This is a genomic window from Neorhizobium sp. R1-B, assembly GCF_004368875.1.
Classification (GTDB): domain Bacteria; phylum Pseudomonadota; class Alphaproteobacteria; order Rhizobiales; family Rhizobiaceae; genus Neorhizobium; species Neorhizobium huautlense.
The window spans coordinates 1-57,015 of record NZ_SOEM01000021.1 but is presented as its reverse complement, the minus strand read 5'-3'; the positions used below and the strand labels follow the sequence as shown (position 1 = coordinate 57,015).

Below are 57,015 nucleotides of genomic sequence, written 5' to 3'. Positions count from 1 at the left end.
TAGAGGCCTACCGATATCGCGATCATGACTAGGAGAGAGGTCACGCCGTTGCCCAGAGTGCGGGCCTCGAGCGGAAGGGCGGGCGCCCATTCCGGCTTCACCATGGAGACGACGAAGACGTAGACGCAGTAGCTCGCGACGATCAGCATCGCCGGATAGAGAGCGCCGACATACATGTCGCCGACCGAACGGCCGAGCTGGTCGGCCATGACGATCAGCACCAGGGACGGCGGCACGATCTGGGCTAGCGTTCCCGATGCCGCAATCGTGCCGGACACAAACGGACGATTGTAGCCGTAACGCAGCATGATAGGCAGGGAAATCAATCCCATCGCCATGACGGAGGCGGCCACGACGCCTGTGGTGGCGCCCAGCAGCGCGCCCACCAGGATGACCGCATAGGCGAGGCCGCCCCGGATCGGGCCGAAAAGCTGGCCGACGGTGTCCAGCAAGTCTTCCGCCATGCGGGACCGCTCGAGAATGATGCCCATGAAGGTGAAGAAGGGGATCGCCAGCAGGGTATCGTTGTACATGATCCCGTAGATGCGTTCCGGGTGGCTCTGTAGGAGCGGCCAGAAAAGCCGGATTTCCGGGGAAATATGCGAGAGTTCGACGCCTACGACAAAGTAGATGAGGCCGCCGGCGGCAAGCGTGAAGGCGACCGGATAACCCAGCAGCAGCATCAGCATTACGCTGGAGAACATCACCAGCGGCAGATTATGCGCAATAAAATCAATCATTTCAGACCTCGGAGGCGGCTGGCGGCATTTCGCCGGCGGTATCTTCGCGCGGATCTTCGATCCGGCCGGTCACAACGGCGAACCGCTTGATGATTTCCGAGAAGGCCTGAAGCAGAAGCAGGGCAAATCCCAGGAGAACGACAAGCTTGGCCGGCCAAATAGTGAGCCCGCCGGCGTTCGAGGATATTTCACCCGAGCGATACGAGAGCCAGAACCAGGGCCAGGCGAGCCAGGTCATCAACCCGGCAAACGGCACGAGAAAGATGGTGTGAAGCACGAGATCGATGATGTCGCGCGTTTTCTTCGACCAGGTCGCGGAAAAGATGTCGATGCGGACGTGCTCGTTTTTGAGCAGAGCATAAGCCGCAGCCAGCATGAAAACCGTGCCAAAAAGATACCACTGAACCTCTAGCCAGGCATTGGACGAGATGTCCATCGCCTTGCGGAGCACGGCGTTACCTGCGCTGATGAGAACAGCGGCCAGAAGTAGCCATGAAACCGATTTGCCGACGGCCGTCGTGACGGCGTCGATCAGTCGGCTGAGTGCAAGCAGTGCAGCCATTTTTCCCCTCCTCTCGGACCAATTTTGGATCGTTGTCCGGTCCTGAGATCTATAGATCAAGATATCGCGGAAAAGCCAATCGTCGGCGCCCGCAGGGCGCGAGCTGTATTCAGTGGCAACGCAAAAATCAATTGTCCAGGAGCCACAGAAGCCTGAAAACCACGGCTATCTCACTTGTTTCTCATGTTTGTCGCAACAAGGCGCGAAGACGCGCGACGCAAGCCCATGGCCGGACAAGAGGTGCCGAGCGTTCCCAATGCTGCGACTTTTATATTTCCGCGTCAGAATTTGTAGAGCACACCTGCCGGAAAGCGGTGTAGAATGTGATGCGAGCGGCGGGAACAATGAAATATTAAAGGGTTTTCCGCACGGTCCCTCGGACGCAAAGGGATGAGCCCGATGAGAGAGATCGAAGCGGAGAGGTTGTCGACGGATGTTTTCCTGTCGTTCGTCGCTTCGCTGTTTGGAAACCGTGGAACACTCTGGACGGGCGTGATCGTCCATGTCCTCTGGTGCCTGTTCGTCTTTTATTTCAACGGCTCCGAGCTCTTTCTCCTGTTTGCCGGCTGTTTCGTTGCGGTTTTTACCTACCGCATGTACTGGTTTTACCGGTTCGATCAGGTGGATAAGCAAACGCTCAAGCATGATGAGATCGTCAGCTGGGAACGTCAATACGTCATCGGCGCTTTTTTGACCGCTCTGCTTCTCGGCCTCGCCAGCGGTTATGCCCTGCTGGTCTTGCAGGACCCGTTCGTCAGCATCGCCTCGGTTGCGATCGCGCTGGGTTCGATGATGTCGGTAATCGGCCGCAACTACGGCTCGCGGGCCGCGGTCGATCTCCAGATGATCGGCTGCTGCGGGCCGATCCTGATCGCCTGCCTGTTCACCGGCGATCTCCATCTTTCGGCGCTGGCCATCCTGCTGGTCCCCTTCGCGCTGACGACGCGGTTCATGGCGAACGGCATCCGGGATTTTCTCTATCAGAACGTCATTTCCTCCCGGACCATGGCTGTCGTCGCCGGACGTTTCGACATCGCGCTCAACACCATCTCCCACGGGCTCGTCATGCTCGACCGGGAAGGGCGGATCCAGGTGGTCAACCGCCGCGCCCGCGACCTGCTCGGTCTCCACCTGCAGCGCGAACTGAAGGACCGGGACTTTGCCGCCGTGCTCTGCGAAGATGCGGGAAACGTACCGGCTGGCATCCTGCGGCAGCTCTATCGGCTTGCGGATGGCTCGCTCGAACGCGCGCTTCTGACATTCAAGGACGACCGCCATCTGGACTTCTCCGTCAGTCGGCGTTCCGATGGCGGGGTGGTGCTGATCTTCGAGGATGTCAGCGCGCGGATCGAAGCCGAGGAGAAGATGCGGCACATGCTGCAGTTCGACGCGCTGACCGGCCTTCCGAACCGCGCCCACTTCGCTGATCTTGCAGTGGAAAAAGTGCGCGATCGCGGGGAAGTACTTGCGGCGCTGGCGGTCTTCGACGTGGACGGTTTCAAGCACGTCAACGACATGCGCGGCCATGTGGTGGGTGATCGCCTGCTCGCCGCGATCGGGGCGCGGTTTGCAGCGCTCGAGACGGACGGTATCGTCACCGGCCGGCTGATCGGCGACGAATTCGTCCTCCTGTTGCTCGGCGCGGATGCCGGTGAACTGGAGCAGCGGATCCGGCAGATCCATGCGCACGCGCAGGGCGACTACAAGGTGGAAGGGCTCCGCCTGCCGGTAACCATGAATGGCGGCTGCGTCATCCTGACGTCCCGCGATTTCGACATGGAGAACTGGCAGATCAAGGCGGATCTCGCGGTCAACCATGCCAAAGCCGCCGGCAACGGTACGCTTGTCTTCTTCCGCCCGGAAATGGATGCGCAATACATCGACGAACAGAAGCTGCGGGGCGATCTCCGGCAGGCGATCCAGAACCGCGCCCTGCACGTGGTTTACCAGCCGCTGTACCTTCCGGACGGTTCGGGAATCGAATGCAGTGAGGCGCTGGTGCGCTGGCGCCATCCGGACCGCGGCGTGGTCGGGCCGAACGTGTTCATTCCGATGGCCGAGGACATGAACCTGATCTCCCAGATCACCTACCAGGTCATCGAGCAGGCCTGCCGCGACTGCGCGACCTGGCCGGAGGGGGTGGCGGTGTCCGTCAACCTGTCGATCCAGGACCTCGGCAACGACGATATCGTGACGTATGTGGCAGAGGTTCTCGACCGGTATGCGCTCTCGCCGTCACGGCTGCGCCTGGAGGTGACGGAAAGCTGCTTCATGGACGAGCCGGTGGCCGTCAGCGCCATTCTCAACCGGTTCCGGGCCACCGGCGTGACCATTGCGATCGATGATTTCGGCACCGGGTTTTCGAGCCTCAGCTATCTGGATACGCTGCCGGTGGATGTCGTGAAGATCGATCGGGCCTTCATCCGCAACATCGGCGAGGACGAACGCAAATTGAAGCTACTGCGCGGCATCGTCAATCTGTCGCGGGAGCTCGGCTTGAAGATCGTGGTCGAGGGCGTCGAGACGACGGAGCAGCTCGCGCTGATCAACCGTCACCGCTTTGCCGATCTCGTCCAAGGGTTCGTTTTCTCCATGCCGGTCGATTCTGCCCAGATTTCCGTCCTTGCTGCTGCGCCCAAGCCCGTAAAGCCTTCAACCGCTCGGCGCGGCGTCAGACAGACGCCGGTCCGCCGGCTGACGACCGCCGAGCGCTGATCCGCCTCTTGCGGCATTTTACCGCCTCCGCAAAGCTGGCGTACCCGGGAGCACTTAGGTGCCATTGCGCTTTCCCACGCCTTTGTGTAAGGCCTGAAGCAACGTCCGGCATGCTTTTCAAAAGGCATGATTCCGGGCAGGGACGAGGATTTTTCCGCACGCGGATGCTTTCATCTGCAAGGCCGTGTGCGGCTTGCTTCAAGGAGACGCGACTGATGGACAATCACCATAGCGGACCGGTGGAAACGGGCGCTTCCATGGACTATGCGGAACATGAAAAGACCTACAGCATGTTCCTCGCCGGCGCCAAATGGGGCTCGATGGTCCTCGTCGTGCTGTTGATTGCCATGGCCGCCGGCTTCTTCGGCGGCGTCGGCTTCCTCGGCAGCCTCATCCTGTTCGTCGTTCTCAACATCGCCGGCGCATTCCTGCTGCGCTGATCTTCACAAGCCGGCTTTTGCCCGTGGCCTGAGGAAGGACGGAGCATTCCGTTCTGTTGCGATACCGACTGGGAGGAGACAGTCTTTGGCAAAGATCATTCATGTAAGTCGCGAAGGCTCGGACGAACCGCGCGTGTCGGCGTCACCGGAGACGGTGAAACGCCTAGCTGGTCTTGGTTTCACCATCGTGGTCGAGAGCGGAGCGGGGATTGCCTCCGGTATCCCGGACGGTGATTTCGAGGCGGCAGGTGCACGCATCGGTGCGGCTTCGGATGCCGGTTCTGCCGACATCGTGCTTCGGGTCAACCGACCGACCGCTGCTGAAGCTGCCTCCTACAAATCCGGCGCGGTCGTCTTTGCGGTCATGGATCCTTACGGCAACGAAGCGGCGCTTGCCGCGATGGCCAAGGCCGGCCTGACGACCTTTGCCATGGAGCTGATGCCGCGCATCACCCGCGCACAATCGATGGACGTGCTGTCCTCCCAGGCAAACCTTGCCGGCTATCGCGCCGTCATCGACGCGTCCCACGAATATGGCCGCGCGATGCCGATGATGATGACGGCGGCCGGCACAGTGCCCGCCGCAAAGGTCTTCGTCATGGGGGCCGGTGTTGCCGGCCTGCAGGCGATCGCCACAGCCCGCCGTCTCGGTGCTGTGGTGTCGGCGACCGACGTTCGCCCGGCTGCAAAGGAACAGGTCGCCTCGCTCGGTGCCAAATTCATCGCCGTCGAGGATGAGGAATTCAAGGCGGCCGAAACGGCGGCCGGTTATGCCAAACCGATGTCGGAAGCCTATCAGGCGAAGCAGGCGGCACTCGTTGCCGAACACATCGCCAAGCAGGATATCGTCATTACCACGGCGTTGATCCCCGGCCGTCCGGCGCCGCAGCTCGTGACGCGTGCCATGCTATCCTCAATGAAGCCTGGTTCGGTTGCCGTCGACCTCGCCGTCGAGCGCGGCGGCAATATCGAAGGCTCGCAAAAGGGCAAGGTGGCAAGTGTCGAAGGCGTTACCGTGATCGGTTATGCCAATGTGGCCGGGCGCATCGCCGCCTCCGCCTCGGCGCTTTATGCCAAAAACCTCTTCGCCTTCATCGAGACCATGGTCGACAAGACCTCCAAGGAGTTCGCGGTCAATCCGGAGGACGAGCTGGTCAAGGCGACCATGCTGACCCATGCCGGCCATGTGGTGCATCCGAATTTCGCAGCGGCTGTCGCAGCTCTCGTCAGGGAGGCGCCGGCCGCGCCTGCCGCCATCGCTGAGCCGGTGCCGGCAAAAGCTGCCCGGCCGCGCAAAAAGGCCGTGGCGGAAAGTGCCGCGAAGGGGGAGGAGCTTTGATGGCCAACGAAATGATGAACAAGGCGCTCGAAGGGCTCGACCAGGCCGTCGCCGCGGTCAAGGCGGCAGCGGAAACGGCGCCGGATGCCGTGGCGCAGGCAGCCCATGGTGTATCGGGCGGGGCGATCGATCCCTTCGTCTTCCGGTTTGCGATCTTCGTGCTGTCGATCTTTGTCGGCTATTACGTTGTGTGGTCGGTGACGCCGGCGCTGCACACCCCGCTGATGGCCGTCACCAACGCCATTTCTTCGGTCATTGTCGTCGGCGCGCTTCTGGCGGTCGGCGTCGCAGCCAGCGGTTTTGCCACCGGCTTCGGCTTCATCGCGCTGGTGCTCGTCTCGGTGAACATCTTCGGCGGCTTCCTGGTGACCAGCCGAATGCTCGCCATGTACAAGAAAAAAGATCGCTGAGGGGTTCTGGAAACACATGTCGCAGAATTTCGCAGCCTTCCTTTACCTCGTTTCCGGCGTGCTGTTCATCATGGCACTGCGCGGACTTTCCCACCCGACCACCAGCCGCAAGGGCAATGTCTACGGCATGGTCGGCATGGGGATCGCCATCGCCACCACGCTGCTGCTCGCCACGCCGAGTTTCGGCGGCTTCATCCTGATCGTGCTGGCGCTCAGCATCGGCGGTGGGGCAGGTGCCTATATCGCCCGTACCATTCCAATGACGGCGATGCCGCAGCTCGTCGCGGGCTTCCACTCGCTGGTCGGTTTCGCCGCCGTCATGGTGGCCGCTGCCGCCCTTTATGCGCCGGCCTCCTTCGGCATCGGCGAGCCGGGCGCGATCCACGGCCAGGCACTTATCGAACTGGCGCTCGGTGCAGCGATCGGCGCGATCACCTTCACCGGATCGGTCATCGCATTCCTGAAGCTCGACGGGCGCATGTCCGGAAAGCCGATCATGCTGCCCTACCGGCACTTCATCAATGCCGGCCTGCTTCTTCTGGTCGTCATCTTCATGATCGGCCTGGTACAGACCGAAAGCCATGCGGATTTCTGGCTGATCGTCTTCCTGTCGCTGGCGCTCGGCGTGCTGATCATCGTGCCGATCGGCGGTGCAGACATGCCGGTCGTCGTGTCGATGCTGAACTCCTATTCCGGCTGGGCCGCCGCCGGCATCGGCTTCACGCTCGGCAACCTGGCGCTGATCATCACCGGTGCCCTGGTCGGCTCGTCAGGCGCGATCCTCTCATACATCATGTGCAAGGGCATGAACCGGTCCTTCATCTCGGTTATCCTCGGTGGCTTCGGCGGCGAGACGGCGGCAGCCGGCGGCGACGACGGCGTGCAGCGGACGGTGAAGCAGGGCTCCGCGGATGACGCCGCCTTCCTGATGCAGAACGCCGAGAAGGTGATCATCGTGCCGGGTTACGGTATGGCGGTCGCCCAGGCCCAGCATGCGCTGCGCGAATTGGCCGATACGCTGAAGAGCCACGGTGTCGAGGTCAAATACGCAATCCATCCGGTGGCCGGGCGCATGCCGGGGCACATGAACGTGCTGCTCGCGGAAGCCAACGTGCCCTATGACGAGGTCTTCGAGCTGGAAGACATCAATGCGGAGTTCGCGCAAGCGGACGTCGCCTATGTCATCGGCGCCAACGACGTCACCAATCCGGCTGCGCGCGACGACAAGTCCTCACCGATCTATGGGATGCCGATCCTCGACGTCGACAAGGCGAAGACCTGCCTCTTCGTCAAGCGCTCCCTCGGCTCGGGTTACGCCGGCATAGACAACACGCTGTTCTACAAAGATGGTACGATGATGTTGCTCGGCGATGCCAAGAAGATGACGGAAGATATCGTCAAGGCGATGAAGCACTGAGAAGAGCGAACAAATCGCAGCAAAGAGGCCCGGCAATGCCGGGCTTTTTTAATGTGCGGAAAGTGTTAGGATATACATTATTCAAAATGTCTATCCGGAGAGATGCCATGCAAGTTTCCAAGTGGGGCAATAGCCTGGCGGTTCGGTTGCCCGCGACAGTGGTCGAAGCTCTCGAGCTGAAGGAAGGCGACGAGATCCAGATACGGGCGGTTGATGCAAGGGAGTTCGAGGTGGCGCGCAAGCCCACGCGCGAGGAACTTCTTCAGCGGTTGAGAAAATTCCGGGGTCGTCTACCCGAGGACTTCGTGTTCGATCGGAACGAGGCGAATGCCCGGTAATTTCTATGATACCAATATCCTGCTCCATCTTGCTTCAGGTGACGCCACGAAGGCTGCGGCAGCCGAGCGCGTGGTCGATTTGGGTGGGGCGATCAGCATCCAGGTGCTGAACGAATTCGTTCACGTCGCACGGCGCAAGATGGGATTTTCCTGGGAGGATGTTTACTCCTTTATCACGACAATCCGCGCCCTTTTGACGGTCGTGCCCTTAACTATCGACATCCATGACAAAGGCCTTCAATTGGCCGAGCGATATAATTTTTCGATCTATGATGCGATGATCGTTGCCGCAGCGCTTTCCAGCGACTGTGATACCTTGTTTTCCGAAGATCTCCAGGAGGGGATGCAGATCGAAGGTCTTTCGATCGTCAATCCGCTGCAGAACACTTGATGACCATCCCCACCTCTCACCCGTTCGATTTCGATCCGACCTACGGCCTGGGGCTCAAGGAGTTGCGGGCGATTGCGCCGCCGGAGGCGCCGGAGGGTTTCGATGAGTTCTGGGAGCGCCGCTATCGCCGGGCGCTGGGTGTGGATCCGCGGCCAAAACTCCAGAAAAGCAAACTTGCCCATCCGAAATGGCATGTCTTCGACCTTACCTATATGTCGAGCGGCGCCTTTCCGATCGGGGGCTGGCTTCTCCTTCCGCGTCGGGGCGAAGTGCGGCGCGGTCTGGTCGTCGGGCATGGTTACGGCGGGCGCGATGCACCGGATTTCGACATGCCGGTGGACGAAACTGCGCTGCTTTTCCCATGCTTCCGGGGCATGTCGCGGAGCGCCCGGCCGCCGATCTCCTCTGATTCCAGCTGGCACGTGCTGCATGATATCGACAAGCCGGAACGCTACATCATCGGCGACTGCGTCGACGATCTGTGGATCGCGGTCAGCACGCTGCTCCTTCTCTACCCCTGGCTTGCCGGCCGGATCGGCTATAGCGGCGTCAGCTTCGGCGGCGGCATCGGCGGGCTCGGCATTGCCTATGACAGCCGCATCTGCCGCGGGCATCTGTCGCTGCCGACCTTCGGACATCAGGAACTGAGACTGAGGCTGCCGAGCATCGGCAGCGCCGCGGCGGTGCAGGCGTACCAGCAGAAATACGGCAATGCGCTTCCCACGTTGCGCCTGCACGATTCGGCGGTGGCGGCGGGACGCATTACCGTGCCGATGCTGATGAGCGTCGCGCTTTTCGATCCTGCCGTGGCGCCGCCCTGCCAGTTCGCGATCGCCAATGCGCTGCCGCAGCCCCCGGCGCCTTCAAAATTTAATGAAATCTTCATCCTCGACGCCGGGCATTTCGATTATCCTGGTCAGGAGGCGCAACACGCTATCCTCAACGAAAAGGTCAGGTCTTTCTTCGGAGCGTCATGAACCGCGAATATCATCGCTGGTACAGCCCCAGGCTTCACCGGGACATGGAACTCCTGGTGTTCGGCCATGCCGGTGCCAAGGTGCTGATGTTTCCGACGCGGGACGGGCGCTTCTTCGAATATGAAGAGCTCGGCGTCGTCGCGAGCCTCAGCGACAAGATCACTGCCGGCCATCTGCAGCTCTATTGCGTTGACGGGCTGGCAAGGGAGACATTCTACGCCTCGCATTGGCATCCGGCCGATCGCCTGCGCCGCCACGAAGCCTTCGAGGCCTATATCCTCGACGAGGTCCTGCCGCTGATGGCGAGGAACCCGCACGACTGCACCATCGCGCAGGGCTGCAGTCTTGGCGCCTTTCAAGCGGCAAACCTGGTCTTCCGGCACCCGCATCTTTTCCGCAAGCTGGCCGCTTTTTCGGGCCGCTACGATCTCACGCTGAAGGTCGAGTCCTTCGGCGATCTCTTGGACGGCTATTACGACGATAGCGTCTATTTCCACACGCCGTCGCATTTTCTTCCCGGTCTTTCAGGCGATTGGCGGCTCGACAGGTTGAGACAGGTGGAGATTGTCTTGACCATCGGCAATGCCGATCCCTTCCTCGACAACAACCGGCACCTGAGCCAGGTGCTCGCCGAAAAGGGCGTCGGGCACCAGATGCATGTCTGGGATGGACGTGCCCACCGGGCCGGCGCCTGGCGAAGGATGGCCGCTCTCTATATTTGAGCGGTTCTCAGCGCTGCATGGATGTCAGCTGGCGAGGCGCGGCGTACTGACGATCTTCAGGAACAGGGTGTTCATTGCCTTCTCGATGCCTTCGGAGGGGCTCACTTCGAAGAAATAGCCGGGGGAAGCACACTCCTCCATGCGGGTGCCTATCTCGTGCTGGAAAGGCTTGATCCAGTTCTTGTACCAGTCATTTGTTGGCAGCGGCAGGTAGGTCGTATAGAGAACGGCAATCTTGTAACCCTTCTTCTTCAGCACGTCGCAGGCCCTTATATCGATCGGCTCCTGACAGCGGGTTCCCGTGGTCTTCTTCGTGCAACCCGCGCCCTTGGCGCTGTCGTTCACACCATCGGAAACGAAGAACACGATCTTCTCGGGGCTCCCGGCAGAGAGGCCGGTCCCCGCCGGTCCCATCTGAGCTCCCATGTTCTTCAGCGCCCGGTCAAAATCGGTCTGCTGGTCATTGTCGTATCCCTGATAGGGAATGGACATCAGGTCGATCAACGCCGCCTTCTCCTTGGCTTTGACCAGGTCCGAACTGATGGAGCTGATTTCCAGAAGCTTTGTGTCCTCGGCCTTTTGGCCGAATGTATAGACTGCCATTCGGTACTGATTAGAAGCCTTGCGCACCGCCATCGCAGTATCCATCAAGGCTGCCGTGGCTTTGGCCACGACGTTGATGCGGATGGTGACGCCCAACTTCTTTGCAAGATTGTAGTAGCTGTTCTTGTCCTCGACGTCGTTCTTGACGATGTGGCAGGCAAAGGCGCATTGATCGGGAGTATTTGCCACCATCCTATTGATATCCGCGGTCGTGGCGCCCACGCCCATGGATGGCGTATTGTCGAGCAGCAGATAGAAATCGCGGAAGGTCTCGGTCTGGAAGACCGCCGTGGCCTGACCCGCGACCGTGATCTCACTCTTGTTGATGACTTTGAGCAGTGTGGTGGGAAGGGAAGCCGAATAGGTGAAGACGGCCTTGAGCTGATTGTCCTCGCGGACCACCGTGGCCTTGATGTCATTGAGGGTGAATCCACCGCTTCTTGCGAGCTGCGCGCGGAAGATGTTCTCGGCATCCTTGATGGCGGCTTCGATGGAGCCGTTGCCTGTCATCTTCATCGCTTCCGATACGCCGATCGAACTTTCCGCGACGGCGCCGAGCGCCGCCGCGTCGGCGGCGTCCTGAAGTTGCTGCTTGATCGTCAAGGCGTCTGCGAAATCGATCGACAAGCCTGCAACGCCGATAAGCGGCACGAGCATCAGAGCGCTCATGAGGCCAAAGTTGCCGGATCTGTCCCTCAGTAGTTTGCCAAGCATTCCACGCCCCTCGATTTTGAGGGGTCCAGAATATCGTGTAAGCGTAACGCCTTTATTAGAATTTATAGTTTACGCATATTAGAGATAAGCGGGGATGGAGCCGGAGATATTGCGGGCGCACGTCTTTGAGGCACCGGTTGCCCCGGTGCGATCAGTCCGCTTCATCGAGCTTGCTGCGTTGTCGATGTCAGCTCGTCGCACGGGTGCGCGCGGCACCATCCTGGGCCGGCTTGTAGTTGGGATCCAGACGGATGGCATGCGAATAGGACTTATAGGCCCGTGCCTTGTCGCCGCGGCGCTCATAGACCAATGCCTGGTTCGCCCATGATTCGGCGAGCTTGTCGTTAAGCTCGATGGCATGGTTGAAGTCGGCAAACGCGTTGTCGTCGTCGTTCAGGGCCACGTAGGAAATGCCGCGCCCGTTATAGGGTTCGGCCGAATTCGGCGAGAGCGAGATCGCCTTGGCAAAGTCCTCGATCGCCTGGGCATGCTGGCCGCGAAGCTGATAGATCAGGCCGCGATTGTGGTAGGCGCGGCCGTCGGTGGTGTCCAGCTCGATCGCCTTGGAGAAATCGTTGAAGGCTTCGTTGGTGCGGCCCGCCTGCCGGTAGATATTGCCGCGGCCGATATAGGCGACGTCGTAGTTCGGATTGATCTGCAGCGCCCGATTATAGTCGTTGGCGGCTTCCACCGGCTTGCCCATGTTGCGATAGACGAGCGCCCGGTTGGCATAGGCCTGGTAGAATTGCGGATTGAGCTGGAGGGCGCGGTTGAAATCGTTGAGCGCCTTCGAGAATTCGCCGGCCCGCCCGTAGGCCGTTCCACGCACGTTGTAGGCTTCCGGATCGTTCGGGCTGGCGTTGATGACGGTGGACAGGGACGCAATGTTTTCCTGGCTGCCCTGCGCGCGATCCACGGTGATCATGTCCGAGGTGGTATTGGTCGTCGAGCAGCCGGCCAGCGCAAGCGTCAGAAGGGTGGCGGAAAGTGCGGTCTTGCCGCGAATACTTGAAAAGATGGTCAAAGGGCCGGAAATTCGAGTTCCACGATTGAGAACGGCAGTTTTGGCGGCCATCAGACGCTTTTCCTCTTATCGGGCGAAAGGGTAGTTTCCTGCATGCCTTACCCCATTCCGGGCCTGAACATGCAGTCGGTTCAAGACCAAATCAAAAGAGCGGCGGCGCCCATGTCGCCACCGCCCTACAAGCATTAGAAAACGTCGAAATAACGGCCGATCAACGGCTCGGGCGCGGTGCAGCGATCAGGCCTTCACGCTGAGCGCGCTTGCGGGCAAGCTTGCGAACGCGACGAACGGCTTCGGCCTTTTCACGAGCCCGCTTCTGCGAGGGCTTTTCGTAATAGTCGCGCATCTTCATTTCACGGAAAATGCCTTCGCGCTGCATCTTTTTCTTGAGAGCGCGGAGCGCCTGGTCGACGTTGTTGTCGCGGACTAGTACCTGCACGTGAATCCCGTTCCTTTGGTTGTTGCTCGCCGAGATCGGTACGATTCGAGGCGAAAAAATAACGTCCGCCCGGCGTGAGCCTGAGCGATTGGTGAAGGCAGATATCAGAAGAGTCTGCGGAAGTCCAGATGGTCGATATCCTTTATCGATCAAAATCGATTTTGGGAGAGCGGCGCGTCCGGATGTACCGTTCCGGCCGCAAGTGCAAGGTATCACGGGAGGCGCAGAACGCGACCAATCGTCTCGCTCCCCGCTTTGTCGAAACAATCCTCGAATGCGTCGCAAAAGAGCCATTGCGACGGATATTGATTTGCGATGGGTATGGCTCTACCCAGAATGGCCGGTTTGTCGATCCCAGGAGTTTGAGGCGAGATGCGCAAATATTCGATTTTCGCCGTAGCCCGCGAGGCCTTGCGCGCCCACAAGGGCTGGGAGGCTCAGTGGAGCTCTCCGGAGCCCCGGTCAAGCTATGACGTCGTCATCGTCGGTGCAGGCGGGCATGGACTTGGTGCCGCCTATTATCTCGCCAAGGAGCACGGCATCACCAATGTCGCGGTGATCGAAAAGGGCTGGCTCGGGGGTGGCAATACCGGCCGTAACACGACCATCATCCGCTCCAACTATCTCTACGAAGAGAGCATGGACATCTATGAGCATTCCCTGAAGCTGTGGGAAGGCTTGAGCCAGGATCTCAACTACAACGTCATGTATTCGCCGCGCGGCGTGATGATGCTGTCGCACAATGTCCATGACCAGCAGTCGTTCAAGCGGCACATCAATGCCCACAGGCTTTACGGTATCGACAACGAATGGCTGACGCCGGAGCAGGCCAAGGCTTACTGCCCGCCGCTCGATATTTCCAAGACGGCGCGCTATCCGATCAATGGTGCGACCCTGCAGCGGCGCGGCGGCACGGCGCGCCACGATGCCGTCGCCTGGGGTTATGCGCGGGCGGCGTCCGACCGCGGCGTCCACATCATCCAGAACTGTGAGGTGACCGGCATCCGCCGCGGGCCGAACGGCGAGGTGCAGGGCGTGGAAACGACGCGCGGCTTCATCGGTGCGAAGAAGATCGGCGTCTCGGCCGCCGGCCACTCCTCGGTGGTCATGGAAATGGCAGGCGTGCGCGTGCCGCTCCATTCCACGCCGCTGCAGGCGCTGGTTTCCGAACCGCTGAAGCCGATCTTTCCCTGTGTCGTGATGTCGAACACGGTGCATGCCTATATCTCGCAGTCCGATAAGGGCGAGCTTGTGATCGGCGCCGGCACCGACCAGTACAATTCCTATTCCCAGACCGGCGGCCTGCAGATCATCACCCATACGCTCGATGCGATCTGCGAGCTTTTCCCGATTTTCCGCCGCGTGAAAATGATGCGCCAGTGGGGCGGCATAACCGACAACACGCCCGACCGTTCGCCGATCCAGGGCGTGACGCCGGTGCCGGGCCTATTCGTCAATTGCGGCTGGGGCACGGGCGGCTTCAAGGCGACGCCGGGTTCGGCCAACCTCTTAGCGCATCTGATCGCCAAGGGTGAGCCGCACCGTCTGGCGGCAGGGCTGACGCTCGACCGGTTCCGCACCGGCCGGCTGATCGACGAAGCGGCTGCTGCTGCGGTGGCGCATTGATGAGGAGCGGGATGTTTTGCCTTTCGGACCGAAACCTGCCCCTCACCCTAACCACATGGCGGTTGCATAGGGAAAAAGACAGTGCGGCATATCGATCTCCCCCCTTGAGGGGGAGATGCCCGGCAGGGCAGAGGGGGGTAAGCCTCTCGGCATATTCTTCCGACACTGTATTTGCTGCACCGTCGCTACCCCCCTCTATCACCTTCGGTGACATCTCCCCCTCAAGGGGGGAGATCAGCGGGAGTGTGTCTCGCTCGCCTACATCCTTCCAACGCCGGAGCCCCGCATGCTTCTGATCCATTGTCCCTATTGCGAGGAAGATCGCTCGGAACTCGAATTCCGCTGGGCCGGCGAGGCGCATATCGCCCGGCCGGAAAACATCGCGGCGATCACGGATGAAGAATTCGCGGAATATTTCTTCCTGCGCAACAACGAAAAAGGCCTCACCTATGAGCGCTGGCGGCATATCCATGGCTGCGGCCGCTTCTTCAATGCGGCGCGCGATACGGTGAGCGACAAGTTCCTGATGACCTATAAGGCCGGCCTGCCAAAACAGCCGATCCCGACGGCGGAACAAGCCGCAGCGATCGCAGAGGAAAAGACGGTGGAGACCTGGGAAGCGACGGAAGGAGACGCCCGATGAGCGCGTCTTCGAAAGATCTCGGCGCCTTCCGCATCAGGGGCGCCGGCCGGCACACGCCGGCCAGGACCGCGCGCTTCACCTTCGACGGCAAGAGCTACACCGCCATGGAGGGCGACACGGTTGCCTCCGCGCTTCTGGCGCATGGCGTGCATCTGGTCGGCCGCTCGTTCAAATACCACCGGCCGCGCGGCATTCTCTCTGCCGGTCCGGAAGAGCCGAACGCGCTCCTCGACGTTTCCCGGGATGCAGGCCGCCGCCAGCCGAACGTTCGGGCGACCGTGCAGGAAGTGTTCGATGGCGTGAAGATCGCCTCTCAGAACCGCTGGCCGTCGCTGAAATACGATATCGGCGCCTTCAACGACCTGCTGTCGCCCTTCTTCGCCGCCGGCTTCTATTACAAGACCTTTATGTGGCCGAAGGAAGCCTGGCACAAACTCTACGAGCCCTTCATCCGCCGGGCCGCAGGCCTCGGCGAGGCGCCGAAGGAAGAAGATCCGGATCACTATGCCAACCGCTATGCCCATTGCGACGTGCTGATCGCGGGTGCAGGCGTGGCCGGTTTGACCGCGGCCCTTTCGGCCGCCGCAACGGGTGCCAGCGTCTTCCTCGTCGACGAACAGCCGGAAGTCGGCGGTGCGCTGCATTTCGATGCGGCGGCCACCATCGACGGGATGAATGGTTACGAGTGGGCGCAAAAGACGGCGGCCAAGCTGAAGGCCATGCCGAATGTGACGGTGCTGACCCGCACGACCGTGTTCGGTTACTACAACCACGGTTTTGTCGGCCTTGTGGAGCGGGTGACCGACCACGTGGCCCGGCCGGGCAGGGATCTTCCCCGCGAGCGGCTGTGGCAGGTGCGGGCGAAACGCGTGGTGCTGGCGACGGGCTCGATCGAACGGCACATGGTTTTTGCCAACAACGACCGGCCGGGCATCATGCTGGCGTCCGCGGCGCGGACCTTCCTCAACCATCACGGCGTGGCGGTCGGCAAAAAGGTCGGCGTCTACACGGCACACGATTCGGCTTATGAAGCCGCTTTCGACCTCAAGCGGGCCGGCGTCTCGATCGCCGCGATCGTCGATTGCCGCAACCATCCGGGCGATGCGGTTTTGGCGGAGGCACGCGCGCTCGGCATCGACGTGCTGACGGGGCATTCCGTCGTCAACACATCCGGACGGCTGCGGGTCTCGTCCATGAGCGTCGTGCGCAACGGCGGCTCGAATGCCCGCAAGGTCGCGGTCGATTCGCTGATCGTCTCGGCAGGCTGGACGCCGTCCGTCCATCTCTTCTCCCAGTCGCGCGGAAAGCTGCGCTTCGACGAGCAGAACCAACGTTTCCTGCCGGATATCTATGCGCAGGATTGTGTCTCGGTAGGCGCCTGCAGCGGCACCGACAATCTTTCCGACCTGATCGACGAGGCGATTGCAGCCGGCGGCGGCGCGCTGGCGCTTTCCGGCGAAAACCGGTTCGAATGGACCGGCGGCATGATCGGTGCAGCGGAAGGTGCAGGGCCGGATCAAGTGGTCAAGGCTTTCGTGGATTTCCAGCATGACGTGACCGCCAAGGACATCCGCCTTGCGGTTCGCGAAGGCATGCATTCGATCGAGCACATCAAGCGTTTCACCACCAACGGCATGGCCTCCGATCAGGGCAAGCTTTCCAACATGCACGGCCTGGCGATTGCTGCCGAAATGCTGGGACGACCAATCCCGAAGGTCGGGCTCACCACCTTCCGTGCGCCCTATACGCCGGTCACATACGGCACGCTGGTCGGGCATTCACGCGGCGATCTTTTCGACCCGGCGCGCAAGACGCCGATGCACGTCCTGGAAGCGGCTGAAGGCGCCGAGTTCGAGGATGTCGGCAACTGGAAGCGGGCCTGGTATTTTCCGAAGCGCGGCGAAGACATGCATGCTGCCGTCAACCGCGAATGCCGGACCGTGCGCGAAGCGGCGGGCGTGTTCGACGCGTCGACGCTCGGCAAGATCGAGGTTGTCGGTCCGGATGCGGCGCAGTTCCTCAACCTGCTCTACACCAATGCGTGGGACACGCTGAAACCCGGCAAGTGCCGTTACGGCATCATGACTCGCGAGGACGGCTTCGTTTACGACGACGGCGTCGTGGGACGTCTTGCAGAAGACCGCTTCCATGTGACCACCACGACCGGCGGCGCGCCACGGGTGCTGCACCACATGGAAGATTATCTGCAGACCGAATTCCCGCATCTGAAGGTCTGGCTGACGTCGACCACCGAGCAATGGGCCGTGATCGCGGTGCAGGGACCGAAGGCGCGTGAAATCATCCAGCCTTTCGTCGAAGGGCTCGATATTTCGAACGAGGCTTTCCCGCATATGAGCGTTGCCGAGTGCAAAGTCATGGGGGTTCCGGCGCGATTGTTCCGCATGTCGTTTACCGGCGAGCTGGGCTTCGAAGTGAACGTTCCGGCCGATTACGGCCCGGCGGTATGGAAGGCCATCTGGGAACGGGCGGAGGGCATGGGCGCCTGCCTTTACGGCACGGAAACCATGCACGTGCTGCGCGCCGAGAAGGGCTATATAATCGTCGGCCAGGACACGGACGGAACCGTCACGCCGGACGATGCAGGGCTCGGCTGGGCAGTCTCCAAGAAGAAGGCGGATTTCGTCGGCATCCGCGGCCTGAAGAGGCCGGACTTGATCCGCGATGGCCGCAAACAGCTTGTCGGGCTTGTCACCAACAGGCCAAGCGATGTGCTGGAAGAGGGCGCTCAGATCGTCGCCGACCCGAACCAGCCAAAGCCGATGACCATGCTCGGCCATGTAACGTCGTCCTATTGGTCCGAGAATTGCGGCCGTTCCATCGCGATGGCGCTGGTGGCGGACGGCCGGGCGAGGATCGGTCAGACACTCTACGTGCCGATGAGCGACAGGACAATTGCCGTGGAAGTCACCGACATGGTGTTCTTCGACAAGGAAGGGGGCCGCATCCATGGCTGATCTTGCATCTCGCAGCCTGCCTCTCGCAGGCTTTCATGGCGGCTCCGCCACCGTTCGTCTCGAAGCAGCGCCGCCTGCCGAGCGGTTATCGTTGAGAGTGAGGCCGGAGGATCTGGCGGCACTCTCCGGCGCACTCGGCCTTGATTTGCCGACGAAGCCGAAAACTTCCGTTTCGGCCAACGGGCGCACGGCGCTCTGGCTCGGCCCGGATGAATGGCTGGTGATCGGCGACGTGAATGGCGGTCTGATGCAGGCTGCGGCAAATTCCGCAACGCTGCATTCGGCTGTCGATGTCTCTCACCGCAACACGGCGATCCTCGTGTCAGGTCCGGGTGCGGCCAATGCGATCAATGCCGGTTGCCCGCAGGATCTCTCGCTGAAGGCGTTCCCTCTCGGTGCATGTTCACGCACCATTTTCGGCAAGGTGGAGATCGTGTTGCTGAGGACCGCGGAGGATGCCTTTCGCGTCGAAGTATGGCGGTCGTTTTCCGACTATGCTTTCGGACTACTGTCGGAAGGCGCGCGGGACGCGTCGGTTTAAAATCGGACGGAGTGACTTTCTCCGAGCGGCGCGGTTCTTCATGCGGGAGAATTCGTGGATGCCGTTTGCTACCTGACTATCGTGGTAGGCGAAACAGTCTCGAACAACCTCGGAAACGATCCGAGCTGGACGCTCTTGCACGAGATCTTCGTGAACGAAATACAGGCTTGCAGGACACCGCTGTCCGGGCTGATGGACCAGACGATTTTCGGCGGATAGGTGTTCCGGCGCACCACCGGTATCCAGCCGCCGGACCAACCTGGAACCATATCGGTCGATGCAGTGGATCGACGCAAACACTCAAGCTTCGTGACAATCGTTTTCACGTTGACATAATAAACGCACCACCAGGTTATGTTTTGCTGGGTATCGACGGCAAGGCCATGAAGCGACCAGACGCCGTTTGAAAGCCCGGCGGTTGCTGCACGGAACTCGTATCTGTCGCCCGGCTCGGCAAGAGCCTGCGTGCGGATTAGGAGTGTAAGTGCGAGTGCGAATGGCACTATCGTACCCATGACTGCCTCGTGGTCGGTCAGTCATCGGATATTAACCTCTCGTCGCGCGAACGCATCGCCATCTTTTGACGTAGGCCCGACCCATGCCGGTCCTCCAACTTCCAAGCGGAATTGCGGGAACCGCGACGGGCATATGCTCAATTTAGAGCGATAGCCGGACTTGACTTGCAGTGCAGGAACCGCACTCTCTGGCGTCAAAACGGGAGGGGTTGATGGGCGAATATCAGTTGATGGCGATTGCGGTCGCGCTGGCCGTGATCGGCGGCGGGGTCGCGGCAAAACTGGCAAAGATCGAGATCTGGAAGGGTATCGTTGTCGCGGCCGTGGCAGCGCTCGCCGCAATCGTGGCGTTCTTCGTGCCAGGTTTCGACAGAAGCCTTGCCATGCCGCTCGCAGGCCTCGTCGGTGCGGGCGTATCGGGCGCTGTGCTCGGCCTTTCGGCGTCCACCACGGCCAACATCCTGATCGGCACAGCCGTGCCGCCGATGCTTGTTTTCGTGATCATGGAGATGAGTGCTTAAATCGCGGCGAAATCACTCGCCCGGATGGCGGTTCTTGTGCTTCCGGTCGAGGTCCCATTCGTGCAGGCGCACGGCTATATAGGCGATCAAGACGATGATTGCCGGCAAAACCACGGAATAGAAAAACCAGAAGTCCATCAGGCAAGTCTCCTGAGTGCTCGTCTTGCCAGATAATGTAATAGAATGGCGCTCAAAAGCCAACCGGCAAGGCTAACCACCATTCTAGCGCCGGAAATTGTATTGAACGCGGCGAGGTTATAGACATAGCCTGCCAGCGGTGTTGCTATGCCCACGGTAAAGCAAGCAGTCGAGGCGCGATCGAGCGCATTCGCGAGAAGTTTCGTCTGCTCGATCTCGGCAGGATTGGGAACTCCCATATCGCTTAAACGCCTTCCGGGCGGTCCTTGGGGTCGAACTGGACGATGGTGGTCCAGATGGCGGTCAGCGCCGGCTTCAGCTCGTTTTCTATCTCGACCGACACGTCATAGGTGATCATCAGCATGCCGCCGCCCCGAAAGCGGGCCTCCGACAGCTTGAAATGTCCGCGGACGCGGGCGCCGGACTTCACCGGCGACATGAAGCGGATGCGGTCGAAACCGTAATTGATGCCCATGGTCTGCTCGCGGATCTTGGGCACGCAGTCGTAGTTCATGGCCGAGAGCAAGGAGAGCGTCAGAAAGCCATGGGCGATCGTGCCGCCGAAGGGGCTTCCGGCTGCGGCGCGTTCCGGATCGACATGGATGAACTGGTGGTCATGAGTCGCATCGGCAAAGAGGTTGATCATCGTCTGGTCGACGGTCATCCATTCGGATACGCCGAGTTCGGTGCCAACCAGGCCGCCGACTTCGGCGAGCGAAACTTCACGCATGCAACCTCACTGATTTCAGTATTGGTTAGAAGACTTTACAGGATTTGATCCGCTTGGCGAGCGGAAGATTTTGCGTCGCATCATTCCTCGATGCAGAAGCGGACGGAGCGGGCCGGCAGGACCTGATTCCAGAGCTCGCCAGAGGCGAGATGCTTCCAGCCCCAACCGGGCAGGGCGAAGCTCATCTGCTCGTGACCGCGATTGAGAAGCATGGCCAAGCGGACTTTTTTTCCGGTCTCTCGGTCGAGCGTCGCCAGGATAGCGCCGAGGACGGGATTGTCGGGACTGTCCCAGTCGCCGGCCTCCATCGGCTGGCCGCTGGCCGCAAGCCATTCGATATCGCCATTGCCGGCGAAGAAGCCGGTCTCGGAAAAGACGGAGAAGCGCTTGCGGATGACGGCAAGGGTGGCGGTGTGCTCGACGAGATGTTCGTCGATCGCTTTCCAGTCGAGCCAGGTGATCTCGTTGTCCTGGGCATAGGCATTGTTGTTGCCGCGCTGGCTGCGGCCGACCTCGTCACCCATGGTGAGCATGACCCAGCCGCGGCTGACAAACAATGTCGAGAGGAGAGCGGCGACATCCCGGCGGCGGTTTTCGAGGATCGCCGGATCATCCGTCTCTCCCTCGACACCGTTGTTCCAGGAAAAATTGTCGTTGTGGCCGTCGCGGTTTTCCTCGCCATTCGCTTCGTTGTGCTTCTTCTCGTGGGAGACAAGGTCCATCAGCGTGAAGCCGTCATGGGCGGCGAGGAAATTGACGCTGCGGGTGGCATGATGGCCGTGACGGCCGAAGATGTCGGAGGAGCCGGCAAGCCGGGTGGCGAGCGCGCCGGTGGTCCAGCGTTCGCCGCGCCAGTAGCGGCGGATATCGTCGCGGGCGCGGTCGTTCCATTCGAGGAAAGGCTCGGGAAAATTACCGAGCTGGTAGCCGCCGGGGCCGATATCCCATGGTTCTGCGATCAGAATGCGGTCCTTCAGCGCCTCGTCAGCAAGCATGGCCTTCAGCGTCTCACTCTGCGGATCGAAGCCTGAAGCGGTGCGGCCGATGACCGGGGCAAGGTCGAAGCGGAAGCCGTCGACGCCTGCATGGATAACGAAATGGCGAAGCGTGTCGATGATCAGCCGGCGAACATGGGGTTGATCGCAGGCGACGGTGTTGCCGGTGCCGGTGTCATTGACGAGATGACCCGGCTCGCCCGGCACGTGCCGGTAATAGGAGAGGTTGTCGAGGCCGCGCATGGAGAGGGTCGCGCCATGACGGTCGCTTTCTCCGGTGTGGTTGAAGACGAGGTCGAGGATGACGCCGATGCCTGCCTGATGCAGCGCCGAGACGGTGTCGCGCAACTCCTTGACGCCGCCGGGGCAAAGGCGCGGGTCGAGCGCCATGAAGGCGATCGGGTTGTAACCCCAGCCGTTGGTGAGCTTCAGCGGCGGCAAGTGGCGCTCATCGATCCAGGCGGTGATCGGCATCAGCTCGATTGCATCGACGCCGAGTTTCTTAAGATGGGTGATGATGGAGGGATGGGCGAGTGCCGCGACCGTACCGCGGATCGCTTCGGGTATGTCGGGGTGGAGGATGGTGAAGGGCTTTACCGCCACCTCGTAGATGAAGCCGCCGGTCGGCAGCAGCGGCTTGCGGATTTTTGCCAGCGGGTCGCTGGTCACGATCGCCTTCGGCACCAGGCCGGCGGTATCGACGCCGAATACCGAAAGCTTCGTATCGTGCCGGAAGGGCCGGTCCAGTTCGCGGGCGTATGGGTCGATCAGAAGCTTCGACGGGTCGAACCACAGGCCCTTTTCCGGATCATAGATGCCCCAGGCGCGATAAGCGTAGCGCTGTCCGGCAGCAATGCCTCGAATCGATGCGCGATGGATGTCGTCGCGGCCGCGCACCAGCCGGTGGCGCGCGGTCTCCTTATTGCCATCTGTATCGAAAAGGCAAAGCTCTATCCGCTCGGCATGATGGGACCAGATTGCGAAGTCAGCGCCGTCTGGCGTGAGGGTTACGCCGAGTTTGGGGTCGGAGGGTTTGGGCAACGGAATCACCCCCCTCCGCCCTGCCGGGCATCTCCCCCACAAGGGGGGAGATCGGCAGGAGGCGCGACCGGTCGTCCCTCTTCAATGAGGAGGATGGCCGAAACGGAAACGTTCAAGAGAGGCGAGACGCTGCAACATCCGATCTCCCCCCTTGTGGGGGAGATGCCCGGCAGGGCAGAGGGGGGTGCCAGCATCATCGCCTCCGGTCTTGCGCGCTCAAGCAATCACGTAATCACCGTCGGTTTGTCCCGGCCGGTGCGCTTCTTCAACTCGGAAATCTGGTCGGCGATGGCGATGAGGTCGGAGAGTGCTTCCTGCGTTTCGATTCCGTGGCGGGAGGGATCGGGTTCGTAGCGCTCGACATAAACGCGGATCGTGGCGCCGGAGGTGCCGGTGCCGGAGAGGCGGAAGACGACGCGGGAACCGCCTTCGAAGAGGATGCGGATGCCCTGGTTCTTCGAGACCGAGCCGTCGATCGGGTCGTTGTAGGCGAAGTCGTCGGCCGCCGCGACCTTGAGGGAGCCGAAAGTCTTTCCGGGCAGCGTTGGGAGCTTCTCGCGCAGCGCGGCGATCAAGCTGTTGGCAGCGTCGGTATCGACTTCCTCGTAATCGTGGCGGGAATAGTAGTTGCGGCCGTATTCGGCCCAGTGCTTGGTGACAATTTCAGCGACGCTTTCGTTGCGGGCGGCCATGATGTTCAGCCAGAAGAGGACCGCCCAGAGGCCGTCCTTCTCGCGCACGTGGTCGGAACCGGTGCCGAAGCTTTCTTCGCCGCAGACCGTGACCTTGCCGGCATCCATCAGATTGCCGAAGAACTTCCAGCCGGTCGGCGTTTCATACATGCCGATGCCGAGCTTTTCCGCCACCCGGTCGGCGGCGGCGCTGGTCGGCATGGAGCGGGCGATGCCGGCGATGCCCTTGGCATAACCCGGCGCCACGGTGGCATTCGCCGCGATGATCGCGAGGCTGTCGGAAGGGGTGACGAACATGCCCTTGCCGACGACCATGTTGCGGTCGCCGTCGCCGTCCGAGGCCGCGCCGAAATGCGGGCCGTCGGCGCTCATCACGTCGTCGTAGAGTTCCTTGGCGTGGACGAGGTTTGGGTCCGGGTGGTGGCCGCCGAAATCCGGAAGCGGCGTCGCATTGCGCACCGATCCGGGAGCTGCGCCGAGGCGGTTTTCGAAGATTTCCCTGGCATAGGGGCCGGTCACGGCGCCCATGGAATCCATCGCGACATTGACCCCGCTGGCCAGAAGCGCGCGGATGGCGGGGAAGTCGAAGAGTTGCTCCATCAGATCCGCGTAATCGGCAACCGGGTCGATGACCTCGACCGTCATGCCGGCGACATCGAATGAGCCGATTTCGTCGAGGTTCACGTCGGCCACGTCGGCGATCTTGTATTCGCTGATGATCTTGGAGCGGGCGAAGATGGCGTCGGTGATCCTTTCCGGCGCCGGGCCGCCATTACCGATATTGTACTTGATGCCGAAATCCTCCGTGGGTCCGCCGGGATTGTGGCTGGCCGACAGGATGATGCCGCCGAAGGCATGGTATTTGCGGATGACGTTGGAGGCTGCAGGCGTCGAGAGGATGCCGCCCTGACCGACCATGACCTTGCCGAAGCCGCTAGCGGCTGCCATCTTGATCGCCTTCTGGATGACTTCGCGGTTGTAGTAGCGGCCGTCGCCGCCGATCACCAGGGTCTTGCCGTCGAAGTCTTCGAGCGAATCGAAGATCGAATGGATGAAGTTCTCGGCATAGTTCTCCTGAGCAAAGACCGGCACTTTCTTGCGCAGGCCGGAGGTTCCCGGCTTCTGGTCCTGATAGGGGGCGGTTGCGACGGTTTTTATCATGCTCATGCACCTTTTTTCGCAAGGAGTTCGGAATAGAGCGCGGCATAAAGCCCGGCACTCTTTTCCCAGGAAACGTCGGATTTCATGCCCTGCTTCTGCAACTGGGTCCAGACCTTGGGGTCGTGGTATAGCCGGACGGCGCGACGGATCGCCCGGCGCAGGTTTGGCGCAGTGACGGGGCCGAAGGAAATGCCGGTCGCGGCCTTTGTGGCGAGCGCCGCGTGACTTGCATCGATGACCGTATCGTTCAGGCCACCGGTTCGGGCGACGACCGGCACGCAGCCGTAGCGCAAGCCATAGAGCTGCGTCAGCCCGCAGGGTTCGAAGCGGGACGGGATGATGATGGCGTCGGAGCCGGCCTGCATCAGATGCGATAGCGGCTCGTCGTAGATCGAGAGAACCGAAACGCTGCCGGGATGACGGGCAGCGGCGGCGTGAAAGGCGTTTTCCAGCGCCCGGTCGCCGGAGCCGAGGACTGCCAGCCTGCCACCGAGATGCACGAGATCGTCGACGGCTTCGGCCAGAAGGTCCATGCCTTTCTGCCAGGTCAGCCGCGAGATGACGCAGAAAAGCGGGCCATCCCCCTTGGTCAGGCCGAAACGATCCGCAACGGCGCGCTTGTTGCCGGCACGGGTCTTCAGCGTCGATGCGGTATAATTGACCTTTACGGCAGGATCCGCAGCGGGGTCCCAGACATGGGCGTCGATGCCGTTGACGATACCATGCAGATCGGAGTGGCGGAGCGATAGCAGTCCCTCGAGGCCCATGCCGAATTCGGGCGTGAGTATTTCCTCGGCATAGGAGGGGCTGACCGTGCTGATCGCCCAGCTCGTCTGCAGCCCTGCCTTCAGGTATCCGACGCCGCCGAAATATTCGACGCCGTCGATGCCGAAGGCATGGGGGGGCAGTTCGAGATAGGGGAATATGTCGGCGCCGAACTGGCCCTGGAAGGCGATGTTGTGGATGGTGATGAGGGTCGGAACCTCCGGCTCCGGCGCATAACGCATATAGGCCGGCAGCATGGCGGCCTGCCAGTCGTGCACATGCACGATATCCGGTTTCCAGCCCTCAAGGCCGGCTTGGGCAATCATCGCGCCGGCCTTGGAAAGGGCCGCAAATCGCCGCCAGTTGTCGAAATGATCCTTACCGGTCGCATCCGCATAAGGTCCGCCCGGCCGATCGAAGAAGGTCGGCGAATGAAGGATCAGGAGGTCAAGGCCCTGATGTTCGACTTCCAGCACCTCGGCCTTGCCGCCCAGCAGGCTGTCGAAACTCAGAACGCGTTCGGCATCCTTTACGGCGCTCAGGACTGCCGGATAGCCCGGCATCAGCGTCTTCACCGAGACGCCGTGACCCTTCAAGGCAAGCGGCAGAGCGCCGGCGACGTCGGCAAGTCCGCCGGTCTTGACCAGCGGATAGACTTCGGACGCGACCGATAGAACTTTCATTACAGATCCAGTTTGTCGATCATCGGCTGGGTGATCAGGCAGATGCCGGTTTCCGTCCGGCGGAACCGCTTCGCATCGAGTTCCGGATCCTCGCCGACCACCAGGCCTTCGGGAATGGTTACACCGTGATCGATGACGACATTGCGAAGCTGCGCACGCCGGCCGATGCGGACATTCGGGAGAATGACGGCACCTTCAAGGCGGGAGTAGGAATTTGCGCGAACGCCGGTAAAAAGAAGGCTGTTGTAGAGCGTCGAGCCGGAGATGATGCAGTCGCCCGACACGACGGAAGAGATTGCCGAGCCGCGGCGGTCTTCGTCATCATGGACGAATTTCGCGGGCGGGGTGATTTCCGCATAGGTCCAGATCGGCCAGGACTTGTCGTAGATGTCGAGTTCGGGGGTCACGGCAGTGAGATCGACATTTGCCTGCCAATAGGCGTCGATGGTGCCGACATCGCGCCAATAGGGTTCGCGCTCGAAATCGGAGCGGACGCAGGAGCTTGCGAAACGGTGGGCGACCGCTTTGCCGTTCTTGACTATGTGAGGAATGATGTCCTTGCCGAAATCGCGGCTGGAACCGGGATCGGCGGCATCGCGCTTCAGCGCATCCATCAGGAACTTGGTGTGGAAGACGTAGATGCCCATGGAGGCAAGCGCGAAATCCGGATTGCCCGGAATGCCTGGCGGATCGGCAGGTTTTTCCACGAAGGCGATGATCTCGTCCTTCTCGTTGACATGCATGACGCCGAAGGCGGTCGCGTCCATACGCGGTACTTCGAGGCAGCCGACGGTGACATCCGCGCCGGAATCCACATGCTGCTGGAGCATGTATTCGTAGTCCATCTTGTAGACGTGGTCGCCGGCCAGGATGACCATGTATTCGGGCGCGTAGGACTCGATGATGTCGATGTTCTGGAATACCGCGTCGGCGGTGCCCTCGTACCACTGCGTTTCGGAGACGCGCTGGGAGGCGGGAAGGATGTCGAAGCTTTCGTTGCGTTCGGGACGGAAGAAGTTCCAGCCGCGCTGCATGTGGCGGATCAGCGAATGGGCCTTGTATTGGGTGGCGACGCCGATGCGCCGGATGCCGGAATTCAACGCGTTCGAAAGCGCAAAGTCGATGATGCGCGCCTTACCGCCGAAATAGACGGCGGGCTTGGCGCGGCGGTCCGTCAGTTCCTTCAACCGGCTGCCGCGTCCTCCGGCGAGCACATAGGCCATCGCATCCCGCGACAGAGGCTGAATTCTTTTTTCCGTCATCGATCCCTCCCTATTGTTCAAATTCCAGCATGATCGTCGCGAGCGGCGGCAACGTGACCTCGGCGCTGACGGATCCTCCCGCGTTCACCGCCTGAACGCGCCCGCCATTGCCCTTGCCGCTGCCCCCGTAGATTTCGGCGTCGGTATTGAGGATTTCCCGCCATCTGCCTTCGTTTGGCAAGGGGAGGCGATAATTTTCACGATAGACAGGGGTGAAATTGCTGATCACCGCCACCGGCTTTTCTCCCGGCGCCATGCGTAGCCAGGCAAAGACCGAATTTTCCGCGTCGTCGACGACCAGCCAGCTGAAACCTTCGCCTTCGCAGTCGCGGGCATGCAGCGCGGGCTTGGAGCGGTAACAGAAGTTCAGGTCGCGCACGAGACGGCGCACGCCTTCATGCGGATGATACTGAAGCAGGTTCCAGTCGAGGGATTTGGCCTCGCTCCATTCGCCCCATTGGGCGAATTCCTGGCCCATAAAGAGCAGCTTCTTGCCGGGATACCCCCACATGAAACCGTAATAGGCGCGCAGGTTGGCAAACTTCTGCCAGTCGTCGCCGGCCATCTTGGCAATCAGCGAGCCCTTTCCGTGCACCACTTCGTCATGGGAGAGCGGCAGCACGAAGTTTTCGGCAAAGGCATAAACAAGGCCGAAGGTGATCTCGTTGTGGTGATGCTTGCGGTGGATGGGCTCACGCTTCAGGTAGCTCAGCGTGTCGTGCATGAAGCCCATGTTCCACTTGAAGCCGAACCCCAGGCCGCCTTCGTGGACAGGATGGGAGACTTTTGGCCAGGAGGTGCTCTCTTCGGCGATAGTCATGACATTGGGATGGGCGCCGTAGGAGAGCGAATTCATCTTCTGGAGGAAGCGCACCGATTCCAGGTTTTCGCGCCCCCCGTACTCGTTCGGCACCCATTCGCCTTCCTTGCGCGAATAGTCGAGGTAGAGCATCGAGGCGACCGCATCGACACGCAGTCCGTCGAGATGGAATTTTTCAGCCCAGTAGAGCGCGTTGTTGACGAGATAGGAAAGCACCTCGATGCGGCCGAAATTGTAGATCGCCGTGTTCCAGTCCGGGTGAAAACCCTGGCGCGGATCTTCATGCTCGTAGAGCGCCGTGCCGTCGAACTCGCGCAGGCCGTGCTCGTCGGTCGGGAAATGCGCCGGCACCCAGTCGAGGATGACGCCGATGCCGACCTTGTGGCAGCCGTTGACGAAACGGGCAAAACCCTCCGGCTCGCCGAAACGGGCGGTTGGCGCAAAGAGGCCGGTCGTCTGGTAACCCCAGGAAGGATCGAAGGGATGTTCGGTGATCGGCAGAAACTCGATATGGGTGAAGCCCATGTCGGTGCAATAGGGGATCAGCTCCGAGGCGAGCTCGTCCCAGGTGAGGAAGGAGCCGTCAGGCTTCTGGCGCCACGAGCCGGCATGCACCTCGTAGATTGTGATCGGCTGGCGGCGGTGATCGGCCTTTTCCCAGAACTGACGATGGGCGTTGTCTTCCCATTTCTGTTCCAGTTCCGACGCGGTGACGGAAGCGTTCTTGGGACGCATTTCGGCGCGCCGGGCATAGGGGTCGGCCTTCAGCGGCAGGACCTTGCCGTTCTTGCCGACGATCTCGAACTTATAGGCGGAACCTGCCCGGACATCCGGCGCGAAGATTTCCCAGATCCCGGTATCGACCCGCAGCCGCATCACGTGGCGGCGGCCGTCCCAATTGTTGAAGTCGCCGACCACCGAGACGCGCTTGGCGTTCGGCGCCCAGACGGCGAAATGGAACCCTTCCACACCCTCATGCTTCACGGGGTGGGCGCCCATCTTGTCAAAGAGGCGAAGATGCGAACCTTCCCGGACGAAATAGTCGTCCATGGGGCCGAGGACCGGGCCGAACGAGTAGGGATCGGTCACCGCCCATTCATCGTCGCCGCGTCGGGCGCGGTAGCGGACGGGCTGCAGGTGCGAGGCGCTGACGAGGCCTTCGAAATAACCCGCATCGTGGCGGCGGGTGAGTTCTCCGAGTTCTGTCCCGCTGAGCGTGAGCGCAGTGACCGCCTCGGCACCGGGAATGAAACAGCGGGCCCGGAACGCGTCCCCGAGCTTGTGGAGCCCGAGGACGGCGAAGGGATTGGTATGCCTGCCTTCCAAAATCGCCTCGATCTCGGATAACGGAATTTCGCCTGGGGCTCTTCCGTCATCGGTGACGCGCGGCGGTTTCTTCATCAGGCTCTCCAGATTTCCGACGCGTACTGGCGAATAGTTCTGTCAGAGGAGAACCATCCCATGCGGGCGGTATTGCGAATTGTTTTTGAATACCAGGATTTAGGGTCGGTCCAGATTTGGTCAACGTGCCGCTGCGCTTCGGCATAGGCGTCGAAATCGGCAGCGACCATGAACCAGTCGTGATTGTAGATGCCGTCGATCAGCTCGCTGAAGCGGGACCGGTCGTCCGGCGAGAAGACGCCAGTGGCGATCGCGTTCAGCGCCTGGGAAAGCTCGCGGGACTTTTCGATGATGGCGCGTGGATTGTGGCCGTCGGCGCGTACCTTCGCCACCTCGTCGGCCTTCAGGCCGAAAATGACGATGTTGTCATCCCCGACATGATCACGCATCTCGACATTGGCGCCGTCGAGCGTGCCGATCGTCAGCGCCCCGTTCAGCGCGAACTTCATGTTGCCTGTGCCGGAGGCTTCCATGCCGGCGGTGGAAATCTGCTCGGAAAGGTCTGCCGCCGGAACCATGATCTCGGCCAGCGAGACGTTGTAGTTCGGCACGAAGACGACCTTGAGCAGACCGCGCACGGCCGGGTCGTTGTTGATGACGCGCGCCACGTCGTTGGCGAGCTTGATGATCAGTTTCGCATTGTGATAGCTCGGCGCCGCCTTGCCGGCAAAAAGCTTCACCCGCGGAACCCAGTCGAGTTCCGGATGCGAGCGGATCTGATCGTAGAGCGCCACGGCTTCGATGATATTGAGCAGCTGGCGCTTGTATTCATGGATTCGCTTGATCTGGATGTCGAACATGGCCGAGGGATCGAGGCGGATGCCCATGCGGCTGCCGACGAGGTTTGCCAGCTGCACCTTGTTCGCCCGCTTGACGGCCGCGAACTTCTCCTGGAAGGCCGCGTTGTCGGCAAAGGCGTCGAGCGCCGTCAATGCCTCCGTGTCGTCCAGGAACTTGTCGCCGATCGCCTCCTGAACGAGGGAGACGAGAGCAGGGTTGCACTGCATCAGCCAGCGTCGCGGCGTAATGCCGTTGGTCTTGTTGTTGATGCGGGTCGGGTAGAGCGTGTGAAGATCGGCAAAGACCGTGACCTTCATCAGATCGGTATGGAGCGCCGAGACGCCGTTGACCGAATGCGATCCGACAAAGGCGAGGTTGCCCATGCGCACGCGGCGCTCGCCGGCTTCGTCGATCAGTGAGATCGAGCGGATCTGGGTATCGGAGAAGCTCTTGTGCTTGCGTGCCTCGATCAGGATCAATGCGTTGACCGCATAAACGATCTGCATATGGCGCGGCAGCAGGCGCTCAAACAGCGGCACCGGCCAGCTTTCGAGCGCTTCCGGCAGCAGCGTGTGGTTTGTGTAGGAGAAGGTCTGGCGGGTGATGTCCCAGGCCTGTTCGAAATCGAGCCCATGGATGTCCGTCAGCAGGCGCATCAGTTCGGCGATCGAGACGGCCGGATGGGTGTCGTTGAGCTGGATCGCCACCTTTTCATGAAGGTTGGTGAAGTCCGGATATTGCTGCAGGTGGCGGCGCAGGATGTCCTGCAGCGAGGCCGAGGAGAAAAAGAACTCTTGGCGCAGGCGCAGTTCCTGCCCGGCAGGATTTGCGTCGGCCGGATAGAGGACGCGGGTCAGGCTTTCGGCCTTGTTGCTCTCGCGCAGTGCGCCGATATGGTCGCCGGCGTTGAAGGCATCGAGCAGGATCGGATCGATCGGCTGTGCCGACCAGAGACGCAGCGTATTGACGCGTTTGCCGCGCCAGCCGACGATCGGCGTGTCGTAGGCCATGGCGATGACGCGTTCGGCCGGTTTCCAGACATAACGGGGCGTTTCCTCGTAACCGCCGACCGTCTCCACGCTACCGCCGTAGCCAATCTCGTAGGAACTTTCGCGGCGCTCGAATTCCCAGGGGTTGCCGTGGGCGAGCCAGGTTTCCGGCAATTCCACCTGCCAGCCGTCGGCCATCTGCTGGCGAAAGAGGCCGTGAACGTAGCGGATGCCGTAACCATAGGCGGGGATGTCGACTGTCGCCATGCTCTCCATGAAACAGGCGGCGAGACGACCGAGGCCGCCGTTGCCGAGTGCGGCGTCCGGCTCGAGCCCGGCGATCACGTCGACGTCGACACCAAGCGAGGTCAGAGCATCGCGGATTTCCTTCATCAGACCCATATTGCTGACCGCGTCGCGCATAAGCCGGCCGATCAGGAATTCGAGCGAGAGGTAATAAACGCGCTTGCCGCCGGTCCTGTAGACCTTGCGGGTCGACTCCATCCATTTGTCGATGATTCGGTCTCGCACCACGAGGATCGCCGCGGTCAGCCAGTCGTGCGGCTTGGCAACCTTCGCATCCTTGCCGATGCGGTAGGTCAGGCGTTCGATAATTTCTTCCGCCATGATTTCGGGGCGGGAGCTGCGGGGAGCCGGCTGAAGGGTTTCAGCCGTGGAAGACGTTTCATTCATAAGTCGCCAACTTTCTGGTGGAGCGGGGGGATAGCGTCCGATTCAGTCCATCTGGCACGATGTTGTGGCGACAGTTTATGCACCGTTATGACCCAGTTGCAACGGTCGTTTTATCTTTGCGCAATTGATGGGCAAAAGCACAACGAAAAACGCCCCGCCGGAGGCGGAGCGTTCCGTGGCCTGACTTTGCGGGGTCAGTTGGTCAGGCGGGTGCCGGTCTTTGCGGCCTTGCGGGCGATTTCGCCGAAGCTCTGGACCAGCTGGGTCATGCTGTTCGGCTCGTAGTAATAATCTTCCTTGCCGCTGGAGCAGTATTCGAGCAGTTCCTTGCCCTTCGTGGGTGCCATGAAAGCGATCGTATAGATCTTGATGGCATTGCCGGCCTGGTCCTTGTCTGCCTTTGCCTGATCGCAGAGGGCGCGGACCTTGACGTCGATGGTCGAGTTCCAAGTGCCGCTGTTGCCGGTCATTTCACCGTCGGTCATCAGCACGATGAAGCGCTCGAAGCTCGTATTGCCTTTGCCGGTATGCGCAGTCTTTTCGGCCCCATTCGCTGCCTTGAGCGCTGCAAATGCATTGGCCATGGCCCCGCTGGCATCGGTTCCGCCATCCGGGACGGCCGGCATGTTATTTACATAGGTCTTGACGTAGGACGTGCCCCACTGGATCGATTGTTCGGGTTTGGTTCTGTCGTCGTAGGAATCGGCGCCAACGCGGATGAGTTCCATGTTGGGATCCGCCTTGTCCAGTTCCCCGAACATGACGGCGGCCGCAGCCTTCAGAGATGCCATCTTGGTCAGGTAGTTTGGTACCTCCTTGTAGACCGTACGCTCGCACATCTTGTTAGGGTTGTACTTCGTGGGGCAGCTATATTTTTCTTTTTGATCTGTCGCGACCAGTTTTGTCGGCTGCGCGGGATTGACCGTCGTCGTATCCCAGGCCATCGAGCCGGATTCGTCGAGCGCCAGATACATGGAGAGCGCATTGCCCTCGCGGCCGCTTGCGGACTGGCTCTCGACGCTGATCGTCATCTTGTCGAAGCCGAGAAGGGCGGTCAGTCCGCTCATCGGTACGTCATAGGTCGCCTTGAGGCGGATGTCGTAGCTTGCGGCGGTGTTCGTGGCGATCGTGGCCGTCGCCGCCGCCTCGGCGTTCTGCCTGAGCGCCTCCCGGGCCGCTGCCTTTTCTTCCTCGGTCATGTCGGACGTGTTGATCGTCTGCGCGGCCTGGGCGACGTAGAAATCCATCATCAGCTTTTCCGCGTCCGTCTCGCTCATGGTGCCTTCTTCGGACATGGCGGACGCCGCGGCGAGCGTGGCCGCGTCGGCGGCGGCCTGAAGATGGTTCTTTTCCTCGATCACGCGCGTCAGATCGATCGCGACACCGGCAGCTCCCATGAGGACCGGTATCGCAATGGCTGTCATGATTCCGAAATTTCCGGCGCGGTCCTTCATCAGCCGCGCAAAATGCGTGCAGGTTTTCATAGCCCCAACCCCCGTCCAAATCATTTGAACAACTGAAGCCATGCTAAGTTAAGGCGCGTATAGGAAGGCCTAATGGAATTAATAGAATTTTAGCAATTACAATAAATTAGCCTCATAACGAGGCGGAATTGTCAGGAATTCAAGGGAACGACGTCGACCGCCTGGACGACTTTCTGATTTCCGTAGCCCTTGAGGACGCCGACAACCGGGGCGATGTCGGCATAGTCACGGCCATAGGCGACGACGATGTGGTCGCTGCCGGCCGGAATGTCGTTGGTCGGATCCAGCTCCAGATAACCGAGCGTCTCGCCGCACCATACCCTGACCCAGGCATGCATGGCATCCGCTCCTTCGAGGCGCTCCTTGCCGGGCGGCGGAATGGTGCGCAGGAAGCCCGAGACATAACCGGCCGGGATGCCAAGGCTGCGTAGGCCGACGATCATCACATGGGCGAAATCCTGGCAGACGCCGCGCTGCAAACGGAAGGCCTCCTTCGGGGTCGTGTCGACGGTGGTGGCCTCGGGGTCGTAGGTGAAATCCTTGTGGATGCGGGCGCAAAGGGCCAAGGCGATTTCGCGCACGGTCTGTCCGGGCCTGGCGATCTCGCGGGCATAGGCGGCGATCTGCGGCTCCTCCGCGAGACGGGGGCTCGGGCCGGCGAGGTGATGCGGCGAGGCGGGATCGACCGACCAGAGTTCCGCGAGCTCCTCCTTGAGTTCGTCGAGTTCCGGCGAGAGGTCTGCCGTTATCGTCGGCGCTTCCACCATGACGCGGGCCTGCATGCGGATATCGAGCCGGTCATGCGGCGCGCGGACGAGAACCGAGGTCGCCTGCTGGCCGAAGAAATCGATGAAGGTGGTCCGCTCGTCAGCGTTCGGCGCGACGGTCACGGAGCCGGCAATCAGCCGCTGCCGGTCGGGAAGCGACAAAGGCAGGACGCGGATCACATGACGGGCGCCGGAAGCCGGAACGTCGTAGACGTAACCCATGTGGAGGTTGAGATCGTAGAGCATGGCCACTCTTCCCGCACCCTAACTGAAGTAAGTCTGGCCGAGAATATCGGACAGCTTCTCCATCTCCTGTTCGAGCTTTCGGTAGACCTCATGGTCCATCGCCTCCGGCGTCATGACGGCGAGGCCGGAATGAAGCCGCATCGCCTCGCGGTAGAAAGGCGACATCTGGCCGTTGACGAAGGCATTCGGCAATTGCTCCACCTCGGTGCGGATCTCATTCAGCTGGAAAAGGATCGAGCGCGGGTTCAAGGGATCGAGCGCCAGCAGGTCGGCGACCGTCAATCGGGCGGTGGCGACGTTGTAGCGGCGCCGATGGGTCATGACGCTGTCGCCGATCTCCAGCAGCATGTCGAGCGAGCCATCCGGGGCCTCGGGGCCGGACATATGGCCGAGCAGCCGGGTCATGTGCAGCGCACGTTCCAGATGGCGGCCGATCGACAGGAACCGCCAGCCGGTGAAGCGGTACATGTTTTCGTGAACGAGACCGGCAAAGCCGGCGAGCTTGCGGAGCAGGATGGTGGTGGCGTGGCTGGCGTCATCGCCCGGCTGGACCGCCTCGTGGAAGCGGCGGGCGGTCTTGGCAAGGTCGGTCAGGGCCAGCCAGCCGTCCGGCGAAAAGCGATCCCGGATGTTGCTGGCCGAATAGATCGCGCTGTCGATATTGCGCAAGAGCGGGGCCGGCACGGCCTTCGACATGTCGATGTCGATCGCCTTGAGGTAACGCGACACATCGGCCAGCAGCGGCTGCCCCGGATCGGCGGATTCGGCGTAACGCAAGTGCCAGGCGCGCAGGATGCGCAAAGCCCCTTCCGCCCGCTCGATATACCGGCCGAGCCAGTAGAGATTGTCGGCCGCGCGGCTCGGCAGGCTGCCGGGCATGTTGCGGGTGAAACTCTCCTCCGGCGGCAGCAGCGTCGGCTTGGGCACGGGCTTGTCGCTGACGATCCAGACGTCGGCCGCCGCGCCGCCCGCCTGCATAGCGATCGCCGCGACGTCGGGGCCTGAACCGATGCGGGCAAAGCCGCCGGGCATGATCTGCCAGCCGTTTTCGGTGCGCGCCGCAAAGACGCGCAACGACATCGGCCGCGGGACAAGCTTGCCGTTCACATAAGCCGGGGTCGTGGAAAGCGTCACGACTTCCTGGCCGACAAGCTTGGCGCCTTCCGAGGAGAGCCAGTCGCCGATCGACGCCTTCGCGGTTTGGCGAAGCGACGAGCCGAGCACCGACTGGCCATTGTCGTCGAAGAAGGGGAGGCGGGAATAGGCGGGGCCGATGACCATCTTCTCGATGTTCTTCGCCACATGATCGCGTTCGGCCTTCTGGCCGCACCACCAGGTGGCGATCGACGGCATCAACAGATCATCGCCGAGCAGACGACGACAGACGGTCGGCATGAAGGCAAGAAGGGCGCGGGTTTCGAGGATGCCGGAGCCGAGCGCATTGACGAAGGTGACCGCGCCCGAGCGCAGCGCCTGGACCATACCCGGCGTGCCGATATGGGAGTTCTGGTTGAGTTCCAGCGGATCGGCATAGGAAGCATCGAGACGCCGCCAAAGGACGCCGATCGGCTTCAGGCCGGCCACGGTCCTCACCATGACGCGGTTGTTCACCACCGTCAGGTCCTCACCCTCGAGCAGCATGAAGCCGAGGTAGCGGGCGATATAGGCGTGCTCGAAATAGGTCTCATTGGCCGGGCCTGGCGTCAGGACCGCGATCCGGTCCTCCGGATATTGCTTGTGCGCCTGCAGCGCGTCGCGGAAGGCGCCGAAGAAGGAGGCGAGACGATGCACGTGGCTTTCGCCATAGATGTCGGAAAGGGCGCGCGTGGTGGCGACGCGGTTTTCCAGCGCAAAGCCGGCGCCCGACGGCGCCTGGGTGCGGTCTGCAAGCACCCACCAGTTGCCGTCCGGGCCGCGGCCGATCTCGAAGGAACAGAAATGCAGGTAATGGCCGCCGACCGGTTTGACGCCGACCAGCGGCCGCAGGAATTCGGAATTGCCGGCGATCAGGGCCGGCGGCAGGATGCCTTCCTGCACCAGCCGGTTTTCGCCGTAGATATCGGAGACCACCGCTTCCAGAAGATCGGCACGCTGCACGAGGCCTTTGGAAACCGCTTCCCATTCCTTGCCGTCGATCAGCACGGGCACGTGGCTGATCGGCCAGTTGCGCTCGCCGCTCCCTTGCGCCCCATAGGTCCGGTAGAAGACGCCGGCATCGCGCAGATACCGGTCGGCGCGTGCGAACCGCTCCTGAAGATCGCCTTCCGGCATCCGGCTCAGATGCGAGATCAGGTTGCGCCAGACCGGCCGGATCTGGCCATTGGCGTCCAGCATCTCGTCTGCGATGCCCGGCAATGCTGCATAGCCGAGAACCGGATCATTGAGGATCCGCGTTTCGGTTACACGGTCGGTTGCCGGTGCCTTGGACATCGGGCGTTTCAGACTCCTAGCGGCCGGCGCAGATCGAGCGTCAGCGGGAATTCGGGAGAGGGCGTTTCGGCAAGAAGCGCATAGCGCCCTGCCGTGTGCCCCCACGGTTCGAACCGGGAAAGCCGGCGGGCCTCGGCCTCGTTGCCGTTGACTGGGAAGGTCTCATAATTGCGACCGCCCGGATGGGCAACATGGTAGATGCAGCCGCCGATCGATCGGCCGGACCATGTATCATAAATGTCGAAGGTGAGCGGCGTATTAACCGGCAGCACCGGATGAAGGCCGGCGGACGGCTGCCATGCCTTGAAACGTACGCCGGCAACTGCGACGCCGGACGTGCCGGTCTCCTTCAACGGCACGGCCCGGCCATTGCAGGCGACCGTGTAACGCGACGGATTGCTGGTTTCGAGCCGCACCTGCAGCCGCTCCACGGAGGAATCGACATACCGGACGGTGCCGCCGATGGCGCCCTGTTCGCCCATCACATGCCAGGGTTCGAGCGCCTGACGAAGCTCCAGTTTGGAGCCCTCGTATTCCACCTCGCCGAAGAAGGGGAAGCGGAATTCGAGTTGTGCGGTGAACCATTCGGGCCGGAGGTCGAAGCCGTTCTCCCTGAGATCGGCGAGCACGTCCAGGAAATCGGCCCAGACATAGTGCGGCAGCATGAACCGATCCGCGAGTGCCGTGCCCCAACGGACGAACCTGCCTTGCAGCGGGTTCTTCCAGAAGCGGGCGATCAGCGCGCGGACGAGAAGCTGCTGGGCGAGCGACATGCGCGCATTCGGCGGCATTTCGAAGCCGCGGAACTCAACGAGGCCGAGGCGGCCGGTCGGGCCGTCCGGCGAAAACAGCTTGTCGATGCAGATTTCGGAGCGGTGGGTATTGCCGGTGACATCCGTCAGAAGGTTGCGGAAGAGGCGGTCGACCAGCCAGGGCAGGGGCGGCACGCCCTGGCCGGGCGCCGGCACCTGGGAAAGCGCGATTTCCAGCTCGTACATCGAATCGTGGCGGGCTTCGTCGATACGTGGCGCCTGCGAGGTGGGGCCGATGAACAGACCGGAGAAGAGATAGGATAGCGAAGGATGCCGCTGCCAGTGCAGCACGATGCTCTTCAAAAGGTCCGGGCGGCGCAGGAATGGACTGTCGTTCGGATTGGCGCCGCCGACCACCACATGGTTGCCGCCGCCGGTGCCGGTGTGGCGGCCGTCGATCATGAACTTGTCGGCGCCGAGCCGGCTCTGGCGGGCCTCCTCGTAGATCGCCGTAGTGATCGACACGGTTTCCTTCCAGCTTGCGGCCGGATGGATGTTGACCTCGATGACGCCGGGATCGGGCGCGACGCGGATGACATTGATGCGTTCGTCGTGCGGCGGCGCATAACCCTCGATATGGACCGGCAGACCGAGTTCGGCAGCGGCGTTCTCGGCGGCGGCGATCAGTTCGAGATAGTCCTCGATCTTCTCCACCGGCGGCATGAAGACGCAGAGCCTGCCGTCTCGCGGTTCGACGGATATGGCAGTGCGCACGGCGCCGCCGATTTCGCCCAGCACCTGCTCGACGCGGCCGAGATTGGCCGGATCATCCGCCTTGAACGAGGATTCGGGCATGGCGCGGCCCGCCGGCACGATAGCATCGGGCAGGGGCTGGCGGGGGATGGAGGGATCGGCTTCGTGGATATAGGGAAACTGCGACGGGGGCACGTAAGGCAGCGTGCCGAGCGGCAGACGATAACCGACGGGGCTGTCTCCGGGAACGAGGAAGATCTTGCCGCGGCGGGTGCGCCACTTTTCGCTCATCCAGCGTTTGCGGCTTGCCGTTCCTCTGGCCTGTGCATTCCAGGCCTGGACGGGCAGGACATAACCGCTCGGACGCGTCAGGCCGCGCTCGAAGACACGGGCGATGCGGTTGCGTTCCTCCGGATCCTTGAGTTTGGAATTCGAGGGATCAACGTTTTCCGGCAGGCTGCCTTCCTTGATGATCCATTCCGCCGGATCCTCGTAGGCCGGGGCCACATAGTCAGGATCCAGGCCAAGCTCACCGGCAATGCCCGCCAGCAGCTTTTCCGCATCGTCATCGCCGATGTCGTAGTCGCGGCCTTCCTCAGCCACCAGGTCGGGATTGCTCCAGATGGGGCTGCCGTCCTTGCGCCAGTAGAGCGAGAAGGTCCAGCGTGGCAGGCTCTCGCCGGGATACCACTTGCCCTGACCGTAATGCAGGAAACCGCCCGGCGCGAAACGCTCGCGCAGCCTGCGGATCAGGATATCGGCCTTCTCGCGCTTGGTGGGGCCGACGGCGTCGGTATTCCATTCGTCGGATTCGAAGTCGTCGATCGACACGAAGGTCGGCTCGCCGCCCATGGTGAGGCGGACGTCCTGCGCGTGCAAGATGCGGTCGACCTCTTCACCGAGATCGTTGAGCGCTTCCCAGGATTCGTCGGAGAACGGCTTGGTGATGCGGGGGTGTTCGGCGACGCGGGCAACCTTCATGTCGAAGTCGAAGGAGGTTTCCGCCTCGCCGAAATAACCGCCGGAGATCGGCGCGGCGTTGCGGTAGTGCGGCGTTGCTGCAAGCGGGATATGGCTTTCGCCGGTCAAGAGGCCGGAGGTCGGGTCGAGACCCACCCAGCCGGCTCCCGGCAGATAGACTTCGCACCAGGCGTGCAGATCGGTGAAGTCGACTTCAGTGCCGGAGGGGCCGTCGAGCGCTTTCAGGTCGGGTGTCAGTTGGATGAGATAGCCCGAGACGAAACGGGCGGCGAGACCGAGGTGGCGAAGGATCTGGACCAGTAGCCAGCTGGTGTCGCGGCAGGAGCCCATGGCCGAGGTCAGCGTCTGCTCCGGCGTCTGCACGCCGGGCTCCATGCGGATGACATAACCGATCGCCTGCTGCAGGCGGGCGTTGATGCCCACCACCATATCGACCGTTGGCTGGCCGGGGGACATGTCGAAGGTCTTGAGATAGTCGACAAGCGCCGGCTCCGCCGGCTCCGGCTTCATATAGATCGACAGGTCTTCGACCAGCGTTTCCGGATAGTCGAAAGGCCACTTTGTGGCTTCCTCCTCCACGAAAAAGTCGAAGGGATTGTAGACCGTCATATCGGCGATCAGATCGACCTCGATCTTCAATTCGGTGACCGGATCGGGAAAGACATAGCGGGCGAGGTAGTTGCCGTAAGGGTCCTGCTGCAGGTTCACGAAGTGGTTTGATGGGGTGACCTTCAGCGAATGGCTCAACACCTTCGTTCGGGAATGAGCGGCGGGCTTCAACCGGATGATCTGAGGCCCAAGGCGGACAGGCCTGTCGTATTTGTAATGGGTGAGGTGGTAGATACTCGCCTTGATCGCCATGCTGCCCCTTTGGTCGCCCCTTGCCGGCCTTCGATGGCCGATCAATGATCGTTGCAAGGATTTTGTGCGTTGCACGAAAATAATGCAAGGCGGATTCGGGAGGTTATCCTGGTTCGGGCCATATCGGGGAAATACGCAGGAAAATCTGTCAGTCGAGCGTCCGGCGGAAGCGGGTGACGGCAATCAGCATGGCGAACGTCATCAGGCCGGCGAGGACGCTCGTATCATAGGCGAGCGTGGCGATATCCGCACCCTTCAGCATGATCGCGCGGACGATGCGGATGTAATGGGTCAGCGGCAGCGCCTCGCCGATCCATTGTGCCCAGCCCGGCATGCCGGCGAAGGGGAACATGAAGCCCGAGAGCAGAATGTTCGGCAGGAAGAACATCATCGCCATCTGAACCGCCTGCAACTGGTTGGTCGCCAGGGTCGAGAAGGTGTAGCCGATCGACAGGTTGGCGACGACGAAGAGCGCCGTCGCGGCGGCCAGTGACGGCAGGTCGCCGAGGATCGGAACCCGGAACACCAGGATGCCCGCCGAAATGATGATGAGGGCCTGGATGAGGCCTATCAGGACGTAGGGCGTGATCTTGCCGAACATGATTTCCAGAGGCCTGATCGGCATGGAGAGCAGGTTTTCCATGGTGCCGCGCTCCATCTCGCGGGTGACGGAGAGGGCGGTGAAGATCAAAAGCGTCATCGTCAGGATCGTGCCGAGCAGGCCGGGGACGATGTTGAGCGTCGACGAACCCGCAGGGTTGTAGCGGCGATGCTGCACGATCGAGAAAGCGGGTTTCGACGGTTCCGAAAACTCGATCTGCCGGTCGTTGGCGAGGGCCGACGCAACGATGCCGGAGAGCGCGCCGAGCGCCGAGCTCGATGCAACCGGATCGGTGGCATCGGCGGCGACGAGAAGGGCGGGCGTCTCGCCGCGCCTTACCGCCCGTTCGAAGCCTTCCGGAATCTCGACCACGAACAGCGCCCGGCCCGATTCCAGCAGCGAATCCATGTCCTCGGTGCGGGTGATGACGGACTGGACCTCGAAGAAATCGGTGTTCTTCAATGCGGCGAGGATCGAGCGGCCGATATCGCTGTTCTCGCGCATCAGAACGGCGGTCGGCAGATCGTGCGGGGTTGTGTTGATCGCGAAACCGAACAGGAAGAGCTGCATGACCGGGATCATGATCATGGTGGCGAGCGTCACGCGGTCGCGGGTCATCTGGATGAATTCCTTGACGGTCATCGCCCAGAAGCGCTTGAAGAAACCTCCATTGCCGTTGAGTTCCGGGTCATGGGGCGCGGTCATCGGAAATTGTCCTCCGAGCGGCCCATCAGGTCGATGAAGGCATCCTCCAGCGTCGGCTCGCCCTTTTCCCATTTGAAGCCCGGGCGCTGGCGATAGGGGGCGATCGCCTGTTCAAGCGCCGATTCGTCATGTCCCGCCACATGCAGGCTCAGTCCGAACGGGGCGATCATGTCGATGCCCGGCTGCTGCAGGAGTTCGGCCTGGAGGTGGTGGACATCGGGGCCGGAGACGGTCCACGTGACGAGACCGGTGCCTTCGATGACTTCATCGACAGTCCCCTGGACCAACAGCTTGCCGTAGGCGATATAGGCAATCTCGTGGCAGCGCTCCGCTTCGTCCATGTAGTGGGTGGAAACCAGAACCGAGAGGCCATCGGCGGCGAGCGCATGGATCTCGTTCCAGAAGTCGCGGCGCGCCTGCGGGTCGACACCTGCGGTCGGTTCGTCGAGGAGGAGAAGTGCAGGCTCGGGCAGGATGCAGGCGCCGAGCGCCAAGCGCTGCTTCCAGCCGCCGGAGAGTTCGCCCGCGAGCTGCTTTTCGCGACCCTTCAGACCGAGCCGCTCGATCGCTGCCTTCGCCTTGCCGCGGGCATCGGGAAGTCCGTAAACGCGGGCGACGAATTCCAGGTTCTCGCGGATGGACAGATCCTGATAGAGCGAGAATTTCTGCGTCATGTACCCGACGCGGCGACGGATGCGGTCGCTCTCGGTCAGGATGTCGAAGCCAAGGCAGGTGCCGTTGCCGCTGTCGGGGGTCAACAGGCCGCAGAGCATGCGGATGGTGGTCGTCTTGCCGGAACCGTTGGGGCCCAGGAAACCGTGGATGCGGCCCTTCCTCACCGACATGGAGACATCGTCGACCACCTTGCGGCCGCCGAAGCTCTTGGTCAGATGATGCACGTCGATGACGGTTTCGGGGGACTCGGCGGTTGCGGTCATGGCCGGGCTCCTGCGGCAACATCGACCGGCTGGCCGGGACGCAGCGTTGCAGGATCGGCGGGAATTGCCTCGATGCGATAGACGAGTTTTGCTCGTTCCTCGAGGCTGTAGATCTCCGGCGGCGTGTATTCGGCAGTTTTCGCGATAAAGCTGATCCTCGCATCCGACGGCCGGCAGGCGTCGCAGGTGACACGGACCGGCTGGCCGAGGGACAGCGCTGCAATTTCGGTCTCAGGCACGAAGAAGCGGATGCGGACGTTTTCGGGCGGGAGGAGTGCCACGATCGGTCGCCCGACCGGTACGACCTCGCCGAGGCGATAATAGAGGGTTTCGATGCTGCCGGCGGCGGGCGCGGCGACGGCGCGGCGGGCAAGCGCTGCTTGCGCCGAGGCGAGTTCGGCCTTGGCCGCAGCCATGGATTCCTTTGCCTGGCGGAGCGTCTGTTCGCGCGCCGGCAGATGGGCGAGCGTGATCTGGCTGCGCACATTGTCGAGCGCGGCACGGTTGGCGGCTTCGGTCGCGATCGCCGCGTCGAGGCTCGCCTGTGTGGCGGTGCCGCGCTCGGCGAGAACGCGGGTCCGGTCGAGATCCTGTTTGGCGAGTTCCAGTCTGGCATTCGCCTCGCGCTCGGATGCGCGCAGCACGTCAATCTCTTCCGGCCGCTTCTGGGCCGCTTCGGCAAGGTCGAGCTCGGCCTGTGCGCGTGCAAGCGCTGCACGGGCCGCGGCGACGGCCGCCTCTTCGCTCGATGTCTCCAGCTTGAAGAGCGGGTTGCCTGCAGCGACGGTGCCGCCTTCCTGCACGTCGACCCTTTCCAGGCGGCCCGTGCCTTCCGCGCCGATGAAGAGCGTATCAGCCTCAACCCAGCCCTGATACGGACGCGGGCTCTTCTCTGCAAAAAGGAAGGGCAGGGCGGCAAGCGCGATACCGGCCAAGAGTGCGATGACGAATATCCGCTTCATTGCGTGCCTCCTTCCGAGAGGTCCTCAGCCGGCACGAAGAGCGTGTCGAGAAACGTGTCGAAGAGCTTTTGTGTGTCGAGGTGTTCGTAGGGTTCGAAAAGCGTCGTCCAGATGATCGAGAGCAGGGGCGGGGCCATGACGAGCTGCGGCGTCTCGACGATCTTCGGGTTGCGCAGCTCACCGCGGGCGGCCGCGCGGCCGAGCAGGATGCGCAGCACGCCGAGCCCCCTGGAGATGATTTCCCGGTGATAAAATTCCGCGACGGCTGGAAACATCGGTCCCTCCGCCAGGATCAGCCGCAGCAGATGCCGGCGATCGGTCTCCAGCACCTCCCGCCTGAAGAGAGCGTAGAACATCGAGACCGCGAAGCGCGGCGTAATGCTTTCGTTCGCGACGAATTCGCCCATCTGGCCGAGGATGGGCGAGGCGACACCGGACACCAGTTCGGTAAACAGCGCGTCCTTGTCCGGAAAATGCAGGTAGACGGTGCCCTTGGCGATGCCGGCGCGGGCTGCGACATCCTCCATCCGGGTGGCGGCAAAGCCCCGCTCGGCAAAACAGGCAAAGGCGGACGCAAGGATTTCGGCCCGGCGCTGCTGCGGATCCCGCTTCTCTCTTCGTTTCTCGGCCATCGCGATTCCAAATATGACTGACTGGTCGGTCATTATCACCTATTGGAGGATTTTGCAAACAAAAGTCATTAGGGTGGTGGTAGGGGTAGGTGCAGTATAATGAAGCGGACGGAGGGTTCTGAGTGAAAGGCGTTCGAGGGCGAGATACGGAGAATGGCTGAAATTCCGGAGGCAAGGCCTCAGACCTATGAGTTGCCGCTGAGCGGACAGCTTCGAATGATGATTGGCGCCTTTTGGGCAGCGCCGGTCCGCAATCGGGTGCTTGTCCTGACGGCGGCGCTTTTGATCGTCATCTTCTCCACGACCTATGCCCAATACCGCCTCAACGTATGGAACGGGCCTTTTTACGATTCGCTCGAACGGCGCGACATGCCGGAATTTCTGAACCAGCTCGTCGTGTTCGCGGTACTCGCCTTCACATTGACGCTTCTCAACGTCATCCAGGCATGGCTCAACCAGATCACGGCGATGCGGATGCGGGAAGGGTTGGCGCGAGATCTGGCGAATGTCTGGCTCGTGCCGGGGCGGGCGCTGAAGCTCACGAGCGCCGGCGCGATCGCCGCCAATCCCGACCAGCGGCTGCACGAGGATACCCGAATCCTGGCGGAGAACACCACGAACCTGGCGATCGGGCTCGTCAATTCCACGATTCTTCTGGCAAGCTTCATCGGCGTGCTCTGGGCCATCTCGTCCGACTTCGTTTTCCATTTCGGCGACAGAAGCATCTCGATCCCGGGCTATATGGTCTGGGCAACGGTCCTCTATGCGGTGATCGGCTCGATGCTCAGCAATATCGTGGGACAACGGCTGCCGCGGCTCAACGCGGACCGTTACGCCCGCGAGGCGGACCTGCGCGCGGTGCTGATGCGCACCAACGAGAACATGAAGCCGATCACGCTTGCCCGCGGCGAAACGAGCGAGCTGCGCCGGGTCCACCTGGCGATCGACAACGTGCTCGAAATGCTTCGCCAAGTCGCCTGGGCGCTTACCAACCTGACCTGGGTTTCCGCAGGCTTCGGCTGGCTGGCGCTGGTCGCTCCGATCATCATCGCCTCGCCGATGTATTTCTCCGGCGGGCTTTCCTTCGGCGGCTTGATGATGGCCGTCGGCGCGTTCAACCAGGTCAATCTGGCGCTCAGGTGGTATGTCAACAATTTCGGGGTCATCGCCGATTGGAAAGCCACGCTGGCACGCGTCTCCTCCTTCCGCAACGCGTTGCTTGCGATGGACACGCCGGCTGTGGAAGGTGAACTGCTCACCTATCGCGAACAATCCGATGCGCAGGGCATCCGCCTGTGCGGCGTAATGGTCTATGGCGACCCCGACCGCGGCGAGGCGGGGCACGGCATCCGTCTCAGGGAAGGCGAATGCGTGATCAGGCCGAGCGGGCGGGTGATGATCAACGGCGATCCGGGCGCCGACCGGCATCTCTTCTTCCAGGCGCTCGCCGGCATCTGGCCGTGGGGGCGGGGCGAGATCGGCCTGCCGCCCAGGGATGGCATGGTCTTCCTGCCTCAGGAAGGCTACCTGCCGACAGCGACCCTCAAAGAGGCGATGACCTATCCCACCGGCCTGCCGGATGGCAGCGACAAAGCGCTGGCCGAGGCGCTGGAAAAAGTCGGGCTGCACCGGCTCGTGGATCGCCTGAACGATGTGGAGCGATGGGACAGGGTTCTCGACAAGGATGAGGAGGCGCTTCTTTCGATTGCCAATGCCGTGCTGCGCAAACCCGAATGGGTGATCATGGACGACGTGCTGGAAGGCCTGGAGCCGGAAACGCGGGAGCGTATGCTCGACGTGCTTGCCGGCCTCGACACTTCGACCCTGGTCTATATCGGCCGCGCCGAGGACTATCTTGAAAAGTTCTCGCCGACGATTTTCCATCTGTCGCCATTGCAGCAAAACGGCAAGGGTTCCCAGAAGGCAGCTGAAGCCAAGGAAGAGGCATGACATGAGCCGCCATCCGGGAACCAACAGGACGGCGCAGTGTGTTGTCTGCGGCCGAGCCTTTCCGTTGCCGAAGCTTCGCAAGATCGGTCAGCTCAGGCCGGGCCTGCACGAGATGATTGCCGCCGAAGTCGCCGATTGCGGGACCGAAAGCCTGATCTGCGACGAAGATCTCGCCCATTATCGCCGCCGCTATGTGGAAAAGCTGCTCGCGGAGGAGCGCGGAGAGCTTTCCGAACTCGACAGACAGGTGCTCGACAGTTTCGAGAAGGGTGTTTCCACAGTGCAGAGCAGCGCTGCCAATGTGCTGGAGCGCAAACCCACATTGGGAGAGCGGACAGCCGACCGGGTTGCTTCGTTCGGCGGCTCCTGGACCTTCATCCTGTTCTTCATGGGCGTGCTTTTTTCCTGGATGGCGCTCAACGTCTCCGGCCTTTTTGCCGAGCCTTTCGATCCATATCCCTTCATCCTGCTGAACCTTGTCCTGTCCTGTCTTGCAGCCCTGCAGGCGCCTGTCATCATGATGAGCCAGCGGCGGCAGGAGGAGAAGGACAGGCGGCGCGCCGAAAACGACTATATGATCAACCTGCGCGCCGAACTCGAAATCCGCCAGCTGCACGAAAAGATCGACCATCAGATGGCCCATCAGTGGGAGAGGCTGGCCGAATTGCAGCAGATCCAGATCGACCTTCTGGAGCGGGGCGATACCCAGAGGGGGTAGCTCTTTTGATGATGCCGGCCCGCGGAAGGCGGCGCAAAATCATCAGGTCGGCGTGCACTGGATGCGGTTGGCGTTCGGCCTGCGCAGGTTGAAAAGGTTACCGGCAAGAATCAAGGCAGCGCCCAGCGCCGTCAGGCCATCGACAGCCTCGGCATAGAGCAGATATCCGAGCAGCGCCGACAGCGGAACCCGCAGATAGTCCATCGGCATGACCGTCATCGCGTCGCCGTGGGAGAGAGCCTTGGCCATGCAATAGTGGGCAAATGTGCCTGAAAACGCGATGACGAGGATCCACGGCCACATTTCTGCGGATGGCCAGACCCAGACCCGGAGCGCCGGTACGAGCCCGACCACCGACTGGATTATGAGCATCCAGAAGATGATCTTCGTCGCACTGTCCGTGCGCGTCAGGAGCTTGGTCATGATGAAGGATATGGCGAAGACGAAGGCGGCTCCAAGTACGACCAGGTGACCGGGGTTGAGTGGGGCTGCTCCCGGCCGGACGATCAGCACGACGCCCACGACGCCGAACAGGATCGCCACGCCCTTGCGCCATGTCAACCGCTCGCCGAGAAAGGCCGCGGCCATCAGGGCTGCCCAGATCGGCGCAGTGAACTCGATGGCGATGACCTGCGCCATCGGAATCAGGGTGAGGCCCATCAGCCACGCGAACTGGCCGATATAGTGGGCGACGTTGCGGCCGATATGGCTCGGCAGGATCGACGTGCGCATCGCCCGTATGCCGCCTTCGCGAAAGACGAACGGCAGCAGCATGAAAAACGCGATCACGGAACGCATCTCCATGACCTGGAAGACATCGAGTTCACGCGTTATCGCACGCCCCGAGACGGCCATCAGCAGAAGCAGGGCGATCGAAGCCATCATCCAGGCCGCAGCCTTCATGTTCGACGGACTATTGTTCACTGATGTCTCCTCTGGACGCAGGACGGAGGCGAAAGCCTAGCGCCACATGCCCCGCATGCGGGCAGTCACGTCGATACGCACCTGATGGCGGGCCTGGCGTTCGGCGTCGGACATGGGTGCGACGACCGGCCAGGCGGCGGTTTCGAAGAATTGCAGCAGCGTTGCCGGGATGAAGCGGGTGCGAGCGGCGTAGACATGCTTGTCGCCCTGCGACGCCTGGCCGTGCACAAAGAAGCGCTGCGGGGTGATGAGGTGCAGGTGGTCCTTCGCCCGGGTCATCGCGACATAGAGCAGGCGGCGTTCCTCCTCGATCTCGGCGGTCGAGCCGACGCCGAGATCGGACGGGATGCAGCCGTCGACGCAGTTCAGAAGGAACACCGACCGCCATTCCTGGCCCTTGGCGGAATGGATAGTGGAGAGGATCAGGTAATCCTCGTCAAGCAGCGGCGTCCCAGCCTCGGCGCTCGTGGCATCGGGCGGATCGAGCGTCAGTTCGGTGAGGAAACGTTCGCGGGAATTATAGCCGGACGCAATCTGTTCGAGCTGCAGGAGGTCGGCTTTCCGCGTCTCGGCATCTTCGTGGATACGGGCGAGATGAGGCTCGTACCATTGGCGGGCAAGGCCGATCTCGGCAGGCCAGCCGGCGCCGCTTTTGCGCAGTGCCGCCAGCATGTCGACGAAGGCCGGCCAGTCCTCGCCGGAACGCGGCGGGGTGGGGATTTCCTGCAATGCGGCGAGCGGTTCGGGATCGGCAGCGATGGCGTCGAGGATTTTTCCTGCCGTCTGCGGGCCGATGCCGGGGATGAGCTGCATCAGCCGGAAGCCGGCGACCCGGTCGCGCGGGTTCTGGGCAAAGCGCAGCGCAGCCAGCATGTCCTTCACATGTGCGCTGTCCAGAAACTTCAGGCCGCCGAACTTCACGAAAGGGATGTTGCGGCGGGTGAGCTCCACTTCCAGCGGACCGGAATGGTGCGAGGCGCGGAAAAGCACGGCCTGCTGTTTGAGCGTCATCCCGGTTTCGCGGTTTTCGAGGATCTTTTCGACGATGTAGTTCGCCTGCTCGGTCTCGTCCTTGACGGCGACCAAGCGCGGGCGCTCCGCGGACTGTCGGTCGGTCCAGAGGTTCTTGGTAAACCGCTCGCGGGCGAGGTCGATGACGCCGTTGGCGGCGGCGAGGATCGTATTCGTGGACCGGTAGTTACGGTCGAGGGTTACGATATTGGCCGGCGGATCGAAGGAGGCCGGGAAATCGAGGATGTTGCGGATCGTCGCGGAGCGGAAGGAGTAGATCGACTGGGCATCGTCACCGACGACCGTCAAACCTCGCCCGCCGGGCTTCATCGCCATGAGGACCGAGGACTGCAGGCGGTTGGTGTCCTGGTATTCGTCGACCAGAACGTGGTCGAAGCGGCTGCCGATATCCTCGGCGATTGCAGCCTCGCTGATCATCTGCGCCCAGTAGAGCAGGAGATCGTCGTAATCGAGGACGTTCTGGGCCTGCTTGGCCTCCACATAGGTCGCGAACAGTTCGCGGAGCTGCTTTTCCCAGGCGGAGCACCAGGGGAAGTGAAGCTTCAGCACCTCGTCCAGCGGCGTTTCGGAATTGACGGCGCGGGAATAGATGGCGAGGCAGGTGCCTTTCGTCGGAAAGCGGTTTTCGGTCTTCGAGAAGCCGAGCTCGTGGCGGACAAGGTTCATCAGGTCGGCGGAGTCTTCCCGGTCGTGGATGGTGAAATCCGGATCCAGGCCTATCTCACCCGCATGCAGGCGAAGCAGCCGGGCACCGATGCCGTGGAAGGTGCCTGCCCAGGCGAGAGCATCGGTCATGATCCCCGACTTGGCGCCCAGCACCTGCGAGCAGATACGCTCGACGCGCCGGGCCATTTCAGAGGCCGCGCGGCGGGAAAAGGTCATCAGGAGGATGCGGCGCGGGTCGGCGCCGGAGACGATCAGGTGCGCGACGCGATGGGCAAGCGTATTGGTCTTGCCAGAGCCCGCGCCGGCAATCACCAGAAGCGGGCCCGCTGGTCCGCCATTCGGCACGTCCGAGCCATGCTCCACCGCCCGGCGCTGCGCATCGTTGAGTTTTTCCAGATAGGCGACCGACATTCCGTTCCTGATTGGGCCGTTCCTGATTGAGCCCGTTCCCGATGTGTTCGAATTAGCTCTAGCTGATTCGCTTGGCTTCGCCTTCCTTTCCGTCTTCCTGCCTCCCGCTTTTCAGGCAACTGCAGAGGTTTACGCCGGATTGGAACCTTGGAACCTTTTTTCACGTTATCCGCCCATCAACGCGAAGGAATAACTCCATGCTGAAGTGGGCACTTATTTTTCTGGTCATCTCGCTGATCACGGGCTTTCTCGGCTTTTCCGGCATTTCGGCCGCAACCGCGAGCATCGCCAAGATCCTGTTCTTCATCGCGCTCGTCATCTTCCTGGTCTTCCTCGTGCTGGCGCTGATGGCCGGCGCCGCATTGACCTAGGCCTTCCGACGCGACATCCCGATCCCTCGGCGGACGCGGGGAGGTGCCCATCGCGGCCCTCTCCGCGTTTCGTATCTGTGGACGCCGGAAAAGAAAAAGCCCCGCCGAGATACGGGCAGGGCAGTTGGGGAAAATCCGCGCCAGCTGACGCGGATGAACTGACATTTCGCATATCCAGCGGCGATCGGCGAGGCTGGTTCCGGGTGATTCGGTACGGTTGCCCGCAACAATTTGCAGCCGGTCACGCCGTCTTGCGGTAGCGGCGGGCCACGTAGACAACGCCGCCTCCGGAAAGTCCCTTATAGAGGATCGAGCCTTGCGCTCCTGAAAATTCGGTCATGAAGCGCCGCATCAGCCGGGCACGGCCGATGCGTTCGCGTTTTCTCGCTTCCGCCGCGTCAAGCGCCGCAACGACGCCTACGGAAAGGCTGCGCTCCGCCACCAGCTCAAGCCCCGGTACGGAGAGCTGACGGTCGAGTTCGGAAAGTTTGCCCTTTGGCCGCATGTCGGCAAAGGTGAACCAGCCGCCCGGCGCAAGCACGCGGGCCGCTTCGCTGGCAAAGGCGGGGACGTTTGCGTAGCAATGGGAGGATTCGATGTTGACGACCACGTCAAACGAGCCGTCGGCAAAAGGCAGTCGCTCCGCATCGCCGACTTCAAAGGAAAGCGAAGCCGTGTCGGCGTTCAGCCGCCGCGCAAGGCGCACCGTCTCCGGCGAGTAGTCGAGGCCGACGACGCTCGCCGGCGCATGGTAGCGCGCGATATAACGCGATCCGCCGCCACGCCCCGAACCGATTTCGAGAACCCGCGCGCCTGCCAGCGGCAATCCTTCGACCGCCTGATGATAGAGGCCGATAAAGGCCCGTTCGGGCTCGTCTTCCGCTTTCAGCGGAAAGGCGGCGCCTTCGGGCATGAAGCCGTAGTTCATGAAACGCCAGTCGTCGTCCCGCCAGAACCGGGACAAGATGTTGTAAACGCCGCGCCATGCCCATTTCTGGGTTCGCGGAAAGGCGCCGCGCTCGACCGCGTTCAGGACATTGGAGAACATGTTTCTTGCCATGGTCTCGGTCCTACTGAGCCGGCGCGGCAGCGGCTGCCGGCGGCATATCCTGATAAAGCCAGGCCCGCCCCTTGCGCACCAGTTCGGCATCGTCGCTGTTCTTCGGATCGAAACCCGGCAGGTAATATTTCAACACCAGGGGCATGCAGCGCCGCCAGAAGCCGGGGGCGAAGAACACGACCCAGATGAAGCGCAGCCAGAAGCGGATGCCGGTCTTGACGCCGTCGGTGCGGGCATAAAGCCGCGTATTTCGCAGAAAGATCAGCAGGAATGGAATGACCGTGGCATTCATCGCCGAGACCCGCAGCAGGTAGCGTTTCCAGCCGGGCAGATCTGGCGTCACCGCCTTCAAGACATCGAGCGCCACCGCCTTGTGCTCGAGCTCCTCCAGAGCATGCCACATCCACAGGCGACGGTAGGCTGGCGCTGCCGTTTCCAGAAGGTCCGGGCGGCGCAGGGTCACCGTCGACAAGGTTGCGGTCAGGTGTTCGATGGCGCAGGTAACGGCCAGCCGGTGCAGCGGGTTCTTGGCGACCCCGAGCGCAAAACGGACCGGCTTTTCCATTTCCTCGACGTCATAGCCGAGCGACGCCATGGCCTTGTTATAGTCTTCGTGTTCGCGGGTATGGAAAGCTTCCTGCACCGCATAGCCGTTGATTTCCGCCGCCAGCTCCCGATCCGTGAGCTTCGACGCGTAGTGCTTCAGGGAGCGGATGAAATAGCGCTCGCCTTCCGGCAGGAAGATGGAAAGACCGTCCGCCATCACCGTCTTGATGATGTCGCCGTCATACCAGTGCCGCGTGGCGTTTTCCAAAATTCCGAAGCGGATGTCGCGTGGGATGATGTCTGCTTCGTCTCCCGCCGCATGCTCACTAAAGCTGCTCGATCCTGCCATTATCCACCTGTTTGTTCGAAACCGGACGCCGGTGCACCGCGACCCGCCGGACTGCAACCACTGTCCCCCGCGTTATTGCAGATCGGCAAGCGGCAGGGCAAGATCATCGTTGTCCGTTGCCGACCCAATACCGAAATTGCGTCGGGATTGCGCCGGCCGAAAGGCCAAGACGCAAAAGCGCCGCCCAAGCAGCGGGTTCGGCCAGCCGGATCAAAGTCGTGAGAAGGTGAAAAAGCGGGTTATGTCGTCAACCGCGCAAACGCCTGAGAAACCAGGAAAGAGGGATGGTGGGCGTGACAAGGATCGAACTTGTGACCCCTACGATGTCAACGTAGTGCTCTCCCGCTGAGCTACACGCCCATCCGTGGCGGCGCATAGACCATAGACTGGTCGGGCCGTCAACTGGTTTTTGTCGCGAAATGCGAAGCTTTTTTGAAGGCCTCGCATTTCCCGGCATTCGACATCTCAGGCGGCGAGAAGCTTGTTCACTTCGTCCACCAGATCGCGCAGGTGGAAGGGCTTCGAGAGCACCTTTGCGTCCTTCGGAGCCTTCGAATCGGAGTTCAATGCAACGGCGGCGAAGCCGGTGATGAACATTACCTTGAGGTCCGGATCGAGTTCCGTCGCGCGGCGGGCAAGTTCTATCCCGTCCATTTCCGGCATGACGATATCGGTCAGGAGAAGCGAGAAGGGCTCCTCGCGCAACCGGTCATAGGCGCTTGCGCCGTTATCGAAGGAAGCGACCTTATAGCCCGCCTTTTCCAGCGCCTTCACCAGGAAGCGGCGCATGTCGTTATCGTCTTCGGCGAGAAGGATTTTCTGAATCATCTCCGGGACCGTCATCCAATGCAATTTTTAAGTTAGGGAACACTCACACTGCCAAGACACGGTAAACATCCGTTTAATGGGGGTGGAAGAGGTTTTCGTGGGGTATAGATAGTATGGACTTCATGCCAGGCAACTGGCAACATGCGGTCTTGAACAAGTTCGTGACATGGTAAAGGCAGGATGGATTGCAGCGAGGGTGATTTTGGACATTTCGAAGTAAGGGAGCCCGCTGCGCAGACAATCCCCTTCGTTTTCAACTCGCCCCATAGCGGCCGCTTCTATCCTCCCTCCTTCCTTGCCGAGACCAATCTCGATTCGCTCGCCATCCGCCGCTCGGCCGATCATTATGTCGACGATCTGTTCGCAGATGCGCCGGAGCTCGGCGCGCCGCTGCTGCTTGCCCATTTCCCGCGCGCCTACCTGGACGTGAACCGCGAGCCCTATGAGCTCGATCCCCGCATGTTCGACGGGCCGTTGCCGCCCTTCGTCAATATCGGTTCCATGCGGGTCGCAGGCGGGCTCGGAACGATCCCGCGTATCGTTGCGGAAAACATGGAAATCTACCGGCATCGCCTGTCGGTGGAAGAGGGTATGAGCCGCATCGAGACGATCTACAAGCCCTATCACGCCTGCCTGAGAAAGCTGATCGCCCGAACCCATGCCCGTTTCGGGCTTGCGATCCTGATCGACTGCCATTCCATGCCGGGCAATATCCGGCTGTCAGGCTCCGACGTCCGGCCGGACTTCATCATCGGCGACCGCTACGGCACCAGCGCCTCTGCCGAGCTTTCCCGCGCGGCGATGCAATTCCTGGACGGCATGGGCTTTTCGGCCGTCCGCAACAAGCCCTATGCCGGCGGCTTCATAACCGAACACTACGGCCGGCCGGTCCGGGGTCTGCATGCGCTGCAGATCGAAATCAACCGGGCGCTCTATGTGGACGAGATGACGCTTGCCAAAAAGCGCGACTTTCCGGCGATCGCTGCCGCGCTTTCCACCTTCATGCGCCAGATGGCAGATTTCGCCGTTGAATTTTCCGGCAGCGGCGGCGCACTCGCCGCCGAATAACACCCCATTATCCACAAGCTTTTGTCTGCCGGTCGATCGCGGGCAAAAAAAACCGCGCTTGTGGGCGCGGCTAAGTCTAGGGAGGAAACACCCAAGGAGGGTATTTACAGTCAAAGACTGTAAGATGAGATTAGTATTGCGCTGCACAATTGTCAAGCAATAACTTTTTGTGCTCAATTTTTCAGCATTTTTGGGCGAAGTGGTGAGATATGCGCCAGTGCCTGCCTGTTTTCCCGCTCTACGCCTCCAAATTCAGCCGGTTTCCAGCTTGCGGCGATTCGATTAGAAGAAGTTTCCATTCCACGAGGGGATTTCTTCGATGCTTCCCGACCGCAATTTTTTCTATACGCTTGCCGATGCCGCCAAGGCTGAAACGCTGCCGCGTTTCCGCACCGGCCTTTCAGTGGTCAACAAGCTGGAAAGCGGGTTCGATCCCGTCACCGAGGGCGACCGCGCCGCCGAGACCGCGATCCGCCTGCTGATCGAGGAAAAGTTTCCCCATCACGGCATCCTCGGCGAGGAGCACGAGAATATCGGTCTCGACCGCGAGCATATCTGGGTCATCGATCCAATCGACGGCACACGCGCCTTCATCTCTGGCCTGCCGGTCTGGGGTACGCTGATCGGCTTCCGCTCGAACGGGCGGGCGACGATGGGGCTCGTCGACCAGCCGTTTACCGGCGAGCGTTATTTCGCCGATGGAACACATTCCTGGTACCGCGGTCCGGACGGCGAGCGGCAGATCGCGACGCGGGATTGCGGCGAGCTCAAGAATGCGATTCTCTTCACCACCTCGCCGCATATCTTCACGGGAGCGGACCTGGCGCTTTACCGCTCCGTCGAGGAAAAGGTGCGGCTCTTCCGCTACGGCTGCGATTGTTATGCCTATGCGCTGCTCGCCTCGGGCAACGTCGATCTCGTCGTGGAAAACAACCTTCAACCTTATGACGTCGGGGCGCTCATCCCGCTGATCGAACAGGCGGGCGGGATCATTACCACCTGGGACGGCGGTCGGCCGGAAAATGGCGGCAATATCGTCGCGGCCGGAAGTCCGGCGGTGCACCGGCAGGCGCTGGAGCTGCTTTCCGGCAAATGACCGGAAAGATCAGGCGGCGCTTTCGGATAGGCCGAAACCGCCGTCCTGGCCGGGCATGAAGGCTTCGATCGCGGCCAGTCCCTGGGCGCGATAGATGTCCTTGTCCTGGAAGAGTTCGTGGCGAGCGCCGTTTATGGTCACGAGCTGGGCGGCGCGGAAATTGCGCGACAGCTCCTCCTGGGCCCGGTAGGGGACGATTCCATCCAGCACCGGAGCGAGGATCAGAGTCGGGATCGTTATCCGGGTCAGATGCGCCTGGTTCGATACGCGGCGCGCGGCCTTGAAGGTTTCGCGAAGCCAGCGGGCGGTAGGCGCCCCGACCGTCAATTCGGGGTGGGCTGCGATGATTTCCGCATTGCGCTGGAAACGCTTGAAGTCCGAGGTCAGCGGATTGCCCTCGAACGGCCGACGGCTCTTGTCCGTTCCAAGCTGGATGCGGCCGAAGCCGGTAAGGCAGGCGAGACCGGCAACAGTCCGGATCACGCCTTCCGGTACGCCCTGGCCGGAGAGCGCGACATAGGGGGCCGCGAGGACCATGCGGTGGATACGGTTCGAAAGCCGCGGTGCCGCAGACAGGGCTATCAGCGATCCCGTCGAATGGCCGACCAGGAAAAATGGCAGGCGGGCATCCGGCAGCACGATGTGCTCCAGGAAGATCTCGAGATCCCGCTCGTAGTCGGAAAAGCGGCGCACATGGCCCTTGCGCGGATTTTTCGTCAGCCGGTCCGATCCGCCTTGGCCGCGCAGATCGAAGGTTGCAACCCACAGCCCCATGGCGTTGAGGTCGCGGATCGTTTCGAAATACTTTTCGATAAATTCGTTGCGGCCCTGCATGATGACCACGGTGCCGATCGCCGGCGAACGCTCCGAACGGAAGAGTCCGTAGCGCAGCCGCGTGCCGCGATGACCGGTGAAATAACCGGCCGTATAATTGGATGGCGCCGGATTGCCGGGGGTGAGGTGGAAAACGTCGTCCATGGAATCTGCCGCTTCGGTCATAGGCATAAGCGACAGCAGCAGCGGCGGCGCGTCAAGGGGAAAAGAGGCGGCGCGCAGCAGACAGAGAGCGTCGCATTCGCTGGCTGCGGGTTACAGTAAAAGAAAGCCGGAACCGCGGTTGGGGAAACCGGACGGCTCCGGCCAGGCAAAGGCCGAAGCGAAGGGACGAATAGGCTTCAGCCAGTAGAGGCAGTCTGCCTTCCAATAATCTTTGTTCTATCAGATGCCGTCTGAACCTAAGCCGAATCAGCTGTTCATATGGGGTTCAGGCGCAAAACCGGTTTCTTCAAAAAAAGGCCTTGAAGCGGGAAAATTCAATTCCCATCTCAGTCCTGCGGGCGCCGATGAGGGTCCGCCGAACGGCTCCGGCATCGCCAGAACGGGATGCTGAAGGCCAACCAGAACCGCAACGTCGCTTCAAGAGAGGACACCATGCGTCACGTCGATTTTTCCCCCCTTTACCGCTCCACCGTCGGTTTCGACCGCCTTTTCAACCTGCTCGACAATCGTAGCGTCGCCGACCAGACCCCCAGCTATCCGCCCTACAACATCGAGCGGACTGGCGAGAATACCTACCGCATCACCATGGCCGTCGCCGGTTTCGACGAAAAGGAACTTTCGCTCGAAGCCCACGCCCATGTGCTGACCGTCAAGGGTGAAAAGAGCGAAGAAGACATTGGCAACGGCCAGAGCGAATACCTCTACCGCGGCATCGCCAAGCGCGCCTTCGAGCGCCGCTTCCAGCTCGCCGACCATGTCGAGGTACAGTCCGCTTCGCTGAAGAACGGCCTGCTTCACATCGATCTTCTCCGGGACATCCCGGACGCCATGAAACCCCGCCGCATCGCGATCGCTGCCGAAGCCGGCGATACCGCAAAGCAGATCGAGGCCCAGGTCGCCCCGCAGCAGATCAACTGATCTTCGGCTCCCAGACCTCTAGCCGAGGACAGCAAGCCCCGCGGCCCTTCCGAAAGGAGGGGCCGTTTTCGTTGTGCGCCCAGCATGGGCGCATTCTTGTGGGTGCAAGTCCCACCGTGAGCTGGTCACAGCAAGCGAAGAGAAGCGCAACTGCGTGAGGGTGAC

General features: G+C 61.7%; 48 protein-coding genes, 1 tRNA gene and 1 pseudogene (1 of these 50 only partly in view). 20 read left to right on the top strand and 30 right to left on the bottom strand.

The features are described from left to right. Positions 1 to 740, bottom strand: partial view of a TRAP transporter large permease subunit gene (locus EDE05_RS21945; RefSeq protein ID WP_105374200.1) — the start only. 1,183 nt of this gene lie to the left of the window's left edge; the window shows 740 of its 1,923 coding nt (coding positions 1-740); its start codon is at positions 738 to 740; its stop codon lies off the left edge, out of view. Between the two features lies 1 nt (position 741). Further along, positions 742 to 1,302 carry a TRAP transporter small permease subunit gene (locus tag EDE05_RS21940; protein ID WP_105374199.1) on the bottom strand — a complete coding sequence of 187 codons (561 nt, stop codon included), beginning with the start codon at positions 1,300 to 1,302 and terminating at the stop codon, positions 742 to 744. A 399-nt stretch (positions 1,303 to 1,701) separates the two neighbouring features. Here EDE05_RS21940 and EDE05_RS21935 point away from each other — a divergent pair, with 399 nt between their 5' ends. The 9 genes from EDE05_RS21935 (at position 1,702) to EDE05_RS21895 (ending at position 10,051) form a co-directional block, all read left to right on the top strand. Beyond that, a complete protein-coding gene (locus tag EDE05_RS21935; protein WP_245505207.1) occupies positions 1,702 to 4,017 on the top strand; it encodes a GGDEF domain-containing phosphodiesterase in 2,316 nt (771 codons plus the stop codon). Between the two features lie 215 nt (positions 4,018 to 4,232). Then, positions 4,233 to 4,457, top strand: a complete 225-nt coding sequence (locus EDE05_RS21930) for an aa3-type cytochrome c oxidase subunit IV (RefSeq protein WP_132412618.1) — start codon at positions 4,233 to 4,235, stop codon at positions 4,455 to 4,457. 85 nt (positions 4,458 to 4,542) lie between these two features. After that, positions 4,543 to 5,796, top strand: a complete 1,254-nt coding sequence (locus EDE05_RS21925; protein WP_132412616.1) for a Re/Si-specific NAD(P)(+) transhydrogenase subunit alpha — start codon at positions 4,543 to 4,545, stop codon at positions 5,794 to 5,796. Continuing rightward, positions 5,796 to 6,206 (top strand): proton-translocating transhydrogenase family protein, encoded by a 411-nt coding sequence (locus EDE05_RS21920; protein ID WP_105374195.1) that lies wholly within the window; start codon positions 5,796 to 5,798, stop codon positions 6,204 to 6,206. The genes EDE05_RS21925 and EDE05_RS21920 overlap by 1 nt, the downstream gene beginning before the upstream one ends. A 16-nt stretch (positions 6,207 to 6,222) precedes the next feature. Further along, a complete protein-coding gene (locus EDE05_RS21915) occupies positions 6,223 to 7,623 on the top strand; it encodes an NAD(P)(+) transhydrogenase (Re/Si-specific) subunit beta (protein WP_132412614.1) in 1,401 nt (466 codons plus the stop codon). Positions 7,624 to 7,730: 107 nt separating this feature from the next. Then, positions 7,731 to 7,961: an AbrB/MazE/SpoVT family DNA-binding domain-containing protein gene (locus EDE05_RS21910; RefSeq protein WP_132412612.1), complete on the top strand. Its 231-nt coding sequence runs from the start codon at positions 7,731 to 7,733 to the stop codon at positions 7,959 to 7,961. Then, entirely contained in the window at positions 7,951 to 8,352 is a 402-nt protein-coding gene (locus EDE05_RS21905; protein ID WP_132412610.1) for a PIN domain-containing protein, read from the top strand. Before EDE05_RS21910 ends, EDE05_RS21905 begins: the two co-directional genes overlap by 11 nt. Beyond that, a complete protein-coding gene (locus EDE05_RS21900) occupies positions 8,352 to 9,329 on the top strand; it encodes an acetylxylan esterase (protein ID WP_132412608.1) in 978 nt (325 codons plus the stop codon). Before EDE05_RS21905 ends, EDE05_RS21900 begins: the two co-directional genes overlap by 1 nt. Then, complete coding sequence (locus tag EDE05_RS21895; RefSeq protein WP_132412606.1) at positions 9,326 to 10,051, top strand: alpha/beta hydrolase-fold protein; 726 nt, start codon at positions 9,326 to 9,328, stop codon at positions 10,049 to 10,051. The genes EDE05_RS21900 and EDE05_RS21895 overlap by 4 nt, the downstream gene beginning before the upstream one ends. A gap of 24 nt (positions 10,052 to 10,075) precedes the next feature. On the opposite strand, the gene EDE05_RS21890 is transcribed toward EDE05_RS21895, so the two are convergent. From EDE05_RS21890 to rpsU, 3 genes are all read right to left on the bottom strand, one after another. After that, positions 10,076 to 11,368 carry a pilus assembly protein TadG-related protein gene (locus EDE05_RS21890; RefSeq protein WP_132412604.1) on the bottom strand — a complete coding sequence of 431 codons (1,293 nt, stop codon included), beginning with the start codon at positions 11,366 to 11,368 and terminating at the stop codon, positions 10,076 to 10,078. A gap of 187 nt (positions 11,369 to 11,555) precedes the next feature. After that, a complete protein-coding gene (locus EDE05_RS21885; RefSeq protein WP_132412602.1) occupies positions 11,556 to 12,443 on the bottom strand; it encodes a tetratricopeptide repeat protein in 888 nt (295 codons plus the stop codon). Positions 12,444 to 12,603: 160 nt separating this feature from the next. Continuing rightward, a complete protein-coding gene (gene rpsU, locus EDE05_RS21880; RefSeq protein WP_105374187.1) occupies positions 12,604 to 12,831 on the bottom strand; it encodes a 30S ribosomal protein S21 in 228 nt (75 codons plus the stop codon). 372 nt (positions 12,832 to 13,203) lie between these two features. Here rpsU and EDE05_RS21875 point away from each other — a divergent pair, with 372 nt between their 5' ends. From EDE05_RS21875 to EDE05_RS21860, 4 genes are all read left to right on the top strand, one after another. Next, positions 13,204 to 14,457 carry a sarcosine oxidase subunit beta family protein gene (locus tag EDE05_RS21875; protein ID WP_132412600.1) on the top strand — a complete coding sequence of 418 codons (1,254 nt, stop codon included), beginning with the start codon at positions 13,204 to 13,206 and terminating at the stop codon, positions 14,455 to 14,457. Positions 14,458 to 14,743: 286 nt separating this feature from the next. Beyond that, complete coding sequence (locus EDE05_RS21870; protein ID WP_105374185.1) at positions 14,744 to 15,100, top strand: sarcosine oxidase subunit delta; 357 nt, start codon at positions 14,744 to 14,746, stop codon at positions 15,098 to 15,100. Then, the gene (locus tag EDE05_RS21865) at positions 15,097 to 18,075 is read left to right on the top strand and encodes a sarcosine oxidase subunit alpha (RefSeq protein ID WP_132412598.1); all 2,979 of its coding nucleotides are present in this window, start codon (positions 15,097 to 15,099) and stop codon (positions 18,073 to 18,075) included. The genes EDE05_RS21870 and EDE05_RS21865 overlap by 4 nt, the downstream gene beginning before the upstream one ends. After that, positions 18,068 to 18,616, top strand: coding sequence for a sarcosine oxidase subunit gamma (locus tag EDE05_RS21860; RefSeq protein WP_132412596.1), 549 nt, complete (start codon positions 18,068 to 18,070; stop codon positions 18,614 to 18,616). Before EDE05_RS21865 ends, EDE05_RS21860 begins: the two co-directional genes overlap by 8 nt. A 68-nt stretch (positions 18,617 to 18,684) precedes the next feature. Here EDE05_RS21860 and EDE05_RS21855 read toward each other — a convergent pair whose 3' ends face one another. Beyond that, positions 18,685 to 19,131: a hypothetical protein gene (locus tag EDE05_RS21855; protein ID WP_132412594.1), complete on the bottom strand. Its 447-nt coding sequence runs from the start codon at positions 19,129 to 19,131 to the stop codon at positions 18,685 to 18,687. A 212-nt stretch (positions 19,132 to 19,343) separates the two neighbouring features. On the opposite strand from EDE05_RS21855, the gene EDE05_RS21850 reads away from it, so the two are divergent. Continuing rightward, positions 19,344 to 19,652: a hypothetical protein gene (locus EDE05_RS21850; RefSeq protein ID WP_112799024.1), complete on the top strand. Its 309-nt coding sequence runs from the start codon at positions 19,344 to 19,346 to the stop codon at positions 19,650 to 19,652. Between the two features lie 12 nt (positions 19,653 to 19,664). Here EDE05_RS21850 and EDE05_RS27450 read toward each other — a convergent pair whose 3' ends face one another. The 17 genes and pseudogenes from EDE05_RS27450 to EDE05_RS21770 form a co-directional block, all read right to left on the bottom strand. Then, complete coding sequence (locus EDE05_RS27450) at positions 19,665 to 19,790, bottom strand: hypothetical protein (RefSeq protein WP_281033675.1); 126 nt, start codon at positions 19,788 to 19,790, stop codon at positions 19,665 to 19,667. Then, the gene (locus EDE05_RS21845) at positions 19,790 to 20,029 is read right to left on the bottom strand and encodes a hypothetical protein (RefSeq protein WP_132412593.1); all 240 of its coding nucleotides are present in this window, start codon (positions 20,027 to 20,029) and stop codon (positions 19,790 to 19,792) included. The genes EDE05_RS27450 and EDE05_RS21845 overlap by 1 nt, the downstream gene beginning before the upstream one ends. 5 nt (positions 20,030 to 20,034) lie before the next feature. After that, the gene (locus EDE05_RS21840) at positions 20,035 to 20,520 is read right to left on the bottom strand and encodes a MaoC family dehydratase (RefSeq protein ID WP_132412591.1); all 486 of its coding nucleotides are present in this window, start codon (positions 20,518 to 20,520) and stop codon (positions 20,035 to 20,037) included. A gap of 80 nt (positions 20,521 to 20,600) precedes the next feature. Next, positions 20,601 to 22,556 carry a glycogen debranching protein GlgX gene (gene glgX, locus EDE05_RS21835; RefSeq protein ID WP_165924241.1) on the bottom strand — a complete coding sequence of 652 codons (1,956 nt, stop codon included), beginning with the start codon at positions 22,554 to 22,556 and terminating at the stop codon, positions 20,601 to 20,603. Between the two features lie 224 nt (positions 22,557 to 22,780). After that, on the bottom strand, positions 22,781 to 24,409 hold the full coding sequence (locus EDE05_RS21830; RefSeq protein WP_132412632.1) for an alpha-D-glucose phosphate-specific phosphoglucomutase: 1,629 nt from the start codon (positions 24,407 to 24,409) through the stop codon (positions 22,781 to 22,783). A 2-nt stretch (positions 24,410 to 24,411) separates the two neighbouring features. Beyond that, positions 24,412 to 25,857, bottom strand: a complete 1,446-nt coding sequence (glgA, locus tag EDE05_RS21825; RefSeq protein ID WP_132412589.1) for a glycogen synthase GlgA — start codon at positions 25,855 to 25,857, stop codon at positions 24,412 to 24,414. Then, positions 25,857 to 27,119 (bottom strand): glucose-1-phosphate adenylyltransferase, encoded by a 1,263-nt coding sequence (glgC, locus tag EDE05_RS21820; protein WP_105374176.1) that lies wholly within the window; start codon positions 27,117 to 27,119, stop codon positions 25,857 to 25,859. The genes glgA and glgC overlap by 1 nt, the downstream gene beginning before the upstream one ends. Before the next feature lie 10 nt (positions 27,120 to 27,129). After that, entirely contained in the window at positions 27,130 to 29,340 is a 2,211-nt protein-coding gene (gene glgB / locus EDE05_RS21815; RefSeq protein ID WP_105374175.1) for a 1,4-alpha-glucan branching protein GlgB, read from the bottom strand. Next, positions 29,340 to 31,802, bottom strand: a complete 2,463-nt coding sequence (locus EDE05_RS21810) for a glycogen/starch/alpha-glucan phosphorylase (protein WP_105374174.1) — start codon at positions 31,800 to 31,802, stop codon at positions 29,340 to 29,342. The genes glgB and EDE05_RS21810 overlap by 1 nt, the downstream gene beginning before the upstream one ends. 194 nt (positions 31,803 to 31,996) lie before the next feature. Continuing rightward, positions 31,997 to 33,286: a vWA domain-containing protein gene (locus EDE05_RS21805; RefSeq protein WP_165924240.1), complete on the bottom strand. Its 1,290-nt coding sequence runs from the start codon at positions 33,284 to 33,286 to the stop codon at positions 31,997 to 31,999. A 131-nt stretch (positions 33,287 to 33,417) separates the two neighbouring features. Beyond that, positions 33,418 to 34,299, bottom strand: a complete 882-nt coding sequence (locus EDE05_RS21800; protein WP_105374172.1) for a transglutaminase family protein — start codon at positions 34,297 to 34,299, stop codon at positions 33,418 to 33,420. 18 nt (positions 34,300 to 34,317) lie between these two features. Then, a pseudogene (locus EDE05_RS21795) lies at positions 34,318 to 36,666 on the bottom strand (circularly permuted type 2 ATP-grasp protein); the annotation flags it as partial. A gap of 71 nt (positions 36,667 to 36,737) precedes the next feature. After that, complete coding sequence (locus EDE05_RS21790) at positions 36,738 to 40,076, bottom strand: transglutaminase family protein (RefSeq protein WP_105374170.1); 3,339 nt, start codon at positions 40,074 to 40,076, stop codon at positions 36,738 to 36,740. A 148-nt stretch (positions 40,077 to 40,224) separates the two neighbouring features. After that, a complete protein-coding gene (locus EDE05_RS21785; protein WP_105374169.1) occupies positions 40,225 to 41,382 on the bottom strand; it encodes an ABC transporter permease in 1,158 nt (385 codons plus the stop codon). After that, a complete protein-coding gene (locus EDE05_RS21780; protein ID WP_105374168.1) occupies positions 41,379 to 42,320 on the bottom strand; it encodes an ABC transporter ATP-binding protein in 942 nt (313 codons plus the stop codon). The genes EDE05_RS21785 and EDE05_RS21780 overlap by 4 nt, the downstream gene beginning before the upstream one ends. After that, complete coding sequence (locus tag EDE05_RS21775; RefSeq protein WP_132412587.1) at positions 42,317 to 43,282, bottom strand: HlyD family efflux transporter periplasmic adaptor subunit; 966 nt, start codon at positions 43,280 to 43,282, stop codon at positions 42,317 to 42,319. Before EDE05_RS21775 ends, EDE05_RS21780 begins: the two co-directional genes overlap by 4 nt. Next, positions 43,279 to 43,914: a TetR/AcrR family transcriptional regulator gene (locus EDE05_RS21770; protein ID WP_105374241.1), complete on the bottom strand. Its 636-nt coding sequence runs from the start codon at positions 43,912 to 43,914 to the stop codon at positions 43,279 to 43,281. The genes EDE05_RS21775 and EDE05_RS21770 overlap by 4 nt, the downstream gene beginning before the upstream one ends. A 153-nt stretch (positions 43,915 to 44,067) precedes the next feature. On the opposite strand from EDE05_RS21770, the gene EDE05_RS21765 reads away from it, so the two are divergent. Both EDE05_RS21765 and EDE05_RS21760 read left to right on the top strand, forming a co-directional pair. Continuing rightward, positions 44,068 to 45,864, top strand: coding sequence for an ABC transporter ATP-binding protein/permease (locus EDE05_RS21765; protein ID WP_105374166.1), 1,797 nt, complete (start codon positions 44,068 to 44,070; stop codon positions 45,862 to 45,864). A 1-nt stretch (position 45,865) separates the two neighbouring features. Further along, complete coding sequence (locus EDE05_RS21760; protein WP_105374165.1) at positions 45,866 to 46,582, top strand: DUF1003 domain-containing protein; 717 nt, start codon at positions 45,866 to 45,868, stop codon at positions 46,580 to 46,582. 42 nt (positions 46,583 to 46,624) lie between these two features. On the opposite strand, the gene EDE05_RS21755 is transcribed toward EDE05_RS21760, so the two are convergent. Together EDE05_RS21755 and EDE05_RS21750 are read right to left on the bottom strand one after the other, a co-directional pair. After that, a complete protein-coding gene (locus EDE05_RS21755; protein WP_105374164.1) occupies positions 46,625 to 47,506 on the bottom strand; it encodes a DMT family transporter in 882 nt (293 codons plus the stop codon). A gap of 36 nt (positions 47,507 to 47,542) precedes the next feature. Then, a complete protein-coding gene (locus EDE05_RS21750; RefSeq protein ID WP_105374163.1) occupies positions 47,543 to 49,615 on the bottom strand; it encodes an ATP-dependent helicase in 2,073 nt (690 codons plus the stop codon). 197 nt (positions 49,616 to 49,812) lie between these two features. On the opposite strand from EDE05_RS21750, the gene EDE05_RS21745 reads away from it, so the two are divergent. Continuing rightward, complete coding sequence (locus EDE05_RS21745; RefSeq protein ID WP_105374162.1) at positions 49,813 to 49,986, top strand: DUF1328 domain-containing protein; 174 nt, start codon at positions 49,813 to 49,815, stop codon at positions 49,984 to 49,986. A gap of 241 nt (positions 49,987 to 50,227) precedes the next feature. On the opposite strand, the gene EDE05_RS21740 is transcribed toward EDE05_RS21745, so the two are convergent. The 4 genes from EDE05_RS21740 to cpdR1 form a co-directional block, all read right to left on the bottom strand. Next, the gene (locus EDE05_RS21740) at positions 50,228 to 51,046 is read right to left on the bottom strand and encodes a class I SAM-dependent methyltransferase (RefSeq protein WP_157949099.1); all 819 of its coding nucleotides are present in this window, start codon (positions 51,044 to 51,046) and stop codon (positions 50,228 to 50,230) included. Positions 51,047 to 51,056: 10 nt separating this feature from the next. Continuing rightward, on the bottom strand, positions 51,057 to 51,941 hold the full coding sequence (locus tag EDE05_RS21735; protein WP_105374160.1) for a metal-dependent hydrolase: 885 nt from the start codon (positions 51,939 to 51,941) through the stop codon (positions 51,057 to 51,059). 285 nt (positions 51,942 to 52,226) lie between these two features. Further along, positions 52,227 to 52,301 (bottom strand) — tRNA-Val (locus EDE05_RS21730). Positions 52,302 to 52,406: 105 nt separating this feature from the next. Beyond that, positions 52,407 to 52,769, bottom strand: a complete 363-nt coding sequence (cpdR1, locus tag EDE05_RS21725) for a response regulator CpdR1 (protein WP_037077221.1) — start codon at positions 52,767 to 52,769, stop codon at positions 52,407 to 52,409. 180 nt (positions 52,770 to 52,949) lie between these two features. Here cpdR1 and EDE05_RS21720 point away from each other — a divergent pair, with 180 nt between their 5' ends. Beyond that, the gene (locus tag EDE05_RS21720) at positions 52,950 to 53,837 is read left to right on the top strand and encodes an N-formylglutamate amidohydrolase (protein WP_105374159.1); all 888 of its coding nucleotides are present in this window, start codon (positions 52,950 to 52,952) and stop codon (positions 53,835 to 53,837) included. A 319-nt stretch (positions 53,838 to 54,156) separates the two neighbouring features. Continuing rightward, on the top strand, positions 54,157 to 54,933 hold the full coding sequence (gene hisN / locus EDE05_RS21715) for a histidinol-phosphatase (protein WP_105374158.1): 777 nt from the start codon (positions 54,157 to 54,159) through the stop codon (positions 54,931 to 54,933). A 9-nt stretch (positions 54,934 to 54,942) separates the two neighbouring features. Here hisN and EDE05_RS21710 read toward each other — a convergent pair whose 3' ends face one another. Next, positions 54,943 to 55,911, bottom strand: a complete 969-nt coding sequence (locus EDE05_RS21710; protein ID WP_165924236.1) for an alpha/beta hydrolase — start codon at positions 55,909 to 55,911, stop codon at positions 54,943 to 54,945. Positions 55,912 to 56,364: 453 nt separating this feature from the next. Between EDE05_RS21710 and EDE05_RS21705 the strand changes: the two genes are divergently transcribed. Beyond that, positions 56,365 to 56,850, top strand: coding sequence for an Hsp20 family protein (locus tag EDE05_RS21705; RefSeq protein WP_105374240.1), 486 nt, complete (start codon positions 56,365 to 56,367; stop codon positions 56,848 to 56,850). The last annotated feature ends 165 nt before the right edge of the window (positions 56,851 to 57,015 follow it).

What these genes read in the sequence shown, in the direction of transcription:
- EDE05_RS27450 (WP_281033675.1), bottom strand. Translation starts at nt 19,790, where the DNA reads ATGGACTTCTGGTTTTTCTATTCCGTGGTTTTGCCGGCAATCATCGTC.
- EDE05_RS21910 (WP_132412612.1), top strand. Translation starts at nt 7,731, where the DNA reads ATGCAAGTTTCCAAGTGGGGCAATAGCCTGGCGGTTCGGTTGCCCGCG.
- EDE05_RS21840 (WP_132412591.1), bottom strand. Translation starts at nt 20,520, where the DNA reads ATGCGTGAAGTTTCGCTCGCCGAAGTCGGCGGCCTGGTTGGCACCGAA.
- EDE05_RS21810 (WP_105374174.1), bottom strand. Translation starts at nt 31,802, where the DNA reads ATGAATGAAACGTCTTCCACGGCTGAAACCCTTCAGCCGGCTCCCCGC.
- EDE05_RS21900 (WP_132412608.1), top strand. Translation starts at nt 8,352, where the DNA reads ATGACCATCCCCACCTCTCACCCGTTCGATTTCGATCCGACCTACGGC.
- EDE05_RS21720 (WP_105374159.1), top strand. Translation starts at nt 52,950, where the DNA reads ATGGATTGCAGCGAGGGTGATTTTGGACATTTCGAAGTAAGGGAGCCC.
- EDE05_RS21830 (WP_132412632.1), bottom strand. Translation starts at nt 24,409, where the DNA reads ATGATAAAAACCGTCGCAACCGCCCCCTATCAGGACCAGAAGCCGGGA.
- EDE05_RS21935 (WP_245505207.1), top strand. Translation starts at nt 1,702, where the DNA reads ATGAGAGAGATCGAAGCGGAGAGGTTGTCGACGGATGTTTTCCTGTCG.
- EDE05_RS21710 (WP_165924236.1), bottom strand. Translation starts at nt 55,911, where the DNA reads ATGGACGACGTTTTCCACCTCACCCCCGGCAATCCGGCGCCATCCAAT.
- EDE05_RS21930 (WP_132412618.1), top strand. Translation starts at nt 4,233, where the DNA reads ATGGACAATCACCATAGCGGACCGGTGGAAACGGGCGCTTCCATGGAC.
- EDE05_RS21870 (WP_105374185.1), top strand. Translation starts at nt 14,744, where the DNA reads ATGCTTCTGATCCATTGTCCCTATTGCGAGGAAGATCGCTCGGAACTC.
- EDE05_RS21905 (WP_132412610.1), top strand. Translation starts at nt 7,951, where the DNA reads ATGCCCGGTAATTTCTATGATACCAATATCCTGCTCCATCTTGCTTCA.
- EDE05_RS21785 (WP_105374169.1), bottom strand. Translation starts at nt 41,382, where the DNA reads ATGACCGCGCCCCATGACCCGGAACTCAACGGCAATGGAGGTTTCTTC.
- EDE05_RS21735 (WP_105374160.1), bottom strand. Translation starts at nt 51,941, where the DNA reads ATGGCAGGATCGAGCAGCTTTAGTGAGCATGCGGCGGGAGACGAAGCA.
- EDE05_RS21885 (WP_132412602.1), bottom strand. Translation starts at nt 12,443, where the DNA reads ATGGCCGCCAAAACTGCCGTTCTCAATCGTGGAACTCGAATTTCCGGC.
- EDE05_RS21780 (WP_105374168.1), bottom strand. Translation starts at nt 42,320, where the DNA reads ATGACCGCAACCGCCGAGTCCCCCGAAACCGTCATCGACGTGCATCAT.
- EDE05_RS21745 (WP_105374162.1), top strand. Translation starts at nt 49,813, where the DNA reads ATGCTGAAGTGGGCACTTATTTTTCTGGTCATCTCGCTGATCACGGGC.
- EDE05_RS21750 (WP_105374163.1), bottom strand. Translation starts at nt 49,615, where the DNA reads ATGTCGGTCGCCTATCTGGAAAAACTCAACGATGCGCAGCGCCGGGCG.
- glgB (WP_105374175.1), bottom strand. Translation starts at nt 29,340, where the DNA reads ATGAAGAAACCGCCGCGCGTCACCGATGACGGAAGAGCCCCAGGCGAA.
- EDE05_RS21760 (WP_105374165.1), top strand. Translation starts at nt 45,866, where the DNA reads ATGAGCCGCCATCCGGGAACCAACAGGACGGCGCAGTGTGTTGTCTGC.
- EDE05_RS21860 (WP_132412596.1), top strand. Translation starts at nt 18,068, where the DNA reads ATGGCTGATCTTGCATCTCGCAGCCTGCCTCTCGCAGGCTTTCATGGC.
- EDE05_RS21790 (WP_105374170.1), bottom strand. Translation starts at nt 40,076, where the DNA reads ATGGCGATCAAGGCGAGTATCTACCACCTCACCCATTACAAATACGAC.
- EDE05_RS21920 (WP_105374195.1), top strand. Translation starts at nt 5,796, where the DNA reads ATGGCCAACGAAATGATGAACAAGGCGCTCGAAGGGCTCGACCAGGCC.
- EDE05_RS21845 (WP_132412593.1), bottom strand. Translation starts at nt 20,029, where the DNA reads ATGGGAGTTCCCAATCCTGCCGAGATCGAGCAGACGAAACTTCTCGCG.
- glgA (WP_132412589.1), bottom strand. Translation starts at nt 25,857, where the DNA reads ATGAAAGTTCTATCGGTCGCGTCCGAAGTCTATCCGCTGGTCAAGACC.
- EDE05_RS21855 (WP_132412594.1), bottom strand. Translation starts at nt 19,131, where the DNA reads ATGGGTACGATAGTGCCATTCGCACTCGCACTTACACTCCTAATCCGC.
- EDE05_RS21775 (WP_132412587.1), bottom strand. Translation starts at nt 43,282, where the DNA reads ATGAAGCGGATATTCGTCATCGCACTCTTGGCCGGTATCGCGCTTGCC.
- glgC (WP_105374176.1), bottom strand. Translation starts at nt 27,119, where the DNA reads ATGACGGAAAAAAGAATTCAGCCTCTGTCGCGGGATGCGATGGCCTAT.
- EDE05_RS21850 (WP_112799024.1), top strand. Translation starts at nt 19,344, where the DNA reads ATGGGCGAATATCAGTTGATGGCGATTGCGGTCGCGCTGGCCGTGATC.
- EDE05_RS21875 (WP_132412600.1), top strand. Translation starts at nt 13,204, where the DNA reads ATGCGCAAATATTCGATTTTCGCCGTAGCCCGCGAGGCCTTGCGCGCC.
- EDE05_RS21895 (WP_132412606.1), top strand. Translation starts at nt 9,326, where the DNA reads ATGAACCGCGAATATCATCGCTGGTACAGCCCCAGGCTTCACCGGGAC.
- EDE05_RS21805 (WP_165924240.1), bottom strand. Translation starts at nt 33,286, where the DNA reads ATGAAAACCTGCACGCATTTTGCGCGGCTGATGAAGGACCGCGCCGGA.
- EDE05_RS21940 (WP_105374199.1), bottom strand. Translation starts at nt 1,302, where the DNA reads ATGGCTGCACTGCTTGCACTCAGCCGACTGATCGACGCCGTCACGACG.
- EDE05_RS21765 (WP_105374166.1), top strand. Translation starts at nt 44,068, where the DNA reads ATGGCTGAAATTCCGGAGGCAAGGCCTCAGACCTATGAGTTGCCGCTG.
- EDE05_RS21705 (WP_105374240.1), top strand. Translation starts at nt 56,365, where the DNA reads ATGCGTCACGTCGATTTTTCCCCCCTTTACCGCTCCACCGTCGGTTTC.
- EDE05_RS21740 (WP_157949099.1), bottom strand. Translation starts at nt 51,046, where the DNA reads ATGGCAAGAAACATGTTCTCCAATGTCCTGAACGCGGTCGAGCGCGGC.
- hisN (WP_105374158.1), top strand. Translation starts at nt 54,157, where the DNA reads ATGCTTCCCGACCGCAATTTTTTCTATACGCTTGCCGATGCCGCCAAG.
- EDE05_RS21890 (WP_132412604.1), bottom strand. Translation starts at nt 11,368, where the DNA reads ATGCTTGGCAAACTACTGAGGGACAGATCCGGCAACTTTGGCCTCATG.
- EDE05_RS21800 (WP_105374172.1), bottom strand. Translation starts at nt 34,299, where the DNA reads ATGCTCTACGATCTCAACCTCCACATGGGTTACGTCTACGACGTTCCG.
- EDE05_RS21915 (WP_132412614.1), top strand. Translation starts at nt 6,223, where the DNA reads ATGTCGCAGAATTTCGCAGCCTTCCTTTACCTCGTTTCCGGCGTGCTG.
- EDE05_RS21770 (WP_105374241.1), bottom strand. Translation starts at nt 43,914, where the DNA reads ATGGCCGAGAAACGAAGAGAGAAGCGGGATCCGCAGCAGCGCCGGGCC.
- EDE05_RS21865 (WP_132412598.1), top strand. Translation starts at nt 15,097, where the DNA reads ATGAGCGCGTCTTCGAAAGATCTCGGCGCCTTCCGCATCAGGGGCGCC.
- cpdR1 (WP_037077221.1), bottom strand. Translation starts at nt 52,769, where the DNA reads ATGATTCAGAAAATCCTTCTCGCCGAAGACGATAACGACATGCGCCGC.